This is a genomic window from Pirellulales bacterium (genome assembly GCA_035546535.1).
Taxonomy (GTDB): domain Bacteria; phylum Planctomycetota; class Planctomycetia; order Pirellulales; family JACPPG01; genus JACPPG01.
The window spans coordinates 1-57,671 of sequence record DASZWQ010000012.1 but is presented as its reverse complement, the minus strand read 5'-3'; the positions used below and the strand labels follow the sequence as shown (position 1 = coordinate 57,671).

Annotated in this window: 43 protein-coding genes and 1 tRNA gene (1 of these 44 running past the window's edge); 28 read left to right on the top strand and 16 right to left on the bottom strand. The window is 62.2% G+C overall.

Translation table 11 applies throughout. The features are described 5' to 3' along the window. Positions 1–292, bottom strand: the beginning of a protein-coding gene (locus VHD36_01265) for a PP2C family serine/threonine-protein phosphatase (protein ID HVU85919.1). It extends 989 nt beyond the left edge of the window; 292 of the gene's 1,281 nt are visible here — the first part of the coding sequence; it begins with the start codon at positions 290–292; the stop codon falls past the left edge of the window. A 598-nt stretch (positions 293–890) separates the two neighbouring features. Here VHD36_01265 and VHD36_01260 point away from each other — a divergent pair. Next, the gene (locus VHD36_01260) at positions 891–1,634 is read left to right on the top strand and encodes a PEGA domain-containing protein (protein HVU85918.1); all 744 of its coding nucleotides are present in this window, start codon (positions 891–893) and stop codon (positions 1,632–1,634) included. 31 nt (positions 1,635–1,665) lie between these two features. Here VHD36_01260 and VHD36_01255 read toward each other — a convergent pair whose 3' ends face one another. From VHD36_01255 to VHD36_01235, 5 genes are all read right to left on the bottom strand, one after another. Beyond that, positions 1,666–4,293: a prolyl oligopeptidase family serine peptidase gene (locus tag VHD36_01255; GenBank protein ID HVU85917.1), complete on the bottom strand. Its 2,628-nt coding sequence runs from the start codon at positions 4,291–4,293 to the stop codon at positions 1,666–1,668. A gap of 61 nt (positions 4,294–4,354) precedes the next feature. Continuing rightward, positions 4,355–6,115 carry a phosphoenolpyruvate--protein phosphotransferase gene (gene ptsP / locus VHD36_01250; GenBank protein HVU85916.1) on the bottom strand — a complete coding sequence of 587 codons (1,761 nt, stop codon included), beginning with the start codon at positions 6,113–6,115 and terminating at the stop codon, positions 4,355–4,357. A 124-nt stretch (positions 6,116–6,239) separates the two neighbouring features. Then, on the bottom strand, positions 6,240–6,728 hold the full coding sequence (locus VHD36_01245) for an Hsp20/alpha crystallin family protein (GenBank protein HVU85915.1): 489 nt from the start codon (positions 6,726–6,728) through the stop codon (positions 6,240–6,242). 99 nt (positions 6,729–6,827) lie between these two features. Further along, on the bottom strand, positions 6,828–7,220 hold the full coding sequence (locus VHD36_01240) for an Hsp20/alpha crystallin family protein (protein HVU85914.1): 393 nt from the start codon (positions 7,218–7,220) through the stop codon (positions 6,828–6,830). Between the two features lie 75 nt (positions 7,221–7,295). Then, positions 7,296–7,748, bottom strand: a complete 453-nt coding sequence (locus tag VHD36_01235) for an Hsp20/alpha crystallin family protein (GenBank protein ID HVU85913.1) — start codon at positions 7,746–7,748, stop codon at positions 7,296–7,298. A 524-nt stretch (positions 7,749–8,272) separates the two neighbouring features. Here VHD36_01235 and VHD36_01230 point away from each other — a divergent pair. From VHD36_01230 to fabF, 5 genes are all read left to right on the top strand, one after another. Further along, positions 8,273–8,758: a 3-hydroxyacyl-ACP dehydratase FabZ family protein gene (locus VHD36_01230; GenBank protein HVU85912.1), complete on the top strand. Its 486-nt coding sequence runs from the start codon at positions 8,273–8,275 to the stop codon at positions 8,756–8,758. 82 nt (positions 8,759–8,840) lie between these two features. After that, positions 8,841–9,593 carry a 3-oxoacyl-[acyl-carrier-protein] reductase gene (gene fabG, locus VHD36_01225; protein HVU85911.1) on the top strand — a complete coding sequence of 251 codons (753 nt, stop codon included), beginning with the start codon at positions 8,841–8,843 and terminating at the stop codon, positions 9,591–9,593. 284 nt (positions 9,594–9,877) lie between these two features. Beyond that, positions 9,878–10,270, top strand: coding sequence for an acyl carrier protein (locus VHD36_01220; GenBank protein HVU85910.1), 393 nt, complete (start codon positions 9,878–9,880; stop codon positions 10,268–10,270). 93 nt (positions 10,271–10,363) lie between these two features. Further along, on the top strand, positions 10,364–10,912 hold the full coding sequence (locus VHD36_01215) for a 3-hydroxyacyl-ACP dehydratase FabZ family protein (protein ID HVU85909.1): 549 nt from the start codon (positions 10,364–10,366) through the stop codon (positions 10,910–10,912). Positions 10,913–10,943: 31 nt separating this feature from the next. After that, positions 10,944–12,227: a beta-ketoacyl-ACP synthase II gene (fabF, locus tag VHD36_01210; GenBank protein ID HVU85908.1), complete on the top strand. Its 1,284-nt coding sequence runs from the start codon at positions 10,944–10,946 to the stop codon at positions 12,225–12,227. Between the two features lie 368 nt (positions 12,228–12,595). Here fabF and VHD36_01205 read toward each other — a convergent pair whose 3' ends face one another. After that, a complete protein-coding gene (locus VHD36_01205; GenBank protein HVU85907.1) occupies positions 12,596–12,982 on the bottom strand; it encodes a hypothetical protein in 387 nt (128 codons plus the stop codon). A gap of 710 nt (positions 12,983–13,692) precedes the next feature. Here VHD36_01205 and VHD36_01200 point away from each other — a divergent pair. From VHD36_01200 to VHD36_01175, 6 genes are all read left to right on the top strand, one after another. After that, on the top strand, positions 13,693–14,988 hold the full coding sequence (locus VHD36_01200; protein HVU85906.1) for a parallel beta-helix domain-containing protein: 1,296 nt from the start codon (positions 13,693–13,695) through the stop codon (positions 14,986–14,988). Between the two features lie 44 nt (positions 14,989–15,032). Beyond that, entirely contained in the window at positions 15,033–16,109 is a 1,077-nt protein-coding gene (locus tag VHD36_01195) for an SO2930 family diheme c-type cytochrome (protein HVU85905.1), read from the top strand. A gap of 100 nt (positions 16,110–16,209) precedes the next feature. Further along, entirely contained in the window at positions 16,210–17,076 is an 867-nt protein-coding gene (locus tag VHD36_01190) for a metallophosphoesterase (protein ID HVU85904.1), read from the top strand. Between the two features lie 287 nt (positions 17,077–17,363). Continuing rightward, complete coding sequence (locus VHD36_01185; protein HVU85903.1) at positions 17,364–19,361, top strand: ABC transporter ATP-binding protein; 1,998 nt, start codon at positions 17,364–17,366, stop codon at positions 19,359–19,361. Positions 19,362–19,967: 606 nt separating this feature from the next. Further along, on the top strand, positions 19,968–21,755 hold the full coding sequence (locus VHD36_01180; protein HVU85902.1) for a DUF1549 domain-containing protein: 1,788 nt from the start codon (positions 19,968–19,970) through the stop codon (positions 21,753–21,755). A gap of 166 nt (positions 21,756–21,921) precedes the next feature. Continuing rightward, positions 21,922–23,193, top strand: a complete 1,272-nt coding sequence (locus VHD36_01175; protein HVU85901.1) for a DUF1501 domain-containing protein — start codon at positions 21,922–21,924, stop codon at positions 23,191–23,193. A 419-nt stretch (positions 23,194–23,612) separates the two neighbouring features. Here VHD36_01175 and VHD36_01170 read toward each other — a convergent pair whose 3' ends face one another. The 3 genes from VHD36_01170 to VHD36_01160 all read right to left on the bottom strand — a co-directional run bounded on the left by VHD36_01170 (position 23,613) and on the right by VHD36_01160 (position 25,841). Further along, positions 23,613–23,927 carry a nucleotidyltransferase domain-containing protein gene (locus tag VHD36_01170; protein HVU85900.1) on the bottom strand — a complete coding sequence of 105 codons (315 nt, stop codon included), beginning with the start codon at positions 23,925–23,927 and terminating at the stop codon, positions 23,613–23,615. 122 nt (positions 23,928–24,049) lie between these two features. After that, the gene (locus VHD36_01165) at positions 24,050–24,766 is read right to left on the bottom strand and encodes a (Fe-S)-binding protein (GenBank protein ID HVU85899.1); all 717 of its coding nucleotides are present in this window, start codon (positions 24,764–24,766) and stop codon (positions 24,050–24,052) included. 187 nt (positions 24,767–24,953) lie between these two features. Next, on the bottom strand, positions 24,954–25,841 hold the full coding sequence (locus tag VHD36_01160) for a hypothetical protein (GenBank protein HVU85898.1): 888 nt from the start codon (positions 25,839–25,841) through the stop codon (positions 24,954–24,956). Positions 25,842–26,103: 262 nt separating this feature from the next. On the opposite strand from VHD36_01160, the gene speA reads away from it, so the two are divergent. From speA to VHD36_01105, 11 genes are all read left to right on the top strand, one after another. Continuing rightward, complete coding sequence (gene speA / locus VHD36_01155; GenBank protein ID HVU85897.1) at positions 26,104–28,023, top strand: biosynthetic arginine decarboxylase; 1,920 nt, start codon at positions 26,104–26,106, stop codon at positions 28,021–28,023. Between the two features lie 124 nt (positions 28,024–28,147). Further along, a complete protein-coding gene (locus VHD36_01150; protein HVU85896.1) occupies positions 28,148–28,768 on the top strand; it encodes an HAD family hydrolase in 621 nt (206 codons plus the stop codon). A gap of 141 nt (positions 28,769–28,909) precedes the next feature. After that, on the top strand, positions 28,910–30,004 hold the full coding sequence (locus VHD36_01145) for a TIGR03009 domain-containing protein (GenBank protein HVU85895.1): 1,095 nt from the start codon (positions 28,910–28,912) through the stop codon (positions 30,002–30,004). 426 nt (positions 30,005–30,430) lie between these two features. Continuing rightward, entirely contained in the window at positions 30,431–32,569 is a 2,139-nt protein-coding gene (locus VHD36_01140) for an NfeD family protein (protein ID HVU85894.1), read from the top strand. A 181-nt stretch (positions 32,570–32,750) separates the two neighbouring features. Then, a complete protein-coding gene (locus VHD36_01135) occupies positions 32,751–33,326 on the top strand; it encodes an NfeD family protein (protein ID HVU85893.1) in 576 nt (191 codons plus the stop codon). Positions 33,327–33,537: 211 nt separating this feature from the next. After that, positions 33,538–34,596 (top strand): flotillin-like protein FloA, encoded by a 1,059-nt coding sequence (gene floA / locus VHD36_01130; protein ID HVU85892.1) that lies wholly within the window; start codon positions 33,538–33,540, stop codon positions 34,594–34,596. Continuing rightward, on the top strand, positions 34,593–35,237 hold the full coding sequence (locus tag VHD36_01125) for a hypothetical protein (protein HVU85891.1): 645 nt from the start codon (positions 34,593–34,595) through the stop codon (positions 35,235–35,237). Before floA ends, VHD36_01125 begins: the two co-directional genes overlap by 4 nt. A 196-nt stretch (positions 35,238–35,433) precedes the next feature. Next, positions 35,434–38,220: a DEAD/DEAH box helicase family protein gene (locus VHD36_01120; protein ID HVU85890.1), complete on the top strand. Its 2,787-nt coding sequence runs from the start codon at positions 35,434–35,436 to the stop codon at positions 38,218–38,220. Beyond that, positions 38,217–39,764, top strand: a complete 1,548-nt coding sequence (locus VHD36_01115; GenBank protein HVU85889.1) for a restriction endonuclease subunit S — start codon at positions 38,217–38,219, stop codon at positions 39,762–39,764. The genes VHD36_01120 and VHD36_01115 overlap by 4 nt, the downstream gene beginning before the upstream one ends. A gap of 3 nt (positions 39,765–39,767) precedes the next feature. Then, positions 39,768–41,258: a class I SAM-dependent DNA methyltransferase gene (locus VHD36_01110; protein HVU85888.1), complete on the top strand. Its 1,491-nt coding sequence runs from the start codon at positions 39,768–39,770 to the stop codon at positions 41,256–41,258. Positions 41,259–41,508: 250 nt separating this feature from the next. Beyond that, positions 41,509–43,353 carry a tetratricopeptide repeat protein gene (locus VHD36_01105; GenBank protein HVU85887.1) on the top strand — a complete coding sequence of 615 codons (1,845 nt, stop codon included), beginning with the start codon at positions 41,509–41,511 and terminating at the stop codon, positions 43,351–43,353. 87 nt (positions 43,354–43,440) lie between these two features. Here VHD36_01105 and VHD36_01100 read toward each other — a convergent pair. After that, positions 43,441–43,514 (bottom strand) — tRNA-Arg (locus VHD36_01100). 355 nt (positions 43,515–43,869) lie between these two features. Here VHD36_01100 and VHD36_01095 point away from each other — a divergent pair. The 5 genes from VHD36_01095 (at position 43,870) to VHD36_01075 (ending at position 54,209) form a co-directional block, all read left to right on the top strand. Further along, positions 43,870–44,856, top strand: coding sequence for a DMT family transporter (locus VHD36_01095; protein HVU85886.1), 987 nt, complete (start codon positions 43,870–43,872; stop codon positions 44,854–44,856). 232 nt (positions 44,857–45,088) lie between these two features. Next, positions 45,089–48,448, top strand: a complete 3,360-nt coding sequence (locus VHD36_01090; GenBank protein HVU85885.1) for a PAS domain S-box protein — start codon at positions 45,089–45,091, stop codon at positions 48,446–48,448. A gap of 37 nt (positions 48,449–48,485) precedes the next feature. Next, entirely contained in the window at positions 48,486–49,409 is a 924-nt protein-coding gene (locus VHD36_01085; protein HVU85884.1) for a response regulator, read from the top strand. Positions 49,410–49,681: 272 nt separating this feature from the next. After that, positions 49,682–51,532, top strand: coding sequence for a signal peptide peptidase SppA (gene sppA / locus VHD36_01080; protein HVU85883.1), 1,851 nt, complete (start codon positions 49,682–49,684; stop codon positions 51,530–51,532). Positions 51,533–51,632: 100 nt separating this feature from the next. Next, on the top strand, positions 51,633–54,209 hold the full coding sequence (locus VHD36_01075; protein HVU85882.1) for a C45 family autoproteolytic acyltransferase/hydrolase: 2,577 nt from the start codon (positions 51,633–51,635) through the stop codon (positions 54,207–54,209). 13 nt (positions 54,210–54,222) lie between these two features. Here the strand turns inward: VHD36_01075 and VHD36_01070 are convergent, their stop codons facing one another. The 5 genes from VHD36_01070 to VHD36_01050 form a co-directional block, all read right to left on the bottom strand. Then, complete coding sequence (locus tag VHD36_01070; GenBank protein ID HVU85881.1) at positions 54,223–54,624, bottom strand: metalloregulator ArsR/SmtB family transcription factor; 402 nt, start codon at positions 54,622–54,624, stop codon at positions 54,223–54,225. Between the two features lie 475 nt (positions 54,625–55,099). Next, positions 55,100–55,489, bottom strand: a complete 390-nt coding sequence (locus VHD36_01065; protein ID HVU85880.1) for a hypothetical protein — start codon at positions 55,487–55,489, stop codon at positions 55,100–55,102. A gap of 5 nt (positions 55,490–55,494) precedes the next feature. After that, complete coding sequence (locus tag VHD36_01060) at positions 55,495–56,802, bottom strand: amidohydrolase (protein ID HVU85879.1); 1,308 nt, start codon at positions 56,800–56,802, stop codon at positions 55,495–55,497. Positions 56,803–56,950: 148 nt separating this feature from the next. Further along, positions 56,951–57,340: a hypothetical protein gene (locus VHD36_01055; GenBank protein ID HVU85878.1), complete on the bottom strand. Its 390-nt coding sequence runs from the start codon at positions 57,338–57,340 to the stop codon at positions 56,951–56,953. A 191-nt stretch (positions 57,341–57,531) separates the two neighbouring features. After that, positions 57,532–57,671: tyrosine-type recombinase/integrase (locus VHD36_01050; GenBank protein HVU85877.1), on the bottom strand; the 140-nt coding region annotated here is incomplete at its 5' end.

The following is a 57,671-nucleotide window of genomic DNA, read 5'->3' as shown; positions in this document are numbered from 1 at the left end:
GTTCGTTGGCGTCCTGAAAGGCTTTCTGAATGGCCTCGACGGGCGATTCGTCGGGGGTCTTGTAATAGGTGAGCGACACGAAGTCGGTGGCCATCTTGCTGGCCAATTCGCCTGCTGCGTGGGCGCCCATGCCGTCGGCGACCATGAACAGGTCGCCGCGCCGCAGCCAGTCGAGTTCTTCCGGCGACACGACAACGACGTACGAATCCTGGTTATTCGCGCGCCGCAGACCCACGTCGCTCGTCGCGGCGTAATCGAGGGCCTCTCGCCATTCTCGTACGGGGGCGGGCATCGCAGGTCCGGTCGGTACCAGTGCTGTCAGCCCCGAGGCTAGCAGCCTGTTGAAAAAAGCCCTCGTGGCTTTTTTCAACCTCGCCAAGTGCGAAGCAAAGCTTCGCACGGCTCGCAAAATAAAGACTTACGTCGATATTTTGCCATCGCATCCCTGCGATGTCGCAGCCCGTTGAGTTCTTCGACAGGCTGCTAGCTCGTCAGGCAGCCTACTATGCTCATTTTAGCTCGTCGAATCTAGTGGCATAAGTACCGGCCGTGTTACGACGTGCGCAAGCCGCGACAGCAGCGAAGTCGATTCACCCGCGTGGCAAACCGGCGTTGGCTATCGGACTGGATGCCGCCAGCAGGCCTCGCTATACTCCGCGGCCTCATTTCCTTGCTGAAGTCGCCGCGAGGGCCCGCCGTTCGGCGTGTCGCGGCATGTAGGTTTGGCGCTACACGGCGCTCGTTCCGTACATTTCGACACTAACCGCATCCCAAGTCCGGCCAGCCGTATCGGGGCTTCGCGCTTTGTTCGCGCGCGGGCTCTGCTGGGCCGTGCCGAAAAAAGCAGGCACACGCGCCGCGTGAGCAACATCCACACGAAATCACGAACGATGCGCCGAGGCGGTCAACTATTGATCGTTTTCGTTGCCATGGTGTTGGCAACCGGCTGCGTGCAGCGGCGTCTGACGATCCGTTCGAATCCGCCAGGAGCGTTCGTATGGATCGACAATTACCCGATCGGCACCACGCCCGTCTCGACCGATTTCGTTTATTACGGCAAGCGGCAGATTCGCCTGGTGCGCGACGGCTATGAGACGTTGACCGTCGAACAAAAAATCAAGGCGCCGTGGTACGAGTGGTTCGGCATCGACTTCATCAGCGAGAACCTGGTTCCGGGGACCATCCGCGACGAGCAAGCGCTCGACTTCAACATGGTGCCGCAGCAGGTTCCCTCCAGCCCGCAATTACAGGCGCGGGCCGAAGAGCTGCGTGCCAGCAGCCAGGCGCAGCGCTATGTTCCGCCGGCGCCCCTCGCGCCTCCTCCAGGCGCGGTGCCACCACCTCCGCCGCCGGGCACGATCCTTCCGCAGCAGGCACCTCCACCGGGATTGTTGCCGGCGCCGACGACCGGCGCGCCGATGATGCTGCCATCGCCGCAAAGCGTGCCGCCGGGACAACCACCGATTGGTGACGGTTGGCAAGCTCCTGGCGCTTCGACCGTTCCGCCACCGGGCGCGTACGCCCCACCTCCCGGCGCCTACGCACCGCCGCCGAGCACCGTCACGCCGCTGCCGAACCTGGTCACGCCGCCGGTGACAACGCCCAATACGGCGCCGACGTTGCCGATTCGCTAGAGCGCTGAAGCGGTCGGATTCCGCTTTATGGTCAGTCGGCCTTCTTCCGGCTGCCGATCAAGCTGGCGAAGCGCACGCCGTAACCGTCCGGATCGGCCACAGTGAAATCGCGCAAGCCGTAATAGCGATCGCCGATCGGCGCCACCACGCGGGCTTTCATCTCGCCGCACAATTTCCAATAAGCGTCGACGTCCTTCACCATGACGCGCATGTTCGCAGCTGGAAACTCGGGGGCAGGCGGCAACTTCGCCCGTTGGTCGAGAAACAGCTTGTGATTCTCCCAGGCAAGCTCGGCGAATCCGCCGTCCTTACGCAAACGTTTGAAGCCGAGCTGCTCGTAGAAGGCCAGCGACTTATCCAGGTCGCGGACGAAAATCTCGGTGACCAATTGCTCGGTCGCCGGAACATATTGCTGCGACCGTGGCGGGTCGATCGTGTTGCCAAAATCGCCGGGCATCTTCACCTCCAGTTCCTTGACCAGAAACGCGTAGCCGTCGGCGGCCTCTTCGATCAACTTCGAGGTTGGCGTCCCGGCGCCGTGCCCGGCGCTGGTTTCGATGCGAATCAGGATCGGTTTATCGCCGGCTTGCGCGGCTTGCAGTGTCGCCGCGAATTTGAAGCTGTGCCCCGGCACCACGCGATCGTCGTGGTCGGCCGTCGTAATCAGCGTGGCCGGATAGTTCGTGCCCGATTTGATGTTGTGCAGCGGCGAATAAGCGAAGAGCGACGAGAAGTCCTCAGCATTATCGGCCGAGCCGTATTCGCTGACCCAGGCCCAGCCGATCGTGAAGCGGTGAAAGCGCAGCATGTCCATCACGCCCACGCCCGGGAGCGCGGCGCCGAAAAGATCGGGGCGCTGCGTGAGTGCGGCGCCGACGAGTAGTCCGCCGTTCGATCGGCCGGAGATGGCCAGACGCGGCGTCGAGGTGAAACGATTGTCGATCAGCCACTCGGCGGCGGCTAGAAAATCGTCGAAGACGTTCTGCTTTTTCGATTTCATGCCGGCTTCGTGCCAGGCGCCGCCGTATTCGCCACCGCCGCGCAGATTCGGCTGCGCGTAGATGCCACCCAGTTCGAGCCACACGAGCCGGCCAGGCGAGAACGCGGGCGTCAGCGAGATATCGAACCCGCCGTAAGCGTACAAATACGTGGGATTGTTGCCGTCGAGCGGCAAGTCCTTGCGGCGCGTGATGAACATCGGCACGCGCGTGCCGTCTTTGCTTTTGTAGAAGACCTGTTCGGTCACGTACCGGTCGGCGGCAAAATCGACATCCGGCTTGCGAAAGACGGTACTTTTCCCTGTCGGCACGTCGTAGCGGTAGATCGTGGGCGCCGCGAGGAAACTGGTGAACGAATAGAAAATTTCGCTGTCACTCTGCCGCGCTTCGCCGAGAGCGACGGTGCCGATGTCCGCGAGCTTGATTCCGCCCTGTGGTTTGCCGGCCGTGTCGAACAGCCGAACCTGGCTGCGCGCATCCTGCAAATACAGAGCGACGAACTTCCCGCCGACGAGCGTCACGGATTGCAGGACGTCAGCCTGTTCCGGGACCAACTCTTTCCAACCGTCGCGCGCCGGCTTCGTGACGTCGGCGGCAACGACGCGATGCCGCGGAGCGTCCAGATCGGTGCGCAGATAAAACGTGTTACCGTCATTGCCGAGAAAGATATATTGCGCGTCGAAACCCGTGATCCAAGGCACGACCTGCGCATCGGGCTTTTTCAAATCGAGGTAAAAGAGCTGATTCTTACGCTCGGTGCCGCGCCAGACGCGGATCACCAGCCAGTGGCCATCGTCGGTCACCAGGCCGTCGAAGCCCCATTCCTTTTCGTCCGCCCGCTCGTAGACCAGTTTGTCCGCAGACTGCGGCGTGCCCAGCCGGTGGTAGAACAGCTTCTGAAAATAATTGACGCCGGTGAGCTTCGCCTGCTCGTCCGGTTCGTCGTAGCGGCTGTAATAGAAGCCCTTACCATCCGGCGACCAGGAGGCCGTCGAGAATTTGATCCACTGCAGGCGGTCCTCCAGATCGCGGCCGCTGTTGACGTCGCGGACGCGCCACTCCTGCCAATCCGATCCGGCCGTCGCCAGGCCGTAAGCGAACAAGCGGCCGTCGTCACTAATGGCACTTCCGGATAGTGCGACGGTGCCGTCGGTCGACATCGCGTTGGGGTCCAAGAGAACGCGCGGCTCGGCATCGAGCGCGCTGGCGACGTAAATTACGCTTTGATTCTGTAATCCATCGTTGCGGCTGTAGAAGTAACGACCGCCACGGGCCGTGGGGATGCCGTACTTTTCGTAGTTCCACAGTTGCTCGAGCCGGCGGCGCAGCGGCTCACGAGCCGGAATCGACTTGAGGAAGCCGAACGTCAGTTCGTTCTCGGCCTCGATCCACGCGCGCGTTTCCTTGCTGTCGGTGTCTTCGAGCCAGCGAAAAGGATCGGCGACCTGCCGGCCATGATAATCGTCGACCGTGTCGCCGCTGCGCGCCTGCGGGTAATGCCAGCGATTAGCGGTGATATTGATGGTCTTGCCGGCGACGATCTGTTTCGAACCTTTGCTCGCCGCGCCGCCTTCGTCGGCGGTTGCCTCGGCTGCGGCAATGAAGAGCAGGCCCAGGCAAGCGGTCAGCCACGCCCGACGGAAAGTGCAGGTTGCGTGCATCGGAATACCTCCACGGGCGATGGTCGAAGGACCGCCGAGACGAGCAAGTCGGCTCGGCGATTTACTGCGAATCGAGTGGGCGCAGGTTCGGGGCGATCCGCGCGATTTGTTTGCCCATGAATTGAACGACCTGGCTGGTGGTTTTCAAGCGCAGGGCGCCGGCCAGTACTTCCTCGGCATCGCTCACGGTCAGATGCCGCGCCAGGTCCTTGATCAAAGGGATGAAGGCCGGGCTCATGCTGAAGCTGCGCAGGCCCATACCAACCAAGAGCACGAAGGCCCTGGGCAGCCCGGCCATTTCGCCGCATAGCGTGACCGGCTTTCCGGCCCGATTGCAGGCCGCGATCACGCTATGCAGCACCTTCAAAACCGGTGGGCTGAGTGGCTGGCACAGGTGGCTGACCTTGGGATTGTCGCGGTCGGCAGCCATCAGGTATTGGACCAGGTCGTTCGAGCCGATCGATACGAAGTCGACGATTTCCAGCAATTGTTCGATCGACACCGCGGCCGCCGGCACCTCCAGCATCAGGCCGATCGGCAGGTCACTGACCTTGGAGCCTTCGGCATGCATGCCGCGGCGTACACGATGCACCATGGCGCGGACTCGGCGCATTTCTTCCAGCGTGGTGATCATCGGGAACATGATGCGCACGTCGGCCGGCGAACGCCGGGCCTCGAACGCCGAGCGAACGATCGCGCGAATTTGCGTTGTAAAAAACTGCGGGTGTTCGAACGATAAGCGGATCGAGCGCCAACCGAGGAACGGATTCGCCTCCCGATCGTGGCCGAGGTAGGGAATCGTCTTGTCCCCTCCCAGGTCGAGCGTGCGAATCGTCACGCGCTTATTCGGGCTGGCTTCGATGATCGCCCGATACGCCGTGAGCTGCTCTTGCTCGTCGGGCACGTCGGGATGCGTCAGGAACAGGTACTCCGTGCGAAACAGACCGATGCCGGCTGCCCCCATGGCGGAAGCGGCCCGGGCATCGTCCACGTTGTTCACGTTGGCCAAGAGGTCGATTTTGGCGCCATCGACGGTGACGGCCGGCAGATCGCGATTCTCGGCCAACACGTCCTTCAGGTGGATGTATTCGCGCTGCAGCTTACGGTAGGCGCTCTCGGCCTCGGCATCGGGATTGACGATCACGTGCCCCGAACTGCCGTCGACGACGATGGTATCGCCGTTTTGCACGGCGCGGAGAATCCCTTGCACGCCGCTGACGGCAGGGACGCCACGGCTGCGTGCGAGAATCGCCGCGTGGCTGGTCTGGCCGCCCGACTGGGTGACGATGCCTGCCACTTCGCGCTTGCCCAGCGCCACGACCTGCGAGGGGAGCAGCTCACTGGCGACCAGGATCAAGGGCCCGTTGATCGCTTCGGGATCCTTGGACAGCACGGGCGACAGGTGACTCGAGAGGCGGATGATCACGTCGCGAATGTCGACCAGCCGCTCGCGCAGATACTCGTCGTCCATCCGGGTAAAAAGCTCGGTATAGGTGGCCAGCACCGTCTGGAGCGCCGCGGGCGCCGCCTCGCGATGATCAACGATGCGCTCGCGCACCTTGGCGGTGAAAGCCGGATCGTGCAGGATCGTCTCGTGGGCACGGAATACGGCGGCCTGTTCGGTGCCCACCTGGCTGGCCACTTTCTGATGCAGCGCGCGGAGATCTGCGGCCGTCCGCTCGCGCGCCAGCTCGAAACGTCGCAGTTCGGAAAAGATTTTGTCTTCGGCCAGGCGGCGGGTCTTCGGATTGACGAAGATCTCGTGGATGCAATAGGCCTTGCCGATCACCACGCCTGGAGAGACGCCAATTCCCTTTCGCATGCCAGAATCGTATCAATCGGGCCACGTACCAACAACGACGCACGGCCAAGCTGCCGCTCGACCGTGCGTTTCGTAAAAAACCGGGATGTTGAACAGCCCCCGGCCGGCGCGAGTCAGCCCGAGATCAATTCGTTTTGACCGAGATTCGTCGGGCGTGCGCGGCCTGGGCCTTTTTCAGGTGAACTTCCAAGACGCCGTTGGCAAAATGCGCGTCGACGTGCTCGGCGTCGACTTCGGCCGGTAAGCGAACCTGGCGCCGGAACGACCCATATCGCGTCTCGCTGTGCCAGTAGTTCTTGTCCTTCGTTTCGCTGGTTTCCTTTTTCTCTCCCGCCAACACCAGCTTGTCGCCGGTCACGGTGACGTCGAGGTCCTCAGGCTTAACGCCCGGGAGTTCGGCGCGGATATTCACTTCGTTGTCGGTTTCGCTGACGTCCAGTGACGGCGACCATTCGCCGCCCGTGAATCCGGCAAACGCCGTCTCGACCATGTCGAAGGGATCGCGGAAAAACGAGTTAAACAGGCGATCGACCTCTTGCCGGAACGAATCGGCGGGCGCGAGTCGCGAACCACCGTTCTCTTCACGCTTATGTTTCCAAGGTATCAGGGACATGGCATACGCTCCTTTCCGCTTATCAACCTGGCACCGTCGGGTTCGTTTCGAGCCCCGCCGTTGCCTACTCGAAAAAGTCGCTCTTCGATTCCACAGTTTTCAACTCTTTACGGTGATCTTCCGTGGCTTCACGGCTTCGACCTTCGGCAGATGAAGCTTGAGAACGCCGTCGGCGTACTCGGCCTCGATCCGGCCGGCGTCGATCTGCTCGCTGACGCGGAAGGTACGGACGAAATCGCCCACGCCGTATTCCCGCAGCAAATACCGCTGCGTTTCCGGCTGCCGCCCATGCACCGGCGCGCGCACGGTCAATTGGCCGTCTTCGAAATGAATGTCGATCTCCGTGCTGACCGCGCCCGGCACGTCGGCAACGACGAGCAGTTCCTCGGGCAGCTCCAGAATGTCCACGGCCGGGCGGTAGAATCGCCCGCTGCGCGTCGTTTCGACACCGCTGTCGCTGGTTTCCTTTTCCAAAGTCGCTTCAGTTGTCATCGCTTTATTCTCCTTGTACGCGCCAGTTCGGCGCTTGCGTTCCAAGATTCTGCAGTTTGTGCTGGCCGCGCGGTGCTACTGGTTTCCGCCGGAACGGATCTCGATCTTGCGTGGGCGTGCCGAGGCTGCTTTCGGAAGTTTGAGAAACAGAACGCCGTCGCGCAGAGTGGCCTCGACGCCGTTGGCATCGACTTCATAGGGCAAGTGCAGGGTGCGCGAAAACTCGCCGGCCGATCGCTCGCGGCGGTGGTAAGACTGACCTTCGCCGCTGGTGACGGATCGACGACCGCGCAAGGTCAGCTCGTCGCCGGTTACGGAGACATCCAGATCCTCGCCCTTTACGCCAGGCAATTCCGCCTCGGCAAATAACTGATCCCCTTCCTCCCAAACATTGACCGCCGGGAACAAGCGATCCTGCGACCTGGTGCTGGCGGTGGCTGACCGCGTAAGAAAATCGCTCATCGCGCGCTCGAACTCGCCGCGCAGTTGCCAGAAAGGAAATCCGCCGTTGGTGCGCCAACGAACCATGTGAGTAACCCTCCAAAAAACGGTGTTGAGTGGCCGACCGGCCAACTGGCCGGAACCGGCCTTCTGTGACATGCGTGCTGCCCGACGGAAACGAAAAGCAAAGTCCGTGCCGCGTTGTTCGACCGAGGAGCAGTCGGAACGCTAGGCATTGCCGCAGCGATACTTTGGACGAGGGGCCCATCGGGGCGTTTTGTCGGGGGCTGCCAAGGCGGCAGTTCGCCTTCGGCAGACATTCATCCGATACAGCGCATTCTTCCCATTTCCCCTGACCGTACAGCGAGTTACGTCATTGCAGGCCGAGCAACAATCGCCCCTTCGGACCCTGCCGCCGAGCCGGACGAGGGGCGCGACTGCACCACGGAGAGTGGCTGTAAATGCTTGCGAGGAAAAGGGTTTTATTCCTCTTTGGCAGCTTTATTTGCGGTTGTGAAAGTCGCGGGGATCGCTATATACTACCGAGTCCGAAAATTAACCCTAACTTAGCGCGCAGCGGTAGGAGACCAGGCGCGCGGCCGGTGGTCTCTATGCGCTTTACGCTGATCGATCGAATCGTTGATCTCTCGCCGGGTGAGAAGATCACGGCGGTCAAGAACCTATCCCTGGCCGAGGAATATCTGGCCGATCACTTCCCCGGGTTTCCGGTCATGCCCGGGGTTTTGATGCTCGAAGCCATGACGCAGACCGGAGCGTGGCTGATTCGGGCGAGCGAGGATTTCGCTCACAGCACGGTCGTGCTGCACGAGGCGCGGAATGTGAAGTTCGCCAATTTCTTGCAGCCCGGGCAGACCCTCACGATCACGGCTGAAATTCTGGATCAGGACGAACGCCTGACGCGTCTGAAGGCGAGCGGCCTGGTGGACGGCAGTCTGACGGTTTCTGCACGCCTGGTACTCGAGCGATACAACCTGGCCGACGAACGTCCCGATCGAGCGGACGCTGATGACGTGGTGAAGCAGAAACTGCGAGAGCTTTTCTCGCTTTTGTACCAACCCCCCGTGACGGCTTCTTAGGCTGCTGGGAGTCGTCCCACGATTCCCGCGGCAATGAATCGAGGCAAGCCGAGTTCCCCGTACTTTTTCCGTGGCATCCGTTATGCGTTTGGCATCTCGAACAGCTCTGGTGACCGGTGGCAGCCGCGGTATTGGCCGCGCTTGCGTTCGGGCCTTGGCTGCCGAAGGTGCCAAGGTGGCCTTTGTTTACCACGCGCAAGAACAAGCCGCCAACGAGCTGGCCTCGGAGTTGACCGGCCAGGGGCACGAGGTGCGGGCGGTGCAAGCGGACGTGGCCGACAATGCGCGGGCCGATGCCGTCGTTGCCCAGTTGCTCGAATCGTGGAAAGGGATCGACATCCTGGTCAATTCGGCCGGCGTCATTCGCGACGGCTTGTTCGCGACCATGGATCCACAGCAATGGCACCAGGTCATCGATACGAATCTTAACGGTACCTACAACTACTGCCACGCCGTCGTGCGCCCCATGATGTCGCAGCGCCGCGGCAGCATCATCAATATTTCCAGCGTGGCCGCCGAATTCGGCTCGCGGGGGCAGGTGAACTACGCTGCTAGCAAAGGGGGCATCGACGGCCTGACACGCACCCTGGCCAAAGAGCTGGCCGCCCGCAAGGTGCGCGTCAACGCGGTTTCGCCCGGCATGATCGAAACCGACATGAGCGAAGTCGTTCGCGGCCTCGCCGGCGACGAACTGAAAAACTTTATTCCGTTGCGACGCGTCGGGCAGCCCGACGAAATCGCCAAAGTGGTGGCATTCCTAGCTAGCGATGACGCTAGCTATATCACCGGGCAGGTGCTGCGCGTCGACGGCGGGTTAAGCCTGGGAAGTTATTGAACGAACGGCGGTTGAACGAAGCCTCGCAGACTGTGCCTCGTAGCAAAGCTCCGGCAAGCGCTGTCTCGCTGGCTTGCCGATGGATAGGAAATGAAGAAATAGCAACCTGGCCGGCGGACAGCTGGCCGTGACTGCTGTGGTGCAGAAAAAGGCGATTAGTCGCCGTGACGGAACAAGGCCCGCTGACCGGCGGATGCTTTCAATGAATCAGAAACTATGCAGCGGCGCGATGGCGAAACGTTTGCCAACAGCCCGGCTGCAGCAATGTGTGGGAGAAGGTGAACATGAGTGACAATGCCGAGTTGTTCAACAAGATTCGTACCGCACTGGTCGACGCGCTGGGCGTGGACGAAGACGAAGTCACGCCCGAAGCGACGCTGGTCGGCGATCTGGGAGCCGAGTCGATCGACTTCCTGGATATCGTGTTCCGCCTGGAAAAGGCTTTCGATATCAAGATCCCTCGCGGTGAGTTGTTCCCCGAAGACATTCTCACCAGCACGCAGTACGTGCAGCAGGGGAAACTGACGGACGAGGGTCTGACGGAATTGAAGAAGCGGATGCCGTTTGCGAATCTCGACGAGTTCGCCAAGAATCCGGTCGTGAAGAACTTCGTGAATCAACTGACCGTGCAGGATATGGTGCGCTTCGTGGAGTCGAAGCTGGCCGCTACGGCCTGAGGTTTTGGGGCGGCCGTTGCCGGACGCGCGCTGGGAGGTCGCGGACACGTCCGACGAGGGGCGCCTTAGGCTGCCAATTGCGAGTGATGCGTCATGCGCTGGATTTGGATCGACAAGTTCATCGAGTTCGAGAGTGGCCAGCGGGCCCGCGCGATCAAGAACATCTCCCTGGCCGAGGACCATCTGCACGATCATTTTCCCGGCGCGCCGATGATGCCCAATTCCTTGATCGTCGAGGGAATGGCGCAGACCGGCGGGCTGTTGATCGGCGAGCAGTTCGCATTCAAGAAGAAGGTGATCCTGGCGAAGATCACCAAGGCCACGTTTCATTTCCCGGCGGTGCCGGGGGACACGCTCACGTATACCGCGGTGCTCCAAGATGTCCGCGAGGATGGCGGCGTGGTTTCCGGCACCAGCCACGTCGGCAACCGGCTGCAGGCCGAGATCGATCTGGTCTTTGCCCACTTGTCCGACGATGGGCCCAAGCGATCATTCTTCGAGCCCAAGAATTTCGTCTTCACCCTCAAATTGCTGGGTGTGTTCGACGTGGGCACCGGCCCCGACGGCCAGCCGATCGAGCCGCCCGGACTGGCCCGGCTGCGCCAAAATCAGAATGGCCATCTGACGGACGTACACGGATAGTAGCGAAACGTCGTCGCAGGAGTCGTACGCCATGAGACGTAGAGTGGTAGTCACGGGTATCGGATGCGTCACGCCCTTGGGGACTGATGTCGACACGCTCTGGCGTAATCTGCGCCACGGCGAATCGGGCATCGGCCGCACCACGCTGTTCGACGCCAGCAACTTCCCGACGAAGATCTCGGCCGAAGTGCGCGACTGGAACGTGGGCGCCGTGGGCGAAGACCCCGAGCGCTGGAAGTACCAGGGCCGGCACACGCAATTTGCCGTGGGCGCCGCCAAGCAAGCCATGACCGCTTCCGGCCTGCTCGACTCGAACATCGACCCAGGGCGTTTTGGTGTCTACCTGGGCAGCGGCGAGGGGCAGCAAGACTTCGACCGCTTCACGCGCATGATGCTCAGCGCCATCGAAGGCGAGTCGCTCGACATTTCCAAGTTCACCCAGAAGGGACTCGAAATTCTCAATCCTCTCACCGAGCTCGAGCAAGAGCCGAACATGCCGGCCGGCCATCTGGCCAGCTTGTTCGACGCGCAAGGCCCCAACTTGAACTGCCTTACCGCCTGCGCCGCCAGTAGCCAGGCCGTGGGCGAGGCGGTCGAGATCATTCGCCGCGGCGAAGCCGATGCCATGCTCTCGGGCGGCACGCACAGCATGATTCATCCCTTCGGCGTCACCGGCTTTAACCTGCTGACGGCGCTGAGCACGCACAACGACGCGCCGACCAAGGCCTCGCGCCCGTTCGACATGAATCGTGACGGATTCGTGCTCGGCGAAGGGGCCGGCATGCTCGTGCTGGAAGAATTGGAACATGCCCGTCGCCGCGGCGCGCCGATTTTCGGCGAGATCGTCGGCTACGGCTCGACGGCCGATGCGTATCGCATCACCGACACCCATCCCGAGGGACGCGGGGCAGCCAAGTGCCTGCAAATGGCCTTGGGCGACGCACAATTGAATCTCGACGACGTCGATTACATCAACGCCCACGGCACCAGCACCGAGGTGAACGACAAGGTCGAATCGCTGGCCATCAAGCGCGTCTTCGGGGACCAGGCCTTTAAGATCCCGGTGTCCAGCACCAAGAGCATGATGGGGCATTTGATCGCCGCCGCGGGCGCGACGGAACTGATCGTGTGTCTATTGGCGATTCGCGACAACGTGTTGCCGCCCACGATCAACTACGAAACGCCTGATCCGGAATGCGATCTGGATTACGTGCCCAACCAGGCGCGCGAGGTGCGGTGCGACGTGGCGGCGTCGAACAGCTTCGGCTTCGGGGGCCAGAACATCACGCTGATCGCGTCGCGATTTTCGGATTAGAGTCGCGTCTCTTGTGTCAACCTTTCGGGATCGGCTCCGTCGGGCTGCGGGCGTGAGCGTGCGGTTCGCCTATTGTGCCGCAAACATAGCGACCGTCCGACGGGTGCCACTGGTGGCTTGTCCACCAGTGCCTTCTCGATGGAAGTACGCTCGATGCCGTGCGAGTCGTCGGCATGCAATGGCCACGTTGCCCGTGGCATGGCTGGTGTAATTACACTGGTGGGCAAGCCACCAGTGGCACTCCCGTGGAGGCTTGCCTGAGGTGTGCCAGAACCGGCGGCGCGCAAAAAACAGGGAGACACTCCGCGGCGCCGTAGCGCTGGCAGAGTGTCTCCCGTTAGTCCCCCCGACTAATTCTCTTTGGTCGCTTACGGGCCGATACCGCGCGGATTGCTCGCGAGGAAATCGCGTGGGCCGCGCGTCGTGTAGTACGGATAGGTGACGGCCCCCGAGGGCGGCCCGGCGAAAGCCGACTCATCGTACGGTCCACTGCCCGTGGCCCGAGCGCACCCTGGCGAGCAATCGCCAGGTCCGCAACCGCCGGGACCACATCCTCCTCCGCAAGCCCCCGGCCCACAGCCAGGTCCGCAAGTGCCGCCTGGGTTGTATTGCTGGTAGCATCCGCCCGGATACGGTCCGCATTTACCGCAGCAGGCTGCGCAGCCGCCGTGGCCAAAGATCCGGTCGAACAAGCAGCAGCCGGAACTCGAGCTGACGAGCGCCGCCAGACTGACGGCCAAAAGTAACCTCTTCATTTGCCAAAATTCCTTTTTCGCTCGGATCACCACCAACGCCCCCGGTCGACGGCGGTCGGCGATCCTCTCCAGCGATCCGTTAGCAGCGTGCGACCGATCGGTTTTGATCGGCCGCAGCTGCAATCCCCCCCGGGAAATTTCTCAATGCGGCGCCCGGCAGTGAACGGCCCGGATGACCACGGCTTCTGCTTCGCCACTGCGGGCGAGCCATCCGCCGGGACCGGCAATCGTTCGATTGTCTGGGGCGCCGCCAAGATTGTTTGGCGATTCGGCCCTTGCTGCGTCGGCAGCAGGACCGTCTACCCAGGCTTATCGGCCCGCAGGAGCGGCAAAATCGAGCAAATCCTCACGATCCGCAGGCCTGTTGCGGGCGGAAAAGTCTCTGCAGGCCGCGGCTTCGGAGGCTTCTTGCCCGGCCGGAGCATCTGATCGTCGTATCCGGCGAGTGCCGGCGAGGTCCGAAGCTGGGAGACCGGGGACACGGCCTCGAACACGGCCGGCTGAATGGGGGCGGCGGAGCGGATTTCCGCTGTTGAGCCTTGCCAGCAAACGCCTTTCTAGGACCGTGGCCCCATGTCTATAATGAGGCGGCGACGCGTCCCGGGGGGCAGCGCCGCGTGATCTGGTAGCTCGCGTCAAGTGGCGGTCGCGGGCCCGGGTCGAATTCTCGCCTCGGTTTTTGCAATCTGCTTCGGCTAAGGAGACTTATCGTGCGCGCAACGCTGTTTTCCGCCGCAACCCTGCTGGTTGCCACTACCCTCGTCGCCGGCTGCAGCCACGCGCCGAGCGCCAAGAAGCCGGCCGCCAACAACGTCACCCGCATCGAGGTTGGACCCGACGCCCAGAAGCGCGCTCAAACCGCTTTAATCAACGCCAAGCCGCAGTCGGTCATCGAGTTCGGCGAAGGCAAATTCGATTTCAACGCCACCCTGTCGCTGGAGGACGTGAGTCACGTCACGATTCGCGGTCAGGGGCCGGATAAGACCATTCTCAGCTTCGCCAAGCAGCAGCAGGGCACGGGCGGCGAAGGACTACGTATCAAGTGCCCCGAGGACGTGCTGATCGAGGATCTGGCCGTCGAGGATTGCAAAGGGGACGCCATCAAGGTGCAGGACACGACCCGCGTCGCTTTCCGTCGCGTGCGTGCTGAGTGGACCGGCGGCGCCAAGGAGACCAACGGCGCTTACGGCTTGTATCCCGTGCTCTGCAAGGACGTGCTGATTGAAGATTCCGTAGCGATCGGCGCTTCGGATGCGGGCATCTACGTGGGCCAGTCCGAGAACATCATCGTCCGCCGCAATCGCGCCGAAAAGAACGTGGCCGGCATCGAGATCGAGAACTCGATCAATGCCGACGTCTATGAAAACGTGGCCACCGACAATGCCGGCGGCATCCTGGTCTTCTCGCTTCCCGACCTGCCGAAGAAGGACGGACGCGGCTGCCGCGTGTTCGATAACAAGGTCGAGGGGAACAACCACGAGAATTTCGCTCCCAAGGGAAATATCGTGGCGACCGTTCCGCCCGGCACCGGCATGATGCTGATGGCCAACGACCAGGTGGAGTTCTTCGGCAACACGGTCGAGAACAACAACAGCACGGGCTTGTTGGTCGTCAGCTACCTGATCAACCAGAAGCCGATCAAGGACGAGAAGTACGATCCCTACTGCGAGGCGGTCTACATCCACGACAACAAGTTCGCCAAGAACGGCGAAAATCCGGGCGGCGACCTGGGCGGCATCCTTGGCAAGATCCTGGGAACGCCGTTTCCGGATATCATGTATGACGGTATGCGCGACGAGAAGAAGCTGGTCGACGGCAACCTGCCCGAGGACAAGCGCATTCGCATCCGCAATAACGGGGATGCCAGCTTCGTGAATTTCGATGGCGGTGCGTTTACCCCGGCGAACGTGCTGGCGAACAAGAAGCCGAACATTGTCCGCGAGCTGACGGATTACGAAGGCGAGCTCACGGCTCTGAAGCCCGTCGCCATCGCCGGCGTGAAGTGAGCGCAAACGTGTGCCGATTCTGTTCGTTCTCTGCGCGAAGCGGCGTGTGCCTTTTGCTCGGTTGGCTGGCGCTGCTGGCAAGCGGCTGCGGTCGTGCTTCGCCCGCACCAGAAGTGCCAGCCGCGCCGGAAAAACTTTCGGCGTATGGGCTGTTCACGGGCAACGGCGCCACGCAAGAACCGGTCGAGGGAGTCATTCCCTACGATCTGAACACGCCGCTGTTTTCCGACTACACGTCGAAGCATCGCTTCGTCAAGCTGCCCAAGGGAACCAGCGCCAAGTACAGCGCTAATGAGTCGTTCGACTTCCCGGTAGGCACGATCATCGCCAAGACGTTCGCCTATCCGGTCGACATGCGCAAGCCCGAGCTGGGCGAGCGGCTGCTGGAGACACGCATCTTGCGGCACGACGCCGAAGGTTGGGTCGGTTTGCCGTACATCTGGAACGCCGACCAGACCGAGGCGCTACTCGACGTGGCCGGCGGCACGGTCGACGTCAGTTGGATTCACACCGACGGCAGCGAGCGAAAGAACAACTACATCATCCCCAACGCCAACCAGTGCAAAGGGTGCCACAAGCAGGGCGAGACGATGACGCCGCTGGGTCCCAAGGCGCGGCACCTGAACCGCGACTTCGCGTATGCCGACGGCGCTGAGAACCAACTGGCCCATTGGACGCGCACGGGCGCCTTGACCGGCGCACCTGCTCCCGACGCCGCCCCGCGGCTGGCCGTGTGGGATGATCCGCACTCGGGCACGCTCGACGAGCGGGCCCGCGCCTGGCTGGAAATCAATTGCGCTCACTGCCACAATCCGGCCGGACCGGCCAGGAATTCGGGCCTGGACCTGCTGGCCTCGCAGACGAATCCCACGGCCTGGGGCTTCATGAAGTCGCCGGTGGCGGCCGGGCGCGGCTCGGGCGGACTGTCGTACGACATCGTGCCGGGCAAGCCCGAGGAGTCGATTCTGGCATTTCGCACCGGTTCGACCGATGCTGGGATCATGATGCCCGAGCTCGGCAAACGGCTCGTACACGAAGAGGGTTTGGCGCTGGTGCGGGAGTGGATCGCTGCTATGTCGCCCGCAGACGGCAAGCCTCGCGGGGGCGCGGGGAGCGATTGATTGGGGGGCAGATTCTTTGCGGCGCTTGCAGCCTCCGCCGCGACACGATTTCCAGGGCAGGTTTATCGCGGTCCCGACTCCTCTTGTTATGCTGTGATACATGGTCGCGAGCATCGAGTACATCGAAGGAATCATCGCCACATACAAGAGGGCGACGAAAGCCAACCTGGAAACACCCACGCGCGACGGCAACGTGGTCGTGTTGTCGGCCGAGGTCGGCGACGACGTGATGATCACGGCCGACTTGCACGGTAATCGGCGAAATTTCAACGCCATCAAGCGCATCGCGGATCTCGAGCATAATCCGCGCCGGCACCTGATTATGCAGGAAGTCTGCCACGGTGGGCCGACCTACCCCACCAACAACGGCGACATGTCGCACGGCATGCTCGAAGACGTGGCCAAGCTGAAGGCCACTTATCCCGAGCGCGTGCATTTCATCATGTCGAACCATGAACTGGCCGAGCTGACCGACTACCCGATCCTCAAAGCCAAGCGGATGTTGAACCTGATGTTCCGCCTGGGCTTGCAAGAGATGTACGGCGCGGCGACCGAGAAAGTGCGCGAGGCGTACGTCGAATTCTTGCGCAGCTGTCCTTTGGGGGTACGGCTGCCGGGCGGGGTGTTCGTATGTCATAGCCTGCCCGAGCAGGTCGAGCTGCGCGGCTTCGACGCGACGATCTTGAAACGTCCGCTCGAAGCGCTCGACCTGAAGGAGAACGGCGACGTGTTCCGCATGGTGTGGGGGCGCGATTACCGCCCGGAGAACGCCAAGGCCTTCGCCAAGAAGGTCAACGCCACGATCTTGATCCACGGGCATGAGCCGTGTGCGAACGGCTTTGGCGTGCCCAACGACACGCAGATCATTCTCGATTGCTGCAGCGACCTGGCGACGTATCTGTTGGTGCCGCTGGATCGGACGTTCGGCCATGACGAGCTGGTGGGGCGGATCAAACGGCTGGCGTAGCTTCTTGGACGCTAGCGCCGGACGCGGCGTGAAGCAGTGGCAAAATTCATCCGCAGTGTTCATGCCTTCGGGTGCCGCTCGGGCGGCATGAACACTGCGGATCGCATTTTTCCCTCCTTCAACGGCGGCAAGCGCTGCTGCTAGCACGCTGCTGCAAGCGATCTTGGCCCGTTTTTGCGCTTCTGCTACAAGGTGCGGCTTGAATTGCCGCTTTCGGATCGGCCCTTCGTGCGGATCCGTGGCGATTGTCGGGTCAATCGGTTCCTTCACGTGCAGGGGGTTCAGGGATGAACAACTTTGCCAGGGCGCTGCGCCTTACGCTGCGGCACCGCTGGACGTTTGCAGCCTCGGTCGTGTGCGCCTTGGGCGTGGCCGTGTTGTGGGGCGGCAGCATCAGCACCATCTATCCGTTCATCGCCGTCGCCTTGGAAGGCAAATCGCTGCACGAATGGGCTGACCGGTCGATCGATCTTTCCAACAAACGCATCGCCAGCCTGGAAGCCGAGATCGCGCGCTGCGATGCCGAGCTGAAGGCCGAGCCGGGAGACAAAGAAGCCGGGCTGCATCGCGACAAAAGCCGTGCCGAGCAACAACTCGCAGCCGAAGAGCGAGCGCTCGCGCGCAACGAATGGCTGAAAGCAAACATCATCGGCCCCTACCTGCCGCGCGACGCCTTTCAAACCGTGGTGATCGTGGCGGGCCTGCTGGTGATTAGCACGCTGCTGAAATGCATCCTGTTGATCATCAACTCGATACTCGTGTCGCGGGTCGTGCAGTTGGCAATTTTCGATCTCACCAAGACGTTCTACCGGCACACCCTCCGCATGGACCTCGCGCATTTCAATGCCGAGGGGGCCAGCGACCTGATGAGCCGGTTCACCTACGACACCGAATGTCTGGCCAACGGGCTGCGCGAACTGTTCGGCAAGTTCGTGCGCGAGCCGCTGAAGATGATCGCCTGCCTGGCGGGAGCGGCCTGGATCAGTTGGCAGCTATTGCTCTTGTCGATGCTATTGGCGCCGCTGGCGGCCGTGAGCATTAACGCCTTGTCCAAGGCGCTCAAGCGGGCCAATCGCCGGGCGATGGAGGAAATGTCGCAGATCTACAGCACGCTCGACGAAACGCTGCAGGGAATCAAGGTCGTAAAGGCGTTCACCATGGAACGCTATGAGCGGCGACGCTTCCACCTGAACAGCAAAAAGTTCTATCACAAGTCGATGCGGATCGCCCGCTACGACTCGCTCACCCGGCCGCTCACCGAAATCCTGGGCATCTCGACGATTTGCGTCGCGCTATTGGCCGGAGCGTACCTGGGCATCAACCAGAAGACGCATTTGTTCGGCATCAAGATGAGCGAGCGGCCGCTGATGATCGAGCCTTTGATCGTGTTCTTCGGCCTGCTGGCGGGGGCGAGCGACCCGGCCCGCAAGTTGTCCGAAGTCTATAGCCGCATCCAGCGCGCCAGCGCCGCGGCCGATCGGATTTATCAGCTCATCGACCGGCGCCCCAGCGTCGTCGACCCGGTCCAGCCTGTTCCGCTGGCCCGGCATCGTCGCGAGCTGGTGTTCGAGGGCGTGCAGTTCCATTACGCGCAAGGCCATCCGGTGCTGCAGGACATCAACCTGCGGATTGGCTTCGGCGAAACGATCGCGATCGTCGGTCCCAATGGCTGTGGCAAGACGACCCTGGCCAATTTGATTCCGCGCTTTTACGACCCGATCAAGGGGCACGTGCGGATCGACGGCGTCGATCTGCGCGACGCGCGGCTCTCGGACATTCGCTCGCAGATCGGGCTGGTGACGCAGGAGACGCTGCTGTTCGACGACACCGTCTACAACAACATTTGCTACGGCTCGCCGCAGGCCACGCCCGCCCAGGTGAGGGCCGCGGCCCAGCAGGCCCACGCCCAGTTCATCGAAACGAAGCTTACCCACGGCTACGAGACCGTGGTCGGGCCGCGGGGGAGCCTGCTTTCCGGCGGGCAGCGACAGCGGATCGCCCTGGCCCGCGCGATCATGCGCGACCCCAGCCTGTTGATCCTGGACGAAGCCACGAGCCAGATCGACGTGGAAAGCGAGCAGTTGATCCACAAAGTGCTCGAGCAGTTCATTCGCAATCGCACGACCGTCATCATCACGCACCGGACCGCCACCTTGGCCCTGGCGGATCGGATCGTGGTCATGCAAGGGGGGCGGATCCTCGACGTCGGCACGCACGACGAACTACTACGAAGATCGGAATTGTACGGTCGGCTCTACAGCGCGCAGTTCAGCGAAGCCGCCTGACGGTAATCCGCGAGCCCAGGGCGCTCGGCGAGTCGCCTCATCCGAGGCGCGAATGCCCCCCGCCCAGTCATCTGGCACGGTGTTTGCTTTACGACGGCATCGTGTGTTCGAGAGCGATGCTTTTCCAAGCTATCGAAGAGGCTCGGAACAGAGCATAGCAACGGGGCCGGTTCGAGAAGAGGTCAGGGGCGCAAACGGTAATGCGGTAAATGTTGGGTGAGCACCAACCAGATGCAGGGTCGCGCAAGCCCTAAAATCCAACTTCGGCCGGTAAGCGAGGCACCGGCGACCTACCGCTAAAACTAACGAGTCGAGAACCTCCTAAGGGCAGACGGTTCTCGACTCGTTCCGTTTGTATCTTGTATCGTTTTCGTACATGTGTTGCAAAACGATACACTTTGGACTGTTTCGTTTTGGGAGGATTGAGGCCAAACTTATCCCGCTTAGCCTCGTCGGAATCAAAAAATCAAAAAATTTTTCGACCGGTTTCGGAATGGTGACCGACGGCGTCACCGGGCTTAGAATCGAGCGTGTGCGGTGGTTGTTCGACCGCGATTTTCTAGCTGTATTCCACCAATTCTGCGGGCAGCAGGGATCGGTTCTGCCTTGGCCACTCAACCCACCAACTGCAAGTGCGCTGCAGTCGCGGGACTGCTCCTTCTAGCTTTCGGAAGTGCTCTGGCCTCGGCCGCCGACAAGACGACGAGCCGAACGATCCCTGTCGCCGCAACCGCGACGGCTGCCGATCGAGTCGAGAAGGCCGACGGCAAGCTCGAAGCACCCGCGGAACCCTCCAGCCGTACGACCGACGCCGAGATCATCGCCGGGATCGACGCCGCGATTCGCCAAGGTTGGAAAGACGCGGGCATCAGCGCTTCGCCCGTCGCTACCGACGGTGAGTGGTGCCGGCGCGTGTACCTCGACGTGCTCGGTCGTATCCCCACGGTCGATGAATTAACGGCCTACGCCGCGAGCAAAGAAAAAGGGGCCGCCAAGCGACGGGCTCTGGTCGAGAAGCTGCTCGAGTCGGACAAGTACACCGAAGAATACGCCCGCAACTGGACGGCCATCTGGACCAATCTGCTGATTGGTCGTCCGCCGGCGCAGCGCGATCGGCGTCGGCTGGTGAACCGCGAAGGTATGCAGCAGTACCTGCGGCGCTCGTTCTTGAAGAACAAAAGCTACGACGCGATGGTGTCGGAACTGGTCAGTGCCACCGGCTGCAGCAAGCCGGGCGAAGAGAACTACAACGGCGCGGTGAACTTCCTGCTCGACAATCTGCAGGAAAACGCGGCCACGGCCACGGCCAAGACCGCTCGTTATTTCCTCGGCCTGCAAGTGCAATGCACGCAGTGCCACAACCACCCGTTCAACGAATGGAAGCAGGATCAGTTCTGGGGCATGAACGCCTTCTTCCGGCAGACGAAGGCACTGCGGACGTTCGGCGGGCGCAATCAGGAAGTCGACTTTGCGCGGCTGGAGAACGAAGACTTCGCCGGCGAGAGCAATAAGAACCCCAAGGAAGCGGAAATCTATTTCGAGCTGCGCGATGGTACGACCAAGGTGGCGTACCCGACGTTCGTCGACGGAACGCAAATCAATCGCAGCGGCTACGCCGACGAAGTGAATCGCCGCGAAGAGCTGGCCAAGCTGATCGTCCGCAGCGAATACCTGGGCAAGGCAATCGTCAATCGCATGTGGGCCCACTTCCTGGGCTACGGCTTCACCAAGCCGATCGACGACCTGGGGCCGCACAACGCCGCGTCCCATCCCGAGTTGCTCGAGACCCTGGGGCGCGAATTCTCGGCGCATGGCCATGACCTGAAGCAGCTCATCCGCTGGATTACGCTCAGCGAAGCGTATTCGCTGTCGAGCAAGATGGGTAGCAAGAACAAGCGCGACGATCCAGCCCTGGGCGAGAAACCGCTGTTCAGCCACTTCTACCTGCGGCAGATGCGGGCCGAGGAGTTGTACGAATCACTCCTCGTGGCCACCGAGGCGGACAAAACCAAGGGCACCTTCGAGCAGCAGGAAAAGACCAAGGGAACCTGGCTCGAACAATTTACCATCGCTTTCGGCACCGATGAAGGAGACGATACAACGACCTTCAACGGCACGATTCCGCAGACGCTGATGATGATGAACGGCGATCTGATTCAGAACGCCACGAAGGACGAGCCCGGCAGCTTCTTGTACAAAGTGGCCAATAGCAACATGCGGCCGAACCAGAAGATCGACGTGCTGTATCTGTCGGCCCTGGCTCGCAAGCCCACGGCGGGCGAAATGCAGATGGCCAACGCTGTGGTGGCGGCTCGCGGCGGCGACGGGATGGCCGCCCTGCAAGACATCTGGTGGGTGTTGCTCAACAGTAATGAATTCATTTTGAACCACTAAGCAAACACGTCCGCGAATTCAAAAAAGAGGAGGATTGCCACAGAGTTCACCGAGCACACAGAGAGATTTTCGCCCTGCACGTTTTTCGCGCTTTCCCTCTCTGTGATCTCTGAGCCCTCGGTGGCAAATCCTTCCGGGTATTTGCCAAAGACTAACGGAGACCGCCATGAATCGCCTCTTCCGCACGCCGGCAGGTATGACGCGACGTCACTTCCTCGAGCATCTGGCGGGCGCCTCGGCTCTGGCCATACCGGCGATCAACTTCACCAACTCGCTGGCGGCGAGTACCAAGGACCTGAAGCGGCGCCACAAGGCGGCGATTCTGTTGTACATGGGGGGCGGTCCCAGCACGATCGACATCTGGGACATGAAGCCCGGCGCGCCCACCGGCGGCAGCTTCAAGCCCATCTCGACCACCGGCGACATGCAAATCTGCGAGCACCTGCCGATGATGGCCAAGCAGATGAAGCACCTGTCGATCGTCCGTTCGATGAGCACGCGCGAAGCGGATCATACGCGCGGCCGGTATTACATGCATACCGGCTACGTGCCGAACCCCACGATCGAGCACCCGGGCTACGGCTCGGTCGTCAGCCACGAGCTGGCCAACCACATCAGCGACTTGCAGATTCCGCCGTTTGTCTCTGTCGGTGGCGGCAGCGTGGGACCCGGCTTCTTGGGCATGACGTACGCGCCGTTCGTCGTGGATTTCAACGGCGACGTGAAGAACGCGGCCACTTCGCTCAAGGAAGACCGCCTGGCCCAGCGGATGGAAATGCTGGCCTCGATCGAAAAGAGCTTCATCGGGCAGAATCGCGGCGAAGCGGCCGTGGACCATGCCAAGGTCCTGGAAAAGACCGTCACCCTCTTCACTAGCAAGCAGATGGGGGCCTTCAAGATCAACAACGAAACCGCCAAGGTGCGCGACGCTTACGGCCGCAACGGCTTTGGTAACGGCTGCCTGATGGCGCGCCGGCTGGTCGAAGAAGGCGTACCGTTCGTCGAAGTCGATTTCGGCGGCTGGGACATGCACAACAACGTCTTTACCGGCCTGGAGCGGCAGCTCGGCATCGTCGACAAGGCCATGAGCACGCTCATCCAGGATCTCGACGAGCGTGGGCTGCTGCAAGACACCGTCGTCCTGTGGATGGGAGAATTCGGTCGCACGCCGCGCATCAACGGCACCGCCGGCCGCGATCATTGGGCGCGCAGCTGGAGCGTGGTCGTCGGCGGCTCGGGCATCAAGGGGGGCACGACGGTCGGCGCCACGAACGAAGACGGCACCGAAGTCACGACCGATCCCTACAAGAGCGAGGATCTGATGGCCTCGGTCCTGAAGGCCTTGGGCATCTCGCTGGAAACCACCTTCACCAGCAAGAACAACCGCCCGATGAAGATCGCCAACAGCGGCCGCGTGATCAAAGAGCTGTTCGCGTAAGGTACGTCGAGAATGGCGTCGGCAAGATCACGAACCGCCCGCCTCGCGGCGGTAATATACGCCGCAATTTCGGTTGCATTCGTGTTCGCGGGCGTACTATGGATTATTTACCTCTACGCATTCGCTTCGATGGTCGGTCCATCGCTGGGGCGAGCCGCTCGATTTCGGTTGATCGCCAGTAAACTGTTTCTCGATGCGGACGTGCTATTCGCTGTAGCATCGGGACTAGCTGTCTCTGCGATCGGCGCCTGGATGCTTGTAGATGCGGTCAAAAAAGCTTCGTCGAAGTAGGTAGTTGCGGCATGCTGAAACTTATGCGGGAGAGCGACACCCAGTTGGCGCCGAGGTCGTCTCGGCTAGTGGTTTGAGCGCGTGTAACTGCCTTTCTCGCCTGTTCGAGCATGTGCCGCAATCGCGATTCATCGCGGCTGGCTGTCAAAGAGCACCTGGGCCTGCGCAATAACGCGATCGCGGAACTCGCGATTCAGCGAGCCAGTAGTATGCAGGTCGACCTTATGCCCTTCAAAAAGAGGGCTCAAGTCAACCTCTAACATGCCGAGTCCCACAAAGCCAGGCGTGCGCCCAGCCTCGTATTCGACGACCAAATCGACGTCGCTTTCCGCGCAAAATCTCTGGGAAAGCGCCGAACCGAACATCAACAGTCGTCGCACATGATGTCGACGGCAAACGTCATCGATCGCCTGGATTGGGATGACAAGATGGTCGGTAAGCATAGGAGCCAGATTCCGAAAATCTTGGGACATGCGTGGTCCGGCGGCCTCTCGAACGTCGCCCTTAATTCTACGACACGCGTCGGGCGGCGGCGACCATCGTAGGGTCTACTGAACACGCCGCCCTACCGCCGCCCGAGGATTTCGGCCAGGTGCAGGACCTCGGTTTTATGCCCGAGGCGGCGCATGCGGCCGCCGATGTTCATCAGGCAGCCGGCGTCGGTCGACACGACGGCATCGGCGCCGGTGGCCGTGATGCAGTTCACTTTGTCGGTGACCATGGCGGTCGAGATCTGCGGATAGCGGACCGAGAACGAACCGCCGAAGCCGCAGCACTGATCTTGCCGTTCGATGCCGACGTAGGTCAGCCCTTCGACGCGGTTGAGCAGTCGCTCGACTTCACCGGCCAGGCCCAGCCCACGCAAATGGCAGGCATAGTGATAGGCGACCTTGCCCTGGTACCGCGCCCCCACATCCTCGACGCCCAAGAGGTTCACGAGCAGGTCCGCCAGCTCGAAGGTGCGGCTGGCCAGTTCCTTGGCCCGCTCGTGCCAGCGATCGTCTTCGGCGAGCAGGTGCGGAAATTCAACTTTCACCATCGCCGCGCACGAGCCGGAGGGAACGACGACGATCCGCTCGCTGTCGAAGACATCGATCGTGCGCTTGGCTTGTTCGCGCGCGAGATCCGCGAATCCGGAGTTGTAAAACGGCTGGCCGCAGCAAGTCTGGTCGGCGGGAAAATCGACTTCATGCCCCAGCCGCCGCAACAGGCGTACAGTGGCCTGACCGACCTCGGGCCGGAGTACGTCTCCCAGACAAGTGACGAACAAAGACAGCTTCATGTCGGCCCAATCGTAACAGCCGAGGGCCGGGCACGAAACCAGCGGACGAGACAAAATCGATCGTGCGGCGCGGTCGGTGGCGACGATTTCAGAATGCAAGAACTTGTCACCAAGATCACTGAGGGAATGTCGTTTGATTTAACGGCTCTTACCTCGGTGTCCTCGGCGGCCTCTGTGGCTTTCTCAATTACGTTGTTTTAAGCATGCGGTCGAGCGACTCGAGCGCCGCGGCCCAGGATGGCCGCTCTTCGCTGTACGTGCGCCACCAGCGATCGAGGGTCGCGGCCTGGTCGTCGGCATCCTCGGGCTTCACGCCTTGCCAGGCACGCAGCGCCAGCGCGATCGTAGGAATGTCGAACGCCGCCAGCTCGACCCATTCCGCGGCCGCGAGCGCCGGCATGAGCGTGGCCACGGCCACGAGCCGGGACAATTTAGAGGGTGCGATGCCCGAGGCGGCGCCGAGCGCATCGCTTCCCAAGCGTGCCACCAGCCAGCCGAGCCGGACGACCTCGGGGAGCGCGGCGTGCGGGTTGGCCAGCACCGCCTCAATGGCGACCGCGTGTTCTGACGCATAAGCCTCGCCTCCGCCACCGGCGATCGGCGGAACGGCATAAACGAGCGCCCGCTGGACAATGACCGCGGGCTCGGTGAACCGGCGAATCGCGGCCAAATGGCCCGGCCCGCGGGCTTCCCACAACTCGCGGAGCGGCCCGGTGCGCAACGTCAACTCTCGAACGGCGTCCGGTCGCGCGCGATCGAAGGCCTGGCGAACGTCGCGAAGGGCGCCGGCCAGTCGGGCGACCATTTCCTCAGTTGGACGAGTGCCCGTCATGTGCCCCACGATCTGGTCGGCCAGATCGTGGTCATTCTCCGTTGTGCCCGCCAGTGGCACCGCATGCCGCCAGAACGCAGGTTCGGCGAGTCCTGCTGCGCTCATGCCTGCCAAGAGCTTTTCGACCGGCGGCGCGAGCGCCTGGGCCAGACGTGAGTCGGTAAGCACCTGGCCGCGCGCAACCGCCGCAGCGGCGTACAAGGCACTGACCGCGCCGCTGGCAAGCCAGTTGATTTCAGTCACGACGGAAAATCCTCGGCATCGCTTGGCGCGCTGGCGCAGGCGGAATGACAGCCGCCAGACTATCCAGAATTCACACCATGTATAGCGTTTTTCGAGAGCACGGCCCGTTCCGCGCCTGGGCAACCGGCCGCGCGACACGCTCTCGGCGCGCGGCCCAAGCGGCGATTCTCGCCGCCGGCCGGCGCGATTCGCCTCGACGCTGGGGCAAAGTCGTATAAGATACGATATTCGTGTCGATTTCTCAGTCGGGAGCCAACTATCGATGCTGGACCAGCAGGTAAAGCCGTGGGCCGTGTCCGACGCCGTGGATGTTTACGAGGTCGGACGTTGGGGAGCGGGCTATTTCTCCGTCCATCCGTCGGGCCACCTGCACGTGCATCCCACGAAGGATCCGAACCGGTCCATCGATCTTAAGGAACTGATCGACTCGTTGCAGCTGCGCGGCATCGACCTGCCGATCCTGGTCCGCTTCGCCGACGTGCTCAAGCACCGGCTGAGCGAGATTCATTCCGCTTTCGCCCAGGCGATGAAGGATCATCAGTTCAAGGGCAACTACTTCTGCGTCTACCCGATCAAAGTGAATCAGCAGCGGCAAGTCGTCGAAGAAGTGCTGAACTTCGGCAAGCCGTTCAATTTCGGGCTCGAGGCGGGCTCCAAGCCCGAGCTGTTGGCCGTGGTGGCGCTGGCTTCGAACGACACGCCGATCATCTGCAACGGCTTCAAGGATGCCGAGTTCATCGAGATGGCGATGCTCGCGCAGAAGATCGGTCGCCGCGTGATCCCCGTCGTCGAGAAGTACACCGAGTTGGGCTTGATCCTCGATTACGCCGCCAAGGTCGGCGTGCGCCCCAACATCGGCATGCGCGTGAAGCTGGCCGCCAAGGCCGGCGGGCGCTGGCAAGGCTCGGGCGGATTCCGCTCGAAGTTCGGACTGACCGTGACCGAGATCCTCCGCGCGCTCGACGAGCTCAAAGAGCGCGGCATGCAGGATTGCTTCAAACTGCTGCACTTTCATCTCGGCAGCCAGATCCCCAATATCCGCCACATCAAGCAGGCGCTGAACGAAGCGGCCCGCGTCTACACCGAGCTTTATAGCCGCGGCGCGGGGCTGGAATACATGGACGTCGGTGGCGGGCTGGGCGTCGATTACGACGGTTCGCAGACGAATTTCGAGTCGAGCGTCAACTACTCGCTGCAGGAATACGCCAACGACGTCGTCTACCACATTCAAAGCATTTGCGACGACGCCAACGTGCCGCATCCGACGATCGTTTCGGAAAGCGGACGTGCGATCGTTGCCTATCACAGTGCGCTGATCTTCAACGTGCTGGGCGTGTCGGGACTGGGCGAAAGCGATGTTCCCAGCGAGCCGCCGGCCGATGCCGAGCAGCCGATCGTGGACCTGTATGGCGCGCTCAATAATCTCAACGCCCGCAACCTGCTGGAGAGCTATCACGACGCGCAGCAGGCGCTCGATATGGCCATGAACCTGTTCAGCGGCGGCTACTTGTCGATCGATCAGCGCAGCCTGGCCGAGAACCTGTTCTGGGCCATCTGCCGCAAGATGCAACGGCTCGTGCGGCAGTTGGATTTCGTGCCCGAGGATCTGCTCGGGCTTGATGCCCTCTTGAGCGAGACTTACTTCTGCAACTTCTCGCTGTTTCAGTCGATGCCCGACAGTTGGGCGATCAAGCAATTGTTCCCGGTAATGCCGATTCACAGGCTGAATGAACAACCCATGCATCATTCGGTGCTGGGGGACATCACCTGCGATTCGGACGGCAAGATCGATTCCTTCATCGATCGCCGCGACGTGAAGCGCACGCTGCCGTTGCACTCGTTCAATGGCGAGCCCTACTTCCTGGGCGCGTTCCTGCTGGGCGCCTACCAGGAAATCCTGGGCGATATGCACAACCTGTTCGGCGATACCAATGCCGTACACGTCAGCCTGAACGACAATGGCGAGGTGGTGCTGGAAACCGTGATCAAGGGAGATACGGTCCGCGAGGTGCTCGATTACGTCGAGTGGGATCCGAATGACCTGGTGCGGCAGTTCCGCACCGACGTCGAGATGGCGGTGCGCGAGAATCGTCTCGATTTCCAGCAGGCCGGCCGTTTGATCCGCTTCTACGAAGAAGGGCTGCAGGGCTACACGTACCTGGAAGACGCCCGCGATCCCTAGCGCTTCGTCCACACTTTCAGAGCCGGTTACTAGCCCGAAGCGCGAGCGAGGGTGGGAAAAGCGGAAAAACCCTCGCTGGCGCTTCGGGCTAGTGTCAGAATGACAGTCCGACTAAGCAATCGGCATGGTGCGCACCAGTCCCAGTTTGTCCGTCCGCGGCGTGATCTTTGATCTCGATGGCACGCTCGTCGATTCGGGCCTCGATTTCGATGCCATGCGCCGCGAGATGGGGCTGCCGCCGGGCCAACCGCTCTTGGAAGCGATCGAATCGTTACCGGAGCAGGAAGCGCAACGCTGCCAGGCGATTCTCGCCCGGCACGAATGGGAAGGCGCGAATCGGGCCACGTTGATGCCGGGCGTGGCGGACTTTCTCGGCACGCTTGCTGAGCGTGGCGTGCATCGGGCCATCTTCACCCGCAACGCGCGCGACGTCGTATTAGCGACGCTTGCGCGGCTGGCGCTCGATTTCGACACGGTCGTGGCCCGTGAGGACGCGCCGGCCAAGCCCGACCCTACCGCGGTCTGGCAAATCTGCGCGGCCTGGCAATTGGCGCCCTCGGCCGTGGCGCTTATCGGCGACTTTCGCTTCGACATCGAGGCGGGCAATCGCGCGGGCGTGCGCACCGTGCTCTACACAGCCGGCGCCGAGCCCTTGCCGGCGCACGGCGCGCTCGACGCGGACTATTGTTTGCGCAGCTTCGAGGATGCTGGCAACCTGCTAGCGTGGCTGGCCGAACCGCTCTAGGTCCCTTCGCCCAAGGCTGTTAGAATCCCCGCCCATTAATGGATGCTCTGGGGCACTCGCGGCATGCGCGGTTCTGCGCCGCGAGTCGGTCTAGGGCCACGGCCGACAAATTCGCTGCTGCCGATTCATAAGGGACGTCGAATGATGCTCGCCTTGCGCAAGACGATCGTGGGACTGCTGGTGGGAGCGGCGTTTGTGATTTCACAATCGTTCGCGGCCGGGCAAGACGCTCCGTCGAGTGCGCCGCCCGCTACGCCACCGCGAGTACAAACGCCCGCGACGGGCACTCCGCGACGTCCCGCGGCGCAGCCTCCTTCGGCGGCGCTGCATCAACCGGCAGCCTCCCGGCCAGCAGCGACGGCGGCCGGCGGCAAGCCTGGCGTGCCGCGCACCGGGCCCGTGCAGCAGGCTCAGCATCAGCAGGCGCAACCGCAGAAGCAGCCACCTCAACAGCCGCTGCCAGGTCCCAAATTGTCGCCGGCCGAGCAGGCCGAGTTGGACCAAATCCTCGTGAGCTGGGAACAACAGAGCGACAAGATCAAGACACTATCGACCCCCTTCACGATGTTCGAGTACGACATGGTGTTCGGCCCCAAGGCCGCGCCCGGCCAGCCTCCTGAGCCGAAGCGCGTCTGCGAAGGGACGATCCACTTCGCCGCGCCGGACAAGGGCTCGTACCAGATGACCAAAGGGGGTGAAGAGCGCTGGATGTGCGATGGCAAGGCGATCTACGAGTTCGACACCAAGCAGCGCAAGCTCAAGGAGTACCGGCTCCCCGAACAACTGCAGGGCAAGGCGATCACCAATGGGCCACTGCCGTTCGTGTTCGGCGCCAAGGCCGAGACCATGAAGCAGCGTTACGTGATGCGCGTCCTGCCGCCGCCTGACGAAACGAAGCAGATCCTCATCGAAGCCTGGCCGCGCTGGCAGCAAGACGCGGCCAACTTCCACCACGTGCAGGTCATCCTGGACAAAAAGACGATGCTTCCCGCGGCGCTGCGCCTGTACGATCCCAATCCGCAGATGTACAAGGTTTATACCTTCGACGGAACGAAGGTGAACGGCGCCTGGGACCAGATCAAAAGCTTCTTCAATCGTCCCACGACGCCGATCGGCTGGCAGCACGTCGTCGAGGAACCGCCGGCCGAGGCACTCCCGCCCAGCCAGCCGCCGCCGCCCACGGCTGATGCCCGGGCCAAGGCCGCTCCGCCAAGGGCGCCCGCGGTCAAGAAGTAAGTCGCGACGATCACGAATCGCGCGTTGTGGTGACTTTGGCTTTCGTCGCTTACAAAGGTGACCCGCGGTCGCTCGACGGCGCTTCGTCGGTAACACGGCGCTCCCGAAGAGCCTTGCGCCATAAATCTTTACTCGCGCGCGGCACCGCGGCGCGGTGCAGGGCCCGGTCCGGCGAATTGACTCGACCCACCGGTGCCCTATAATCTACCGTTGCCAAAGGCCAAAGTGCGTAACTACTTACGCTGCTTTGGCGTAACACTTTGTGCGCGGCAAGCCATGGGATCGTGGTCCTTCGAACGGAGTTCGCCGAGACGTCGTTGCCCTGGGCATCAGGGAACGGGGCTTGGGGTCTTAGCTGTTCTGGCAGACGGCTCACAGAGTCCGGCCGCGCTGACCGCTCTGGCGATTTGGGCAAACGCGGCAATTTTGGTCGGCTTGCTCGCCAGTGGCCCTGCACGCGCCGATGAAGAAGGTGCGAAACCGCTCGATAATCCTCCCGCCGCGGCTGCGGCAGCCCCCGAGCGACGCGTCGGCCGGATGGTGCGCATCCAGATGCCCATCACCGACAAGGTGGACAATCAGATTCGCCGCGTCGTTGAGTCGGTGCTGACCGAGACGAAGCGTGCCGGCCAGTGGCCCGTTTTCATTTTCGAGATCGAGCCCGGCCGGGCGAACTTCGGCCAGGCGTATGATCTGGCGAACTTTTTGTCCGGTCCCTCTCTCAACGGCGCCACGACCGTGGCCTGGATTCCCAAGACGATCACCGGTCACGCGGTGCTCTTGGCCATGGCGTGCGACGAGATCGTGATGAGCCCGGACGCCGAGATCGGCAAGGCCGGCGAATATGAAAAGGTAATCGAGCCGTCGGTGCGCAACGCCTATGTCGGGATCGCCAATCGGCGCATGAACATACCGAGCGACGTGGCGCTTGCGCTTTTGGATCCGGCGGTCGAGTTGGTGATGGTCGAGACGGACGTCAGCCGCGAATACGCTCTGACCTCGCGGCTGGACGAACTGCGTAAGCAAAAGTCGTTCGAGAAACCGAAGGTCATCAAGCCCGCCGGTCAGCCGGGAATCTTCACGGGCAATCGAGCTTGGGAATTGGGGTTTGTGAAAAGTCTGGCCAGCGACCGTGCCGAAGTGGCCAAGGCACTCGGCCTGCCTCGCGAAGCGGTCGAGGCCGATCCATCGCTCGACGGCGCCTGGCGGCCGGTGCGCATCGACGTCAAAGGACCGATCACTTCGAAGCTCGCCGAGCAAGTTCAGGCGCTGATCCAGAACGAGATCAAGGATCGCGACACGAATTTCTTCTGCCTGTGGATCGATTCCGATGGCGGCTCGGCGACCGACAGCGTGAATTTGGCCAATTTTCTCTCGAACCTCAACCCGGCCGAGCGGCGCACCGTGGCGTACATCCCGCGCGCGGCGCGCGGCGATTCCGCCTTCATTGCCCTGGCCGCCGATCAGATCGTGATGAATCCCACGGCGGTGCTCGGCGGGCAGATGGCCATGTACGTCAGCGATGACGAAGCGAAGCTCATCGCCGGTTCGCTCAGAGAAATCGCCAAGCGCAAAGGGCGCTCGCCGGCCGTGGCCGCTGCCATGGTCGATCCGGCCGTGACCGTGTACCGGTATACGCGATTGCGCGACGGGCTGGTGGATTACTTCACGCCCGAGGACGTGGCCGCGCTGGCGGACGCCGACGGATGGCAACAGGGGGTCCAGATCGGCCGGCATGGCCAGGCGCTCGAATTGACTGGTGAAGATGCCGCGCAGTACGGCGCAGCGCGCTTTCTGGCGCGGGATTTTGAAGATTTCAAAGGCCATTACGGGCTGGAAGGCGATCCGGCGCTGGTCGAGGCCAGTTGGGCTCATGTTCTGATCGACGCATTGAATTCGCCGGGCGTGAGCTGGCTCTTGCTGGTGATCGGCGCGGCGGCTTTGTATGCCGAGTTGCAGGCTCCCGGGATCGGCCTGGGAGGATTAATCTCCGCGTTGTGCTTCATGTTGTATTTCTGGATCGCTTATCTGGGCGGTTCGGCCAACTGGCTCGAGGTGCTGTTGTTTCTGGCGGGCGTCGTGTGCCTGATGCTGGAAATCTTCGTGTTGCCGGGCGTGGGAATTTTTGGGCTCGCCGGAGGATTGCTGGTGATCGTCTCGCTGGTCTTGGCCAGTCAGACGTTCGTGCTGCCGCGCAACGCGTACCAGGTGAGCCAATTGCGCAACAGCTTGATTTTATTGACGACGGCCGGCGCGGGCGTCGTGGCCTTGGCCGTGCTCATTAACCGCTACTTGCCGCACGCTCCGATGTTCAATCGCATGATGCTGGCGCCCCCCACGCCTGAGGAGCTGTCGGTCATCAATCGGCGCGAGGCGGTCGCGCGGTTCGAGCATCTGCTGGGTCGGGAGGGCAAGACAACGACCCCCTTGTTACCCAGCGGCAAGGCCCAAATTGGCGACGAGTTGGTCGACGTGATCGCCGACGGCGAGGTCATCGAGCGGAATCGCTCGGTGCGGGTCGTCGAGGTGCGGGGCAATCGCGTACTGGTTCGCCAGGTGGGGTAAATCCGGCCGTTGCTCCCGTGCCGGAATCGGAGCAATCTGCCAACGTGCCACTTCGGCTGCCAGGCGGATTGTTCCGGTGCCTGTAATTTTTTCCTATGCTGGTACTGAGCCGTTAGCACGCTTTGAACGACGCAATGCCAATGGGCCCACGGGCCCACGGGCCGCCGGTTTGAGTAAGAACATGGATTACCTGGCTTGGGCAGCCATTCTGTTGGCCATCGGCTTGATGCTGGCCATGCTCGAGGTGTTCGTGCCCTCGGGCGGTCTGCTGGGCTTTCTGTCGTTCTTGTCGATGCTGGCCGCGGTGTACCTGGCCTTTCGACATGGGCCGTGGTCCGGCGTCGGCATGCTCGGCGTGGCCGTGTTCGCGGTGCCGGCCGGCTTGATCCTTGCCCTGCAATGGTGGCCGAGAACGCCGCTGGGTCGTCGTATCTTGCTGCCGCTCCCCAGGGGGGACGAAGTCCTGCCCGACAGCGACAAGCGGCGCAATCTCAAGTCGCTGGTGGGCAAGATCGGCAAAGCCCGCACGCTGATGCTTCCCAGCGGCGCGATCGACATCGAGGGCGCGATCGTCGATGCGTTGAGCGAAGGCATGGCGATCGAAGCCGGCAGTTGGGTGAAAGTGATCGAAGTGCGCGGCACCCGCGTGGTTGTCCGCCCCACCGACGAGCGCCCGCAGGCCGACGATCATCCGGCCGAGTTGGACCAATCGATCGAATCGATCGGGCTGGACCCGTTCGAAGACCCGCTCGCGTAACAGCGGGCGGCATCGCTATTTCGGTCGATTTTCGTGATTGCGGGCCGATGAGCCAAGTCCGGCGCGGGGCTTGTTTTCCGGGTGCCCGTGCCGCGCAGGCCACCGGCCCCCTCCCGCACCCAAATGCGCCGCTACAATTAACCGTGCCGTTGCGCCGTCCGGCGCGCCGGCTTTGGGGCACGCTTCCTGTTCACAAAAACTGGGGTTCGTCATGGCTCTTGTCGGCCAGGCCGAGATCAGCAACGTCATTGGCATCGTCATCCTGTTCGCCGTGCTCATCGGCGGCCTGGTGTTCTTTGCGATCTTCGCCCGCTACTTCCGCCTCTACATTCAAAGCGTCACGACCGGCGCCAGCATCGGCATTTTCGATCTGCTGGGCATGACCTTCCGCAAAGTGAACCCGACGGTCATCGTGCGCAGCAAAATCATGGCCGTGCAAGCCGGCCTGGGGGAATCGACGGGCATCACGAGCAAGGCGCTCGAAGCGCACTACCTGGCCGGCGGCAATGTGCCGCTGGTGATTCGCGCGATCATCGCCGCCAATAAAGCCAAGACCATCGACCTCGACTTCCGGCTGGCCACGGCCATCGACCTGGCCGGCCGCAATGTGCTGGAAGCGGTGCAGACGAGCGTCTATCCCAAGGTGATCGATTGCCCGCCGCGCGGCGCCGCCCGGCAAACGCTCGACGCGGTGGCCAAGAACGGCATTCAGTTGAAGGTGAAAGCGCGCGTCACGGTGCGCGCCAATCTGCAGCAGGTGATCGGCGGCGCGACCGAAGAGACGATCATCGCCCGCGTCGGCGAAGGTATCGTCAGCGCGATCGGCTCGGCCGAGACGCACTTGGAAGTGCTGGCCAATCCGGATCGCATTTCGAAGGCCGTGCTGGCCCGCCGACTGGATTCGCAAACCGCCTTCGAAATCGTGTCGATCGATATCGCCGATATCGACGTCGGCGACAATATCGGCGCCCGGCTGCAGGCCGATCAGGCCGAAGCCGACATGCGCGTCGCCCGCGCCAACGCCGAAGGGCGCCGCGCCATGGCCGTGGCCCAGGAACAAGAGATGATCGCCCAGATCGAGGAAAGCCGGGCCAAACTGGTCGAGGCCGATGCCGAAGTGCCCAAGGCCATTGCCGATGCCATTCGCGACCACAAGCTGGGCATTCTCGATTACTACAAGCTGCGCAACGTGCAGGCCGATACCGAAATGCGCACCGCCATCGCCGGCGGCGGCGCTCCGACGCGCAACGGGCAAAAGGCACAGACATGATGGCCGTTGCAATACTGCTGGCCGACGCCGAGTGGTTGAGGCTGATCGTGCCGCTGGTGGCGTTCTTGATCTGGGCCATGAACCGGCTGCTGGGAGGCGAATCGCCGGCGGCCAAACAAGCCAAGGCGCGGCAGCAGGCCCGCGCGAATCCCCCACCGCCGCCGGCCGACAAGCAGCGCGTCGACGACGAAGTCAGCGAGTTCCTCCGCCGCGCCGCGCAGCAGCGCGGCACGGCCGGGCACACACGCACTCCCCCGCCCCCGCAGCCGCCGCCCGTGCAGCGACGACCGGCGGTAGCTCCGCCGCAAGAAGCCGCCGCGGCGGAAGCTGCGCGGCCCGCCCGGCCGCGTACGCTCAGCCCCACGTTTTCCGACCCGCTCGGGCAGCGTGCCTTGGCCGAGCGGAAGGTGGAAGCCAAGGAAGTCGTGCAGGCCGAGGCGGCGATGCAATCGCACCTGTCGCAAGTCTTCAGCCACCAGGTAGGCACGCTGGCTGCGGACAAGCAGGCCACGGCCAGCGCGGCAAGCGAGCCGCCCCCCGCGCCGACCGACGAAGTCGTGGAGATGCTGCGCGATCCGCACAGCATTCGCGACGCCATTATCGTCAGCGAAATCCTCCGCCGCCCGACCGAACGCTGGTAAAGGCCCGCGGCGGGTAATCGGCGCGATTGCATGTCGAACCGCGCGCCGCCAGTCCGGCGCGGTTGATCACGCCGCTTTGGCAAGCGGTAAACCTTCCCAGCGTAGCGGTTTGCCGCTCGATTTTGGGGTTGGTACACTAGCCAATTCTTAAGCGACGACGTATTTCCCGCGTCCGACGCTAGCCAGGATTTCGCCAGTGGGCCTGACTCCCGAACAAGAAGCACGCAAGCTGATTGACCAGCAGCTTGACGCCTGCGGCTGGCAGGTCCAGGACTACGACGAGATGAATATCTCGGCCGGCCTGGGTGTCGCCGTGCGGGAGTTCCGCCTCAAGACCGGCTTCGCCGACTACATGCTGTACGCGGACGGCAAAGCCATCGGCGTCGTCGAGGCCAAGCCAGAAGGGCACCCGCTCACAGGCGTCGAGCTTCAGTCCAAGAAATATACCGATGGCCTTCCGAACGGCCTGCCGCACTACCATCTCCCCTTGCCCTTTGCCTACGAGTCCACCGGCACCGTAACGCAGTTCACGAACTCTTTGGAGCCAGACGCTCGCAGTCGCGAAGTCTTCACCTTTCATCAGCCGAGCGAGTTGATTCGACTGGCGAATCTCGACAAACAGGTCCGCACGCTGCTGCGACAGATGCCGCCGGTCGATGCAGGGCGGCTGTGGCGGGTGCAATTCGAGAGTATTCAGAATCTGGAACAGTCTTTGGCCCACAATCGCCCGCGGTCGCTCATTCAGATGGCCACCGGCAGCGGCAAGACCTATACCGCCGTCAATTTCTGCTACCGCCTCATCAAGTTCGCCAAGGCCAGGCGAATCCTCTTCCTGGTGGACCGGAACAATCTGGGCCAGCAAACTCAGAACGAATTCCAGCAATTCGTCAGCCCGGTGAGCAACTACAAGTTCACCGAAGAATACGGCGTGCAGCATCTCAAGAAGAACGCCATCGACCCAGCCGCCAAGGTCTGCATCACGACCATCCAGCGGCTCTACTCGATGCTCAAGGGCGAGCCGGAGTTTCTCGAAGAGAACGAAGAGGGGTCGCTCTTCGAGGCCGAATCGTCGCTTCTCAAGGAACCGCTTCCGGTCGTCTACAACGACAAGATTCCGATCGAAACGTTCGACTTTATCGTCGTTGATGAATGCCATCGCAGCATCTACAACGTGTGGCGGCAAGTGCTGGAGTATTTCGACGCCTTCCTCATCGGCCTGACGGCGACCCCCAGCAAGCAGACCATCGGCTTTTTCAACGGCAATCTCGTGCAGGACTACACCCACGAGCAGGCCGTGGTCGACGGCGTCAATGTCGGCTACGACGTTTACCGGATCGAGACGCAGATCACCAAGGAGGGAGCGACGCTGGCGGCTGAGCCGCACGTCTACGTGCCGCACCGCGATCGCCGCACCAAAGAGAAGAAATTCAAGGCCCTCGACGACGACCTGACGTACACGGCCAATCAGCTCGACCGTGACGTCGTGGCCGAGAACCAGATCCGCCTCGTGATCCGCACGTTCAAGGAAAAGCTCCCCGCAATCTTCCCAGGCCGCACCGAAGTTCCCAAGACGCTCGTGTTCGCCAAGACCGATTTGCACGCCGAAGATATCGTGCGGATCATTCGGCAGGAGTTCGGCAAGGGGAACGACTTCTGCCAGAAAATCACGTCGAAAAGCACCGGCAAGAAACCGGATGAATTGCTCTCCGATTTCCGCAACTCCTACAACCCACGCATCGCCGTGACCGTGGACATGATTGCGACGGGCACGGACGTTAAGCCGCTCGAATGCCTGCTCTTCATGCGGAACATCCGGTCGCTCTCCTACTTCGAGCAGATGAAGGGGCGCGGCTGTCGCGTCATCGACTCCGACGACCTGCAAAGCGTCACGCCCGACGCGAAGCACAAAACCCATTTCGTCATCGTCGATGCGGTGGGGGTTTGCGAAGAGGAAAAGTCGGCCACCAGGCCGCTCGACCGCCAGCCCTCGGTGCCACTGGACAAAGTTTTGAAGGCCGTTGCGGCAGGGATGGCCAACGACGACGTGGTTTCGTCGCTCGTTGCCAAGCTGATTCGCTTGAATGAAGAGATCGGCGAAGGCCAGCAGCAGGCGATTGCCCAGGCGGCCGAGGGAAAGCCTCTTTCGGCCTTGGCCGCGGCGCTCTTTCGAAGCATCGACCCCGACGCGAATACCAAATTGGCGATCGACAAGTTCGGCCTCGGTCAGGACCAGGAGCCAACCGAACAGCAGCTCGCCGAGGTCGAGCGGCAGCAGATGCAGGCCGCTCTCAAGCCGTTCCACAATCCCAAGCTTCGCGAAGCGGTTCTTGCCGCCAGGAGCTCGCTGACCCAGGTCATCGACGAGCAAACGCCCGACCAACTGTTGCGGGCCGGTTTCGACGCCGAAGCCCTGGAAAAAGCCCGCTCGATCCTGACCAGCTTCAAGAAGTTCATCGAGGACAACAAGGACGAGATCGAAGCCCTGAAGATTTTGTACAGCCGCCCCTATCGTGCGGGCTTGCGGTTCCGGCACGTCAAGGAGCTGGCCGCGAAGCTGAATCAACCGCCGTTCTACGTCAATCCAGCACAGCCCGAGACGTTAGGCCGACTTTGGCAAGCCTACGAACTGGTCGAGCCCAAGAACGTGAAGGGAAAGGGCGGAAAGCATTTGGTGGATGTCGTTGCCTTGGTCCGCCATGCGATTGATCCAAAGTCTCCGCTTGCTCCCATGCTCGTGACGGTCGATGAGCGGTATCGAAAGTGGCTCGCCGATAAAGAGGCATCAGGCGTGACGTTTACCGCGAACCAGCGTCGCTGGCTGGATGCCATCAAGGACCACATCGCCAGCAGCTTGAGCATCGAGCAGGAGGACTTGGACGAAGTGCCTTTCAACCAGATTGGCGGGCTCGGCAAGGCGTATGAACTTTTTGGCGATGGACTTTCCGCTCTCCTCGATGACTTGAATGCGAGGCTGGCGGCATGAGCGAGGACAATGGATTGCCCAGAGGCTGGGCGAGGGCACGAGTTCAGAAAATCATGACTCTTATCAACGGCTTCCCTTTCAAGCCGTCAGATTGGAAACCGGCGGGGCTGCCTATAATTCGGATTCAAAATCTGAACAATCCGAACGCAGCCTTCAACTACTGTCCTGACGCACGACCTGAAAAATTTCGCGTTCGTGCAGGCGACCTACTTTTTGCGTGGTCTGGCACGCCGGGAACCTCGTTCGGTGCCCATATTTGGAAAGGTGAGGATGCGTGGCTCAATCAGCACATCTTTAGAGTCGAATTTGATCGCGATGCATTTGACGTGAGATTCCTTCGTCTTGCAATCAATCAGAACTTGACTGCCTATATCCGGCAGGCCCATGGCGGAGCCGGCCTTGCTCACATTACGAAGGGACGCTTTGAAGAATCTGAATTACTGATTGCGCCCACCAACGAGCAACGCCGGATTGTCGCGAAAATCGAGGAACTCTTCTCCAACCTCGATGCTGGCGTTGCAGCCTTGGAACGAGCCAAGGCGAATCTCAAGCGTTATCGAGCCGCCGTTCTCAAGGCAGCCGTCGATGGCTCCTTGACTGCTGAGTGGCGAGCCAAGCATCCGAATGTCGAGCCGGCAACGAAGCTGCTGGAACGCATCCTGGTCGAACGCCGTCGCAAATGGGAAGCCGACCAACTCGCCAAATTTGCCGCCGCAGGCAAGCAGCCGCCGAAGAATTGGAAGGCGAAGTACATCGAGCCGCTGCCACCCGATACATCTAGCCTTCCGGAGCTTCCGGAGGGATGGTGCTGGGCAACTACCGAGCAACAAAACGCAGCCGAAAGGCCAATCTCCTACGGCGTATTGCAGCCGGGACGAGATATCGACAAAGGTGTGCCACTTATCCGTGTGTGCGATGTCGCGGATGGGAAGGTTGCCATTGAGAAGCTCAAGCGAATCGACGAAGCCATCTCAAATCAATTTAAAAGGACAATAATTCAAGGAGGTGAGGTGCTTTTGACGGTGGTTGGCACGATTGGGCGAACAGCAGTCGCACCTGCGGAACTCGCAGGTGCAAATACTGCCCGTGCCGTTGCCGTCATTGCAACTGCCTCATCAACTAATCCTCACTTCCTCGAAATGACGCTTCGCGAGTCGTCAATGCGGGCAAAACTTACCCTGGCGGCTCACGAAGTCGCAAGAAAGACGCTCAACCTCGAAGATGTGCGAACTGTAGCGGTCCCACTTGCTCCATTGGAAGAGCAGCAGGAGATTCTTCAGCAGGTCGCGGCTGCCCTGTCACAAATTGATGCTGCGGAACAAGCGGTCGAGCATGGCCTTAAGCGTGCCGCCCGCCTTCGTCAAAGCATTCTCAAGCAGGCATTCGAGGGAAAGCTTGTTCCACAAGATCCGAATGACGAGCCTGCTTCCGACTTATTGGCCCGTCTAAAAGTTGCGAGGCATGACCGATTCGCGAGCAACGGCGAAATGAACGGCGAGGACAAGCGTCCCAAGAAAGCAAGAGCATCGAAAGCACGCAGCTAGCCTATGTCCACCGACTCCCAACAAATCGTCAGCAAGGCTTGGAACTTCGCCCATGTACTGCGGGACGACGGCCTGTCGTACATGGCGTATACCGAGCAGATTACGTTCTTGCTGTTCCTGAAAATGGCTGACGAGCAGACGAAGCCCCCCTACAACCGCCCTGCGGTCGTTCCCGCCAAGTACAACTGGCAGAGCTTGCTCAAGCGAGAAGGGGACGAGCTTGAGGCTCACTACCGGCACATTCTCGAAGAACTGGGCAAACAGCCGGGGATGCTCGGCGAGATTTTCAAAAAGGCTCGACCCGAGATTCAGAATCCGGCCACATTGCGAAGGCTGATCGTTGACCTGATCGACGTGGAAAAATGGTCGTCGATGGATGCCGACGTTAAAGGCGACATCTACGAGGGGCTACTCGCGAAGAGTGCTGCCGAAAGCCCCAAGGGGGCCGGGCAGTATTTCACGCCACGAGAGCTGATCAAGGCAATAGTCGATTGCGTCCAGCCCACGGCCGAGGACACGGTTTGCGATCCTGCCGTCGGGACGGGCGGATTCTTGCTGTCTGCGTACGACTATGTGGTCAAGCACGAGGGCAGCACGCTCGACAAGGACCAAAAGAAGCACCTGCGGACGAAGTTCGCCAAGGGCGCGGAAATCGTCCCCAACACGGCCCGGCTGTGCATCATGAATCTGTATCTGCACGGCATCGACGCTGACCCATGCCCCATCAAATCGGGCGTGGATAGTCTCGCCGGCGACCCCGGCGAACGGTTCAGCCTGGTGCTGACGAATCCTCCCTTCGGGAAGAAGAGCAGCATCGCCATCGTCAATGAAGCAGGCGAACTAGAGAAGGAAGACGCCGCCTACGAACGGCAGGACTTCTGGACGACGACCAAAAACAAGCAGTTGAATTTCCTCCAGCACGCCAAGACCATTCTCAAGATCAATGGTCGCTGTGCCATCGTGGTGCCTGACAACGTGCTGTTTGAAGGAGGGGCGGGAGAAACGGTCCGCCGCAATCTGCTCAAGCAGTGCGATGTGCATACCCTGCTACGCCTGCCGACAGGCCTTTTCTACGCCCAGGGCGTGAAAGCGAATGTCCTGTTCTTTGATGCCAGGCCGGCCCAGGAAAAGCCCTGGACGAAGACCCTATGGGTTTACGACCTGCGAACGAACATGCACTTCACGCAGAAGACGAATCCTTTGCAGCGCTCCGACCTGGACGAGCTCGTGGCGTGCTACAAGCCGGGAAAGCGTCATCTGCGAAAGCCCAACTGGGACGCCGACAAGAATCCCGACGGACGCTGGCGCTCGTTCGATTACGACGACCTGCTGAAGCGGGACAAGGTGAACCTGGACATCTTCTGGCTCAAGGACAAGAGCCTGGAAGATTCCGAAGACCTGCCCGAGCCCGATGTCCTGGCTCAAGAAATCGCGGACGACTTGCAGACGGCCCTGGAGCAGTTCCAGGCGATTGCGGAAAAGGTGAAGGGCTGATTGGCGAAGCGTGCTCGCGCAGTAAGACTAAGCGGCCGGCGACCAGCATTCGAAGCAACGATCGGCGCGGCGATCTCGCAGCATGAGCAAAGAACCACGACCGGCTCGTCGAAAAACGAGGAACCCGCCGAAGGGCACCCGGCAGCGGACGCCGGCGTCCACGGCAGGCCCGTCGCCGGCGGCCCCGTCGCCATCGGCCCCGTCGCCATCGGCCCAGTCGCCATCGGCCCAGTCGCCGGCGGTAAAGCGGGTGAGCTCATTTTCGGGCTGGGCGTGGGGCGTCCTCCTGGTCGCGATCGTCGTGCTCGTCTACTGGCCCGCCCTGGACAACGGCTTTGTCTCGGACGATTCGTGGTTTGTGTTCGGCATCTCGAAGCTCAATACGCTCGCCGGCTTGCGAGACCTGTGGTTCAAGCCGGGAACCGCGCCCCAATACAACCCATTGGCCCAGAGCGTGCTGTGGATCGAAAACCGAATCTGCGGCACCGAACCGCGTCTCTACCACGCGGTGAACATCGGCCTGCACGCCGGCGTTTCGCTTTTGCTGTGGCGATTGCTCGTGCGGCTGAGCGTACCCGGCGCCTGGCTGGCCGCGGCCATCTTTGCGGTTCACCCTGTGCAAGTCGAGACGGTGGCGTGGGCCAGTGAAATCAAGAATCTGCTTTCGGCTCTGTTCGCGCTTCTGTCGATCCTGGCGTACCTCCGTTTCTCGCCGCCCGACGATCCGCGCGCGCTTGCGCCGGATGCGCCGGCAGAAGGGAGCCGATGGCTGTTCTATGTCGCCTCGCTGGTGCTCTACGCGGCCGCCGTGCTCGCGAAGAGTGCGACCCTTACCATGCCGGCGGTCGTGTTGGTTATTTTCTGGTGGAAGCGCGGGCGCGTGGAATTGCGCGACGTTGCCCGGCTTGTCCCGTTCTTTGTGATCGGCTTGGCGCTTGCCACGATCACGATTCGGCTGGAGAAGACGGCGATCGGCGCCGAGGGCCCGGAATGGGACTTTTTGCTGGTCGATCGGGTCCTGATCGCGGGCCGGGCGGTTTGGTTCTACGCCGCGAAGCTTGCGTGGCCTTACCCGCTGACGATTACGTATCCGCGCTGGCAGATCGATGCGAGCGCCGCCTGGCAATACCTGTTTCCGGCCGCGGCCGTGGCGCTGGTGGTCGGCCTGTGGAGCGCGAGACGTCGCATCGGGCGTGGGCCGCTGGCGGCGGTGTTGATTTTTGGCGGCGTTTTGACGCCGGCGCTCGGCTTCTTCGACGTGTACTGGTTTCTGTATTCGTTCGTCGCGGATCACTTCCAATATCACGCCAGCATGGCGCTGATCGCCCTGGCTGTAGCGGGCGCCGTGCGGGTTGCCGGTTCGTTCTCAGCAAACGGCGATCGCCCGGCCGTGGCTGCGGCGGCCGGGCTGCTGCTCGTCCTGGGCGCGCTCTCGCGCCACGACACGTATGCCTACAAGGACAATGAGACCATCATTCGCAACAACGTGGCCAAGAACCCTGGCGCCTGGGCCGGCCATCACAATCTGGGTGATTGGCTGCGCGACCACAACCAGCACCAGGAGGCGCTAGCGCAGTATCAAGAAGCAGCCCGGCTATTTCCCCAACACAACCTGTTGCACAACAAAATCGGGCAGGAGTTCGAGGCGCTCGGTCGAACCGACGAAGCCGTGGCCGAATTCGAACGAGCGCTCGAAGACTACCTGGATGTCGATCAACAGTACATCGCCCATTCCCATCTCGTGCAGCTCCTGAAGGCGAGCCGGCGGATGAACGAGATGCGCATGCACGCCGCGGCCGCCTTAAGAATTGCCGCGCTGCGTTTGCCTGACAACGCTCAAGTTCAAGAAGACGCCGGCGCAACGTTTCTGGCATTCGGGCAATTGGACGAGAGCGAGCAGTACTTGCGCAAAGCGGTCGCGCTCAATCCCAGGTCGGCCAGCTCGCACAACCTGCTGGGCGAATTGCTGGTAAAGCGGGGCGATGCGCGCGCGGCCGCCGCCGAGTTCGAGGCGGCGCTGTCGATCGATCCCAGGGACGCGAAGGCCGCCGAGAATCTGCGGCGACTAGAGGCCGATCGCATGACGCCGAAGTAAGCAAATCGGCCAACGATGAGGCGGGACGCCACTGATCGCTACCGGCAAGCAAGCCCGTGCCTTGGGTGGGCATGGCTTCAGGGCAAATACACCCCAGAGGGCTCGAACCTCTAACCTTCGGTTCCGTAGACCGATGCTCTATCCAATTGAGCTAGGGGTGCGCATTTCCGTTCCAGTGGGGAGTTTACGGCCCGGGCCGAGTCGTGGACAAGGGATGGTTCATCCTGTCCGTGAGCGTGCCTCCCGCGACGAGACCGGCTCGTCATCATGGCAAAATCCCCCCCCGGACGCAAGAAGGGGTGCCGCGCTGTTGCTCCGAACGAGGGCCGCTTGCTGCCGGCAATCTTTGCGATGCTGCCATGACGGCGCAGCGTGGAAGCCCGCCCCGAGCACGTGGAAACTGTCCTTGCAGCGCGAACGATTTCTGTTTGAAATGCGTCTTGGCTGTCGTGAGGCCTGTCGGTTCACCACGGCGGGCGCTCCAGCCATAGCGTCTGCCTACCCGCCCGAGGTTCCGTGCTCCCCTACGTCTGGATGCTCTGCGGTGCTTTTGCTTTTGCCTGCATGGGGGCGTTTGCGCACGGACTGGATGCGGTTTGCGATTGGCAGGTGGTGGTCTTCGTGCGCGCCGCACTGGCGACGGTCTTTGCCACGGCGCTGGTGCTGGCGGCCGGCGCAAGATTCGTGGTCTTCCGGCCCAAGACCTTGTGGGTGCGTAGCATCGCGGGCAGCATCAGCATGCTGTGTACGTTCTACGCGCTGCCGCGACTGCCGATTGCCGACGTGTTGACGATCGCCAACATCTTCCCTGTGTGGGTGGCGCTTTTGTCATGGCCGCTCTTGGGCGAGAAGCTCTCGGGAGGCGTATGGCTGGCGATCGTCTGCGCGATTGCCGGCGTGGTCCTGGTGCAACAGCCCGGGGGCGATGAGGCAAACGCAGGCGCCCTGGCGGTGTTGTTCGGCAGCATGGCGACGGCCGTGGCGATGATCGGCCTGCACCGGTTGACCGATATCGACGTCCGGGCCGTGGTGGTTCACTTCTCGGCCGTGGCAACGCTGTTTTGCATCGCCACGTTTTTCCTTTTTCCGCTGCGTCATACGATCCGTGATTATGCCGACGCCAAGGTGATCGCCATGCTCCTGGGCGTGGGCGTTTCGGCCACGATCGGCCAACTGCTGTTGACCAAGGCCTTCACGGCCGGCAATGCGGCCAAGGTGTCGGTCGTGGCGCTCAGCCAGGTCGGCTTCGCCATGCTGTTCGACGTGTTGTTTTGGGCACGCAGCTTTTCGGCCGAGTCGTTGGCGGGCATGGCGCTGGTCGTGCTCCCCACCGCCTGGCTCATCATCCAGGAAGCGCGACGGCCCGCCACGCGAGGCAGCGGCGGCGGCCGAGCGAGCCGGCGGCGGGCCTCGGCCCATCGATCGCAGGCAATCCTCCACGAAGCTCCCTTTGGCGAGGCAGTCGTCCAGCGAGTCCGTGACGCCGGACCGCAAGATCTCTAACTTCCGCGCGACGTACGCTTCGACGGAAACGGGGAGCGGCGGGCCAATCCGGGAACGTCCCACCCGCGGTCAAACGTGCTGCGGCGGCGGGCAAATTCTTGCGAAATTCATTGACTCGCGGAATCGGTCTGCGACATTGGGAACCGTGGGGCCGACTGTGTCAAAACCTTGCCGCATAGGCAGCAGGGGTTTGCGCTGGGCGGCTTGCGTTTCCGCTTCGACACAGTTCGCGATGGCAGTCCGGCGATCGAAAGAAGTGCCGGCGGTCGCCGGCGCCGAGGGGGCCATGATCTCCGAAGTGCTCCCCAGCTTGATAGCGTTTTCGTGGGTCGCCGCCCTGGGCTGCGCTTTTGGTTTTGGCAAGCGTCGCCGCGGCGCTTCGACCGATGAAGCTGCCAAACCGGCCCCGGCTACGGCGGAGCATCGGCTTAACTCACGTCAGCCGATCGACTCAGGGGAGTGGCAGCGGGTTACGGATGCCCTGCGCGTGACGGAAGAGAAGTATCGCCTGCTCGTTGAAAACGCCAACGATGCCATTTGCGTCGCGCAAGACGGGGTCATCAAGTTCTTCAATCCCAAGCTGCAGCAGATGCTGGGCTATCCCAGCGAGCAGTTGGCCACGATTCCGTTTACTGATCTGATCGCGCCTGAGGACCGGCCGCTCGTGCTGGACCGGTACGTGCGACGACTGCGCGGCGAAGACATTCCTCACCAGTATGAATTCCGCTTCTTGACGGCCGCCGGTCTGCCGCTGTGGATCGAGATCAACTCGGTGATGATCGAATGGGAAGGGCGGCCCGCATCGCTTTGTTTCTTTCGCGACGTCGACGAGCAGAAGAAAACCGAAGCGGCGCTGCGCGACAGCGAAGCCCTGTACCACTCACTGGTCGAAAGTCTGCCGCTGAGCATCTTTCGCAAAGATGCCGACGGACGGATCATCTTTGCCAATCGGCGATTTTGCGAGACACTCGGCCGTTCGCTCGAAGAGTTGCGCGGCAAGACCGATGCCGACCTGTTTCCGGCCGAAATGGCCGACAAGTACCGGCACGACGACGAGCAAGTGCTCACCACCGGCCGGGTGCTGGAAATCGTCGAAGAGCATCAGAAGCCGACCGGCGAAGTCATTCACGTGCAGGTGCTCAAGGCGCCGGTGCTCGGCGCCGATGGCCAGGTGCGCGGCGTGCAGGGAATGTTCTGGGATGTTTCGGCCCGCCGCCACGCCGAAGAAAAATTGCGCGAGAATGCCGCGCGGACGCGGTTGATCATCGATACCGCCTACGACGCCTTCGTGGGCGTGGATAGCGAAGGCCGCATCATCGATTGGAATCCGCAGGCCGAGGCGGTGTTCGGCTGGCCGCGCGACGAAGCCATCGGCCGCCGCGTGGCGGAAACGATTATTCCCGAGCGCTTTCGTGAAGTGTACCGCAATCGGCTGCAACAGACGCTGACCCGCGGGCAGGGGGCCGTGCTCAACCGGCGCGTGGAGATCACGGCGATGCGTCGCGACGGCAGCGAGTTTCCGGTCGAGGCCGCGATCACGCCGGCCCAACTTGGCGGCTCGCGCGTGTATCACGCCTTTCTGCACGACATCAGCCGCCGCAAGCGCTACGAAGCCGAACTGCGCGTCGCCAAAGAGGCCGCCGAGGCCGCCAATCGCGCCAAGGGGGCCTTCCTGGCCAATATGAGCCACGAGATCCGCACGCCGATGAACGCCATCATCGGCATGGCCGAATTGATTCTCGATACACCGCTTTCTCCCGAGCAGCGCGAGTATCTGAAGCTAGTGCTGGAATCGGCCGATTCGCTGTTGTCGATCATCAACGACCTGTTGGACTTTTCCAAGATCGAGGCGGGCAAATTCGACCTCGATCCGGTGCCGTTCGAGATTCACGAAAGCATCGGCGACACGATGAAGTCGCTGGCGGTGCGCGCCCACAAAAAAGGGCTCGAGCTGGTTCACGATATCGCCGCCGATATCCCTGAAATCGTCGTCGGCGATCCCAATCGATTGCGACAGGTTGTGATCAACCTCGTTGGGAATGCCATCAAGTTCACGGACCAGGGTGAAGTCGTCATGACGGTTCGGCGCAAATCGACCGATCACGAGGGAATGCTGTTGCACTTCGCCGTGCACGACACCGGGGTCGGCGTGCCCCCGGAAAAACAGGAGATCATCTTCAAGGCCTTCGAGCAGGCCGATACTTCGACCACGCGGCGCTTTGGCGGCACCGGCTTGGGCCTGGCCATTTCGTCGGCGCTGGTGGACCTGATGGGAGGTCGTGTCTGGGTTGAAAGCGAGGAGGGGGTCGGCAGCACGTTTCATTTCACGGCCCGATTCCAGAACGCTGATAGTCAGGGTATCGCCAAACCCGCCGCCCCTGTCACCGTGCTGGAAGGCCTGCGCGTGCTGGTCGTCGACGATAACGCGACGAACCGTCGTATCCAGTGCGAGATGCTGGGCAACTGGCACATGCAACCGATCGCCGTGGCCGGCGCGGCCGCGGCCTTGTCGGCCTTGCGCGAAGCACAGCGGGGGGGACGGCCTTTCACGCTCGTGTTGACCGACGCCAATATGCCCGACGTAGACGGCTTCACGTTGGCCGAGCAGATCAAGGAGGACGTCGCGCTCGCAAGCGCGATCATCATGATGCTCACTTCCGGCGACCGGCCCGACGACGTGGCCCGCTGCCAGCGCCTGGGTATTGCGGCGTATTTGATGAAGCCCGTCAAGCAGTCCGAGCTGTTCGACGCCATCGTGGCGGCCATTGCGCCTCGCGAAATCCCCTGCGCGCAAGAGCCTGTTTCGTTTGCGGGCACGGCCGGCGATGTGCGTCCCTTGCGCATTCTGCTGGCCGAAGACAGCCTGGTGAATCAAAAGCTGGCCGTGGGGTTGCTCGAGCGGCGAGGGCATTGCGTGTGCGTGGCCAACAACGGCCGCGAAGCGCTCGCCGCGGTCGAGGTGCAATCGTTCGACCTGGTGCTGATGGACGTGCAAATGCCCGAGATCGACGGGTTGCAGGCGACGCAAGCGCTGCGTGAGCGCGAACGGGCCACGGGCCGTGCGCGCGTGCCGATCATCGCCATGACGGCCCACGCCATGGCCGGGGATCGCGAACGTTGCCTGGCCGCGGGCATGGATAGCTATATTTCGAAGCCGATTCGCAGCCGCGACCTGTTCGAAACCATCGATCGTGTCGTTGAGGGCGCCGCGGACGCGTTGCCACAAGTCGAAAAGAGATCGCCCGTTCCGGCGAGCGACCTTGATTTCTCGGCCATGTTGCAAACCGTGGGCGGTGACCGGCAGTTGCTGCGAGTGATGGCCGAGGCCTTTCTGGAAGAAACGCCGCGACTGCTCGACGAATTGCGGGCAGCCAATGCCTCCGGCGATGCCGACGGTTTGCGCCGCGCCGCGCACACGCTCAAGTCTTCCTTGCGATATTTGGGAGCGGCGGAACTGTTCGAACAGGCCTTCGTGTTGGAAACGTGCGGGTGCGAAGGGCGCGCGCCCGAGGCCGGCTTCGTGCCCCTGTTTGTCGCGCGCGTCGAGAGGATATTCGTCGATTTACCAAGGGTCGTGGGAATCACTGCGTAGATGCCGCTCGATGCGGCAAACTGCGAAGGACGGGGCTATGCCAAACATTCTTGTCGTTGACGATTCGCCGGTTGATCGTCGCGTGGTGGGCGGGCTGATCGAGAAGGATCCCGACCTTTCCGTCACGTTCGCGGCCAACGGCACGCATGCCTTGACGATGATGCGCGAGCACATGCCGGCACTTGTGATCACCGACCTGATCATGCCCGAGATGAATGGGCTGGAACTGGTGAAGGCGATTCGCGAGCGTCATCCCTTCGTGCCGGTCATCCTGATGACTTCCAAGGGCAACGAAGAGATCGCGGTGCAGGCGCTGCAGGGAGGCGCGGCCAGCTACGTTCCCAAGAGCCAGTTGCCCGAAACCTTGCTCGACACGATCGGCACCGTGCTCGACGCCTCGCGCCCGCGCGAGGGGCAAGCCCGGCTGCTTACCCACTTGCTGCAGAATCAATGCACGTTCCAACTGGCCAACGACTGCACGCTCTTCCCGCCGTTGATCAGTTTCGTGCAAGAACAATCGGCGCGCTTCGGCCTGTTCGATCAGACCGAACGCGTGCGGTTGGGTATTGCGCTGGAAGAAGCGCTGGTTAACGCCTTGTACCACGGCAATCTGGAAGTTCAGTCGGGCTTGATGGAGAAAAGCCACGAAGACTATTACGCGCAGGTGGAAGAACGCTCGCAGGAAGCTCCGTATCGCGAGCGAAAAATCCGCGTCGACGTTCGCGTGTCGGCCGAAGACGTCGTGATCCGCATTCGCGACCAAGGGCCCGGCTTCGATCCGGCCTCGCTTCCCGATCCGACCGATCCGGTGAACCTCGACAAGGTCAGTGGCCGTGGCTTGCTGCTGATGCGCACCTTTGTCGACGACTTGCGATTCAATGAGCGCGGCAACGAGGTCACGCTGGTCAAGCGTCGCCGAGCGATCGAATCCGAGGCGCTGGCCTGCAACGAACTGCTCTGAAGGCATATCGGCGCCTGTCTTGTGCAGCCGGCCTGCACGAGGCCGGGAATCGACGAGTGTCCCTTCGAGGGATCACAACCCCCCGGCGTCAGAGCTGCGATCACCCACTGTGAAGTAGCCTATTCCTGGCCGTTGGGCGGCCGACCTATAATACCTGCGCAACAATCATGCGACCGACGAGGCGAAGAACTGTGGCGTCGTATTGCCGCGTTCGTGCCTGAAACGGCCACCACCTTTGGCGCGACTTGAAACCTTGCAGAGGAGAAGCCTCGATGCGTCCCTTTCTGATTCTGGCAACCGCGTTTTCGCTCGCGATCGCTTCGGCTGCTCCGGGAATTGCCGCGGATACCAAGAAAAGTTCCAAGAACAAGCCAATCGTCGCGGTCTTTCGCCTGCGCGGGCCGATCGTCGAAACGCCCGCCGAGGAAAACTTCCTGATGGGGACCAGTCGATCGGTCACGCTGCACAGCCTGATCGAAAGAATGTCGAAGGCCCGCGAAGATGAAAACGTCAAAGCCGTCGTCATCACGCTCGACGGCGCGACCGTGACCCTGCCGCAGGCCGAAGAGATTCGCCAGCGCATGGCCGACATCCGCGCGGCGGGCAAGGACGTCTATCTCTGTGCCGACGGACTCACGATGCAGGATTTCGTGCTGGCCGCCGGCGCCAGCGAAATCTCGGTCGTGCCGACCGGCGATCTGTGGCTGACCGGCTACTATGCCGAGAGTCCCTATCTGCGCGGCCTGTTGGACAAGATCAGCGTCACGCCCGACTTCCTCCACTGCGGCGATTACAAGAGCGCGTCCGAGACGTTCATGCGCGACGGGCCCAGCCAGCAAGCCGAGGAGATGCAGAACTGGCTCTTGGATAGCGAGTACCAGACCACGATCCAGCGCATCGCCCAGGGACGCGGCGTCGACGAAGCCACGGTGCGCGGGTGGATCGACGGCGGACCCTATACGGCAGAAAAAGCCCGCGAGCTGCGCATTATTGACCGCGTGCAGCAGCGGAACGATCTGGAAGCGGCGCTCAAAGAGAAGTTCGGCGATCAAATCAAGTTCGATCCCAAGTACGCCGCCAAGGCGTCAGGCCAGATCGATTTCTCTTCGCCGATGGGCATGATGAACTTCTATGCCGAGCTGCTGGGCGGCGGCAAAAAGAAGAAGTCGACCAAAGACACCGTGGCCATCATCAATGTCGAAGGCGCGATCGTGCTCGGCTCGGCCGACGCCAGTCCGCTCAGCTTCGGTGGCAAGTCGGCCGGCAGCACGCCCATTCGCAAAGCGCTCGACGACGCGGCCGCGGACGATGCGGTGAAGGCCGTCGTTTTGCGCATCGACTCGCCCGGCGGATCGGCGACGGCCAGCGACGTGATCCTGGCGGCCACAAAGCGTTTGAAGGCCAAGAAGCCGCTCGTGGTCTCGATGGGCAACGTGGCGGCCAGCGGGGGGTACTACGTCTCGTGCGCCTCGGACGTGGTTTATGCCGACGAAGCTACGATCACCGGCTCGATCGGCGTGGTCGGTGGCAAGCTGGCGACCTCGGGGCTGTGGAACAAGGTCGGCATCAACTGGAAGGGCTACGGCCGCGGCGTAAACGCCTCGATCATGAGCTCGTCGCATCCGTTCACCGATTCGCAACGGACGCGCATGCAAAGTTGGATGGATGACATCTACGGCGTCTTCAAGGGACACGTCGTAACGGCCCGCGGGACGAAACTGAAAAAGCCGATCGACGAATTGGCCGGTGGGCGCGTCTATACCGGGCGGCAGGCGTTGGATTTGGGCCTGGTCGACCGCATCGGGACGCTGCACGACGCCATCAAGGAGGCCGCCGAGCAAGCTAAAATCGAGAAGTACGAAGTGCGGCTCCTGCCCGAGCCCAAGACGTTTCTGCAAACCCTGCTCGGCAGCGCCCTGGGTGAGGAAGACGAGGATACGGCCGGCGTATCGCTTTCAGCGGCCTTCGGCGTGAAGACCTTTCCGCTGCTGGATGCGGTGCTCCCCTACCTGCGCGAGTTGGATGGTCAACGACTGGGCGCCGTACTGACGGCCCTGGGACGCTTGGAATTGATCCATCGCGAGGGGGTCGTGCTGATGATGCCTGAAATCGTGATTCGGTAGCTTGCACGCATCGCTGTAGCCGGCCTCTGTGAGGCCGGACGGATGACACGATCGCGGTGCAGGCCGCGGCGAGCGAAGTACTCGCTTGTTAGGAGACGGCATGTTGATCGTTCGCTCTGCGATCCTGTTGGCCGCGATTGTTTCGACCCTGGGCGCGCGATCTCTGATTGCCGCCGAGGCGTCACTACCCGTGGCGTCCGATATCACCGAGCGCAAGCCGCTGGCCAGCGCCAGCAGCTTTCGGCCCGATCCTGCCACGATCGTCCGCTACGGAGCGGGCTATCGTTATCCGCAAGCGGGCTGGATCGTCTTGCACGTCGAAGGCGCGCCGTACGAGCGTGGCTATCAGCACGGGAGACTGATGGCTGCCGAGATCGTGGAGTTCATCAAAACCCGCGCGAAGTGCCGTAGCCCCAAGGCTTCGACGGAAGCCTGGCGCGACGTGCGCACGCTGGTGAATGCGCTGTTCCTGCGCCGCTACGACGCCGAGTACTTGGAAGAGATGAAGGGCATCGCCGACGGCGCCGCCGCCGTGGGAGCAAAATACGACGATCGGCCCGTCGATCTCATCGACATCGTCACGCTCAATTCCGACATGGAGATGAGCTATCTCACGCCGGGCGTGCATGCTACGGCGACCGGCCTGGACGACGAAACCTATCACCAGCCGATCAGCACCGAACGGCCTCACGCCGCCGAGGAACATTGCAGCGCCTTTGCCGCCACGGCGCCCGCCACGGCCGACGGTGAGATTATCTTCGGGCACATCACGATGTGCGGCCTGGCCGACGCGCATCAGTACAACGTGTGGCTCGATATTGCCCCCAAGGCCGGCCACCGGATCGTCATGCAGAGTTATCCCGGCGGTATCATGAGCGGGCTCGATTATTACATCAACAGCGCCGGCATCCTGGTGCTGGAAACGACGATCCGCCAGACCGACTTCGACATCACGGGGCAGGTTCTCGCCTCGCGTATTCGGCAGGCGGTTCAATATGCGGGCACGATCGACCAGGCGATCAAGATCCTGTCCACGGCCAATAACGGCCTGTATTCGAACGAATGGATGCTGGCCGATATCAACACCGGCGAGATCGCCATGTTCGAGCTGGGCACTCACAAGAGCAAACTGTGGCGCAGCAGCCGCCATGAGTGGCCCGGCGACACGCGCGGGTTTTATTGGGGCTGCAACAATGCCAAGGACATGGAGGTGCGCAAAGAATCGCTCCCCACGCTTGGGGGCAAGCCTGGGAACGTCGTGCTGCACCCTACCGACCGCGACCGGACGTGGCTGCGCTTGTTCCGCGAGAAGCAAGGCAAGTTGACCGCCGATTTCGGTTTCGAGGCCTTCACGACGGCGCCGCTCGCGGCGTTTCCTTCGTGCGATGCGAAGTTCACCACCACGAAGCTTGCCAAGGAGTTGAAGAGCTGGGCCTTGTTTGGCCCGCCGCTGGGGCGCGCGTGGATGCCAACGGAGGACGATCGTGAACACTGCCCGGGCCTGCAGCCGCTGGTAAGCAACGATTGGACGCTGATTTCGGTCGATGCGGCGGGCGAGGCGCCGGCCGAAGCGCCGAAGCTCGCCGACGCCGAGCTCTTTCCCGAGGAAAAAGAGGATCGCTTCGACAAGCCGGTTTCGCTCTCCGCCGCCTGGCGGGGAACGCTCTTGCCCAAATCGGACGCCGATACCTGGCTGGCCGCGGGGCACGCCGGATTCGAGCGCGTCGTGGCGCTTGAGCGCGCGCTCGAAGCAGCCGCCAAAGGCGAAGTGCTCGACCGCGCGGCCCGCGATCACTTGGACGTCGCGCTCTTCACGCGCCGTTCGCAATGGCTGACCGGCGTCGCACGCTCCGGCCACGATGTGCCGCTGGCCGATACGCGGTTCGATTGGGAAACCGACCACTGGTATCACATGGCCGCCGGCAAGGGCGTGTTGCTGCTGGCGGCGCTGCGACAGGAAATCGGGCCCGAGACGTTCGACCGGCTCATGGACGGTTTCGGCACCGCGCATGCCGGACAGGAAGTGAGCACGGACGAATTTCGCGTCGCGGCCGAGAAAGCGTGCGGTCGCTCGCTCGATGCGTTTTTCCATCCCTGGTTGAAAGGCGCGCCCAACGTGGGCGACGTGAGCCACGGCGTCTGGTCGATCGTTTCATTCGAAGAAGAGCCGGAACAGACGCTAATCGTGTACGGCACGCTGGGTGATCGGGCGGCGCAACGCGAAGCGGCCGACTTGCTCGCGCGCAAAGTCGCCCGCCGCTGGAGCAACGTGCTGATTGCGGCCCAGAGCGACGTCGAAGTAAGCGACGCCGACCTGAAGAATCACCACCTGTTGTTGATCGGCCGGCCGGCGACCAACGCCGTGACGGCGAAGTTTGCCGCGGCCCTGCCGGTGAAATTCGACGTGGGATCATTCCAACTCCGCGGCGAAACGTACGGCGATGCGCGCTCGGCCGTGATCGCCGCGGGATCGAATCCGTACAATGCCCGCTATTCGGTCGTCGTCTACGCGGGCCTCGGCGGTGATGCCACGACGCGGGCCATTACGTCGCTGCCGGACGAGGATTCGTACTCGGCCGAGGTTTTGCTTTACCCGGCGCGCAAACACTCGCGCCGATTGTGCATTACGCCGGTCCTGCCGAGCGCCGAAGCAGCGGCCAAAGCGGCCGCAAAATGAAGCCTGCGTCCTCTTATGCCATGCTGCCCGACGGCGCGTAGCTGAGCACGTAATCCTCGAAGCGGATGCGCCGTTCGGTCTGCGGCACATTGGCGAACAATGTGTCGAGCAGCGTCTCGAACCGATCGGGCAGAATGTGATAGAAGTTGTGCTTTCCTTCGCGGCGCGACTCGATCAAGCCGGCGACCCGCAACAGCGCCAAGTGATGGCTGACGGCCGGCTGGCTTTGCGCCAACAGCTCGCACAAGGCCCGCACGTGCAGTTCGGGCTGCTGGGTGAGGTACAACAGCACGCGCAAGCGAGTTTCATCCGAGAGCAGTTTGAAGACCTTTACGAGATCCTTGACGATGCCGTCGGGTACGCGCGGCGGAAATGGGCGGACCACGGCGGGTGATTCGGCCAGGTTGCTGATCATGGCTTTGTTCCGACTGCTACCATTTTGGGGACGTCTGGTGATACCGTTCACCGCCGAGCTTCTCCGTAGTGGTCCCTTGTGCATTGCTGCGCAACGAAGCCATCGATCGTCATGATCCAAAGTGGCCCGAAAGTGCGCGCACCGTCAGCGCCGAGGCGATCCTCGCGCGCCGCGACCGTGCGGCATGGCATGCGCAAACACATAGGGACAATCGATCGCTTTGTTCGACGAATCCGAACGAAGGGTTCACCGTTTGGTCAGCCGCCGGAGCGAACCGCAGAACGCGGTCGTTGATACTGCTCGCTCCCGATTCCGGCAGACTGCCGCACGACTGGCCCTCATTCTACTGAGATGCCACGGCGTCGAAAAGCATTTAACCGAGAATTTCCCGAGGAATTCGCACGATTCTGGCTTAGCTCTCGCTAGCTGGCCGATGGCCGCCGCCGGATGTGCTGCGGCTCAAAAGGCCGCCGACTCAGTCGCGACCAGTAGGTTTCGCTGGATCTGCCCCCGAGCGCCCTTGGCTCCAGATGCCGTGCCCCAGAAATCCCAAAAAGCAGAACAGGAACGTCCCGATCACCAGGCTCACGGCCTGCACCGAGCCGAAATGGTCGCGCATCAGAACGAGCGCAGGGGGTTCGTCGCTTTTCACCGGCCGGCGCTCGACCGGCTCACCCGGTGCTACGGGGCGCCGTGTTTCCTCGGCCCATCGCTGCCAGGCCGCCACGCTCTCCGGATCACCCATGCGCGTGATGACCATTTCGCGCCCATAGCGCAAAGCGGCCAGCACCGTGGCCACCACGACCACGTAGGCGATCAGCCAGGGAATCAATGCGCGAAGCGGAGATCGAGGGGCCGCTGACATCGGCGCTACTTCTTTTTCGGGGGAAGCAAGTCGATGGCCGCCTCGGACATGGCCGTGATGCCGGTCTGAATCGTTTCCTCGGCATCGGGATAGTAGAGGGGCGAATGCAGCGATGGCGGGTTCTGCTCGACGCGTTTCAGGCCGGCCAGTCGCTTCGCGTCTACCGAGCCGAGCTGAAACATGAAGATCGGCACGCCCGCTCGACCATATTCGCTGTAATCCTCGCCTCCCATCGACGCTTCGGTGTCGACGATCTTATCCTCGCCCAATGCGCGCTTCAGCACCGGCACGATCCGCTCGACCAGCTTCGGATCGTTGTACATCGCCGGCGTCCCCTCGGAGACCGTGATCTTGGGCTCGGCCGCGCCCGAACTCTGGGCCGCGGCAAGCGCCTTGCGGCGAATGGCGGCCAGCAATTGCTTGCGCACCTCGTCGCTGAAGCTGCGCACCGTGATCTGCAAGTGGCAAGTGTCGCCGATCACATTGTGCTTCGCGCCACCGTGAATCGAGCCGACCGTGATCACGGCGGGCTCAGTCGGCTTTACCTCGCGGCTGACGATCGTTTGCAGATCGAGAATCAGCCGCGCCGCCTGCACGATGGGGTCGATCGTTGCGTGCGGATAAGCTCCGTGCCCCCCCTTGCCATACAACGTGATGTCGACACTGTCGACATTCGCCAGCGTGTAGCCCGGGTGAAAACCGACGGTGCCGGTGGGCTGATTGGCGTCGACGTGCAGGGCCAGCGAATATTCAGGCTTGAAGAAGCGGTCGAAGCAGCCATCCTTGAGCATCTTCGCCGCGCCCGAGCCGCGCTCTTCGGCCGGCTGGCAAAGAAACATGATCGTGCCGCTCCAGCGATCCTTGTTGGCCGCCAGGTACCGGGCCACGCCCACCAGGCACGTCATGTGAATATCATGGCCGCAGGCGTGCATTACGCCGACGTCGTTGCCGGAATCGTCCTTGACCTTCTTGGTCGACGCGTAAGCCAGTTGCGTGTTCTCGACGACCGGCAGCGCGTCCATGTCGGCGCGAATCATGATTTTCGGCCCGGCGCCGTTTTCCAGAATTCCGACGACACCGTATCCGCCAATGCCGGTGGTGACCTTACAACCCACGGCTTTAAGTGCGGCGGCCATTGTCTCGGCGGTCTGCTCTTCGTGAAACGACAGCTCCGGCGCCTGGTGCAACTGGCGATAGAAGCGGACCAACTCGTCGAGGTGGTCGTGCGCCCACGTTGAAGGATCGACCGCCAGCATCGGCCGTGGATGCAAAGCCGTGGCCAACGCGGCATAAAAGATAGCGCGAGCAAGCATGATAAACACCCTGGGGCTCGGGCGACAAAAGGGCTCGAGCGGCAAGCTCGATGCAACGCTCAGTATGTCTGCCCGCCGCGCCGACACAAGGCTTGCGTCCGCATGGCCAACAGGAGAAGCGCGAAGTCCGCCGCCGGTGCGTCGTGGCTCACGCCTCGATCCCGGCCAGGACTTTGGGCAGATTCACGTGGAACGGAAAGCCGCATGACAGCACATGCGCATCAGGGGAGAATTGCTTGACCTCGCTGCGCACGACGTCAGTCACGTACCGCGGCAGCGCGGAATTGATGATAAGCGTCGTGCCCGGGTGCCGGTCGATCAACTGGCATATCGGACCGTAGGCGAGCTGCGCCCGCTCGATGGGGCAGACGGCCGTGATATCGATGATGATCAGATCGACCGAGCCCGTGTAATAAATCGCCGCGGCCAGGCTGTCGAAGGCCGTGATGTCGGAATCGGGCCACCGGTCGCGCACGATCTTGGGTACCGTGCGCATGCGCATATACTCCTGATCGTCGATGATCCACACGCGTATCATGCGGACTCTTCCTCGCGCGAGATTATGCGTGCCCCTGCCAATACTCCAGCATATATCGCGAAGCATAGGCCAGGTGAGTGTATTCCTGTGGCCGGCCTCTCTATGAGGCCGGGGTCGCACAGGCGGGCATCCGGGGTCACAGACCCGGCTACAGAATCCTTCGTACTCCACAGAGTGGCAACGCCCGCAGTCTACTTCGCCCGGGGATGTGCTTTTTCGTAAGCGGCGCGCAGGGCGGCGGTACTGACGTGCGTGTAGATCTGCGTGGTCACCAGGCTTTTGTGGCCGAGCAGCTCCTGCACGCTGCGGATATCGGCGCCGCGGTCGACCA

Coding starts and splice junctions, on each gene's coding strand:
- VHD36_01260 (HVU85918.1), top strand. CDS start 891: ATGCGCCGAGGCGGTCAACTATTGATCGTTTTCGTTGCCATGGTGTTG.
- VHD36_01255 (HVU85917.1), bottom strand. CDS start 4,293: ATGCACGCAACCTGCACTTTCCGTCGGGCGTGGCTGACCGCTTGCCTG.
- ptsP (HVU85916.1), bottom strand. CDS start 6,115: ATGCGAAAGGGAATTGGCGTCTCTCCAGGCGTGGTGATCGGCAAGGCC.
- VHD36_01245 (HVU85915.1), bottom strand. CDS start 6,728: ATGTCCCTGATACCTTGGAAACATAAGCGTGAAGAGAACGGTGGTTCG.
- VHD36_01240 (HVU85914.1), bottom strand. CDS start 7,220: ATGACAACTGAAGCGACTTTGGAAAAGGAAACCAGCGACAGCGGTGTC.
- VHD36_01235 (HVU85913.1), bottom strand. CDS start 7,748: ATGGTTCGTTGGCGCACCAACGGCGGATTTCCTTTCTGGCAACTGCGC.
- VHD36_01230 (HVU85912.1), top strand. CDS start 8,273: ATGCGCTTTACGCTGATCGATCGAATCGTTGATCTCTCGCCGGGTGAG.
- fabG (HVU85911.1), top strand. CDS start 8,841: ATGCGTTTGGCATCTCGAACAGCTCTGGTGACCGGTGGCAGCCGCGGT.
- VHD36_01220 (HVU85910.1), top strand. CDS start 9,878: ATGAGTGACAATGCCGAGTTGTTCAACAAGATTCGTACCGCACTGGTC.
- VHD36_01215 (HVU85909.1), top strand. CDS start 10,364: ATGCGCTGGATTTGGATCGACAAGTTCATCGAGTTCGAGAGTGGCCAG.
- fabF (HVU85908.1), top strand. CDS start 10,944: ATGAGACGTAGAGTGGTAGTCACGGGTATCGGATGCGTCACGCCCTTG.
- VHD36_01205 (HVU85907.1), bottom strand. CDS start 12,982: ATGAAGAGGTTACTTTTGGCCGTCAGTCTGGCGGCGCTCGTCAGCTCG.
- VHD36_01190 (HVU85904.1), top strand. CDS start 16,210: ATGGTCGCGAGCATCGAGTACATCGAAGGAATCATCGCCACATACAAG.
- VHD36_01185 (HVU85903.1), top strand. CDS start 17,364: ATGAACAACTTTGCCAGGGCGCTGCGCCTTACGCTGCGGCACCGCTGG.
- VHD36_01175 (HVU85901.1), top strand. CDS start 21,922: ATGAATCGCCTCTTCCGCACGCCGGCAGGTATGACGCGACGTCACTTC.
- VHD36_01170 (HVU85900.1), bottom strand. CDS start 23,927: ATGCTTACCGACCATCTTGTCATCCCAATCCAGGCGATCGATGACGTT.
- VHD36_01165 (HVU85899.1), bottom strand. CDS start 24,766: ATGAAGCTGTCTTTGTTCGTCACTTGTCTGGGAGACGTACTCCGGCCC.
- speA (HVU85897.1), top strand. CDS start 26,104: ATGCTGGACCAGCAGGTAAAGCCGTGGGCCGTGTCCGACGCCGTGGAT.
- VHD36_01150 (HVU85896.1), top strand. CDS start 28,148: ATGGTGCGCACCAGTCCCAGTTTGTCCGTCCGCGGCGTGATCTTTGAT.
- VHD36_01145 (HVU85895.1), top strand. CDS start 28,910: ATGATGCTCGCCTTGCGCAAGACGATCGTGGGACTGCTGGTGGGAGCG.
- VHD36_01135 (HVU85893.1), top strand. CDS start 32,751: ATGGATTACCTGGCTTGGGCAGCCATTCTGTTGGCCATCGGCTTGATG.
- floA (HVU85892.1), top strand. CDS start 33,538: ATGGCTCTTGTCGGCCAGGCCGAGATCAGCAACGTCATTGGCATCGTC.
- VHD36_01125 (HVU85891.1), top strand. CDS start 34,593: ATGATGGCCGTTGCAATACTGCTGGCCGACGCCGAGTGGTTGAGGCTG.
- VHD36_01115 (HVU85889.1), top strand. CDS start 38,217: ATGAGCGAGGACAATGGATTGCCCAGAGGCTGGGCGAGGGCACGAGTT.
- VHD36_01110 (HVU85888.1), top strand. CDS start 39,768: ATGTCCACCGACTCCCAACAAATCGTCAGCAAGGCTTGGAACTTCGCC.
- VHD36_01090 (HVU85885.1), top strand. CDS start 45,089: ATGGCAGTCCGGCGATCGAAAGAAGTGCCGGCGGTCGCCGGCGCCGAG.
- VHD36_01085 (HVU85884.1), top strand. CDS start 48,486: ATGCCAAACATTCTTGTCGTTGACGATTCGCCGGTTGATCGTCGCGTG.
- sppA (HVU85883.1), top strand. CDS start 49,682: ATGCGTCCCTTTCTGATTCTGGCAACCGCGTTTTCGCTCGCGATCGCT.
- VHD36_01075 (HVU85882.1), top strand. CDS start 51,633: ATGTTGATCGTTCGCTCTGCGATCCTGTTGGCCGCGATTGTTTCGACC.
- VHD36_01070 (HVU85881.1), bottom strand. CDS start 54,624: ATGATCAGCAACCTGGCCGAATCACCCGCCGTGGTCCGCCCATTTCCG.
- VHD36_01065 (HVU85880.1), bottom strand. CDS start 55,489: ATGTCAGCGGCCCCTCGATCTCCGCTTCGCGCATTGATTCCCTGGCTG.
- VHD36_01060 (HVU85879.1), bottom strand. CDS start 56,802: ATGCTTGCTCGCGCTATCTTTTATGCCGCGTTGGCCACGGCTTTGCAT.
- VHD36_01055 (HVU85878.1), bottom strand. CDS start 57,340: ATGATACGCGTGTGGATCATCGACGATCAGGAGTATATGCGCATGCGC.